We start from the raw sequence: 57,671 nt of genomic DNA on the forward strand, positions 1-57,671 counted from the left end.
CCGGGTGCCGGCACCCCGCTGATCTGCATCTCGGCGGGAGCCGGGGTGCGGGGCCCGGGTCGGATCGCGGGTGGCCCGGGGATCAGCCTCCGACGTAGGCGGCGAGGTGCTGCCCGGTCAGCGTGGACGCGTCGGCGACGAGCTCGGCGGGCGTCCCCTCGAACACCACCCGGCCGCCGTCGTACCCGGCGCCCGGCCCCAGGTCGATGATCCGGTCGGCGTGCGCCATCACCGCCTGGTGGTGCTCGATCACGATCACCGACAGGCCGGAGTCGACGAGCCGGTCCAGCAGGGCCAGCAGCTGCTCGACGTCGGCGAGGTGCAGTCCGGTGGTCGGCTCGTCCAGGACGTAGATCCGGCCCTTCTCCCCCATGTTGACGGCCAGCTTGAGCCGCTGCCGCTCGCCGCCGGACAGCGTGGTCAGCGGCTGGCCGAGGGTGAGATAGCCGAGCCCGACGTCGGCCAGCCGTTCCAGGATCTTGTGCGCGGCGGGCGTCCGGGCCTCGCCGGCACCGAAGAACTTCTCGGCCTCGGCGACCGGCATCGCCAGCACCTCGCTGATGTCCCGCCCGCCGAACCGGTACTCCAGCACCGAGGAGTCGAACCGGCGGCCCTCGCACACCTCGCAGGTGGTCGCCACGCCCGCCATCATCGCCAGGTCGGTGTAGACGACCCCGGCGCCGTTGCAGTTCGGGCAGGCACCCTCGGAGTTGGCGCTGAACAGGGCCGGCTTCACCCCGTTGGCCTTCGCGAACGCCTTGCGGATCGGCTCGAGCAGCCCGGTGTAGGTGGCCGGGTTGCTGCGCCGCGATCCCTTGATCGCGCCCTGGTCGACCACGACGACGCCGTCGCGGCCGGCGACGGAGCCGTGGATCAGCGAACTCTTGCCGGACCCGGCCACCCCGGTGATGACGGTGAGCACGCCGAGCGGGACGTCGACGTCGACCCCCTGCAGGTTGTGGCTGTCCGCGCCGCGGATCTCCAGCGCGCCGGACGGCGTCCGCACCGACTCCTTGATCCGCGCCCGGTCGTCGAGGTGCCGGCCGGTGAGGGTGCCGCTGGACCGCAGACCGGCGACCGTGCCCTCGTAGACGACCTGGCCGCCGTCGGTCCCGGCCCGCGGGCCGAGATCGACGACGTGATCGGCGATCACGATCGTCTCCGGCTTGTGCTCGACGACGAGCACGGTGTTCCCCTTGTCCCGCAACCGCAGCAGCAGGTCGTTCATCCGCGCGATGTCGTGCGGGTGCAGGCCGATCGTCGGCTCGTCGAACACGTAGGTGACGTCGGTGAGCGACGATCCGAGATGCCGGATCATCTTGGTGCGCTGCGCCTCGCCGCCGGACAGGGTGCCGGCCGGGCGGTCCAGCGACAGGTAGCCGAGCCCGATCTCGACGAACGAGTCCAGGGTCTCCCGCAGCGAGGCGAGCAGCGGGGCGACACCCCGCGCGGCCGACTCGCCTTCCAGCCCGCGGACCCACTCGGCGAGGTCGTTGATCTGCATCGCGCAGGCGTCGGCGATGTTGACGCCGCCGATCCGCGACGAGCGGGCGAGCTCGGAGAGCCGGGTGCCCGCGCAGTCCGGGCAGGTGCGGAACACGATCGCCCGGTCCACGAACGCCCGGATGTGCGGCTGCATCGCCTCCCGGTCCTTGGCCAGGAACGACTTCTCGATCCGCGGGATCAGCCCCTCGAAGGTGACGTTGACGCCGTCCACCTTGATCCGGGTCGGCTCCTTGTAGAGCAGCGCGTCGAGCTGCGGCTTCGTGAACGACGAGATCGGCTTGTCGCCCGGGAAGAAGCCGGAGCCGGCGAAGATCCGCCCGTACCAGCCGTCGACCGAGTAGTTCGGGATGGTGAGGGCACCCTCGACGATCGACTTGGAGTCGTCGTAGAGGGCGGTGAGGTCGAAGTCGGAGACGTTGCCGCGGCCCTCGCAGCGCGGGCAGGCGCCGCCGATGATCTCGAACTCGCGGCGCTCCTTGATCTGCCGGCCGCCCTTCTCGACGGTCACCGCGCCGCTGCCGCTGATCGAGGCGACGTTGAACGAGAACGCCTTCGCCGAGCCGACGTGCGGCTCCCCGATCCGGCTGAACAGGATCCGCAGCAGCGCACCGACGTCGGTGGCGGTGCCGACGGTGGAGCGGACGTCGCCGCCCATCCGTTCCTGGTCGACGATGATCGCGGTGGTCAGCCCGTCCAGCAGGTCGACGTCCGGCCGGGCCTGGGTCGGCATGAACCCCTGCACGAACGTGCTGTACGTCTCGTTGATCATCCGCTGGGACTCGGCGGCGATCGTCGCGAACACCAGCGAGCTCTTGCCGGAGCCGGAGACCCCGGTGAACACGGTCAGCCGCCGTTTCGGCAGCTCCACGCTGACGTCGCGCAGGTTGTTCTCCCGCGCGCCGTGCACCCGGATCAGGTCGTGGCTGTCGGCGGCGTGCCGCTCGGACGTGCTCATTCGGTGGTCCCCCCTGGTCGTGCGGTGCGCCCGATGCCCCGGGCCCGCTCACGAGATCCGGACCATGGTGCCCGCCCGGACGGTCACCGTCACGCTATGAGGGGCGGGTCCCGCAGCGCTTCTCGATTCCTGACCACTACGGCGTGGTGAGGAACGCCCGCAGCTCGGCCGCCGTCTCCGCCGGTCGTTCCAGGTAGACCATGTGGCCGGTGTCGAACGGGTGCACCGTGAGGTCGTCACCGAGCTCGGCCCGGCAGGCGTCCAGCCACCCGTCGCGGACGAACTCGGCGCCGGTCGCGGGCAGCACCAGGGTCGGCAGGCCGGCCGGTGGGACGACCGCCGGGCGGGCCATCTCCGACCAGGCCGCGACCACCGAGGCCCGCGAGTAGCGCCAGCGCAGCGCGCCGTCGCGCTCCGCCAGGTGGTCGGCCAGCTCGGCGTCGACGAGCTCGCCGGACACCCCCGGCCAGGTCGCGACCCGGTCGGCGCGGGCCGCCGCGACGTCGGTCCAGGACTGGTCGGCGCGGAACTCCTCGGCCCGCTCCAGCATGTCGTCCGGGTCCAGGCCGATCGCCGGGTCGATCAGCACGAGCCGGCTCACCCGGTCCGGCGCGGTGCGGGCGAGGTGGGTGGCGATCGCACCACCGAACGAGTGCCCGACGACGGCGGCCCGCCCGATCCCGAGCCCGTCCAGCACGTCGAGCGCGTCGGCGACGTGCCGCTCCAGGTTCCACGGCGGCGCCCAGGGGGATCGGCCGTGCCCGCGGACGTCGACGCTGATCCAGCGCAGCTGCGGGCACGCGTCGAACAGCGGGCGGAACCGCAGTCCGTGCCCGGTGACGCCGTGCACGGCGAGCACCGGCGGGCCGTCGGGGTCACCGGCGTGATGGACGTTGAGCAGCATGCGGGGATCGTCCCACCGGCGGGTCGCCGGGCGGGTCGCCGGGCGGGTCGCCGGGCGGCGGTCCGGGGCTCGGCGCCACCCTCCGCGCACCCCGGGAACGGCGCCGCACCGGGTACCGGGGGTGCGCGATCGTCCTGGAGGTGCGGGACGGCGCCAGGGGTGCGACGCGGGCCCTCCGCACGACGCGTGCCCGCGGCACGTCCCCCGCCACGACCGGGTGTGCGCCGCGGTTCGTTCCGCGGAACGCGCCCGGGCACACGGCAGGATGGGCCGATCATGACCGAGTTCGCGGTGATCGTCCTGCTCATCCTGTCCTTCGTCGTGCCCCTGCTGCTGGCCGTCGGCGTGTGCCTGTTCGTCCGGCGCCGCATCCGGACCGATCCGCGCCGGCTCGGCAACGCCTACTGGCTGCTGCTCGCCGCGCTGCTCGTCGGCAACGCGGCCGCGACGCTCGGGATCGTCGGGAGCAACCCGGTGGTCGCGACCGGGTTGTTCCTGGCCGTCGTCTCCCCGCTGATCGCGCTGGTGTTCGCCGGGTTCCTGCTGCTCAACGGCGTGGTCATGCTGCGCCGGGAACGGGTGAGCGCGGGCAACTCGCTGTCCCTGCTGGCCGGGCTGGCGATCGTCGCGCTGCTGGTCGTGACGGTGCCGGTGCTGCTGAACGGGACGCCGTGGATGCGCGCCCTGTGGCTGTTCTGCACGGTGACGGCGCTGCTGCTCGCGTTCCAGTTCGTCGCGTTCCTCGGCTACGCGCGGCTCTACGCCTGGCTGGTGCACGACCGGCCGGCGGACTGGGTACTGGTGCTCGGGTCCGGGCTGCGCGGCAGCGAGGTGCCACCGCTGCTGGCCTCCCGGATCCGGACCGGGATGGACGAGTTCGACCGGCGGTCGGCCCGGCTGCTCGTGCTGTCCGGCGGCAAGGGCAGCGACGAGCAGCTCGCCGAGGGCGAGGCGATGCGCCGGTGGGCGATCGCGCACGGCGCCGACCCGGCCGCGCTGCGCACCGAGACGGAGTCCCGCAACACCGAGCAGAACCTGCGGTTCTCCGACACCCTGGTGCGCGACGAGGTGTCCGGCAGCGGCCTGATCGTCACCAGCAACTACCACGCGTTCCGGGCCGCGGTGCTGGCCCGCAGGCTCGGCATCGACGCACAGGCGGTCGGCGCCCCGACCGCCGGGTACTACTGGCCGAGCGCCGTGCTGCGCGAGTTCGTCGCGATCCTGCGCGAGCACCGGGTGCGCAACCTGGTGCTGCTGGTGCTGGTGTGCGTCCCGGCGCCGCTCGCGATGCTGCTGGCCGCCTGAGCACCGGCTCAGTCCGTCGCGGGACCCGCCCCGAACCTGCGCCGGTACTCGCCGGGGCTCACCCCGTGGCGGCGGACGACGCAGCGGTGCAGTGCCGTCGTGGACCCGAACCCGGCCGCCGTCGCCACCCCGGGCAGTGCCGTGTCGGTGCGCACCAGCAGGTCGAGGGCCACCTGCAGACGGACCTTCTCGACGTGTGCAGCCGGGGTGTCCCCGAGCTCGCGGCGGAACAGCCGGGCCAGGTGGCGGGGACCGACTCCGAGCCGCCGGGCCAGTGCGTCGGCGGACAGATCCTGGGTGGGGTGCGCCGAGATCCAGGCCAGCAGTCCGGCGAGCCGGTCGGAGAGCGGGACACGCGGACCGAGGTGGGCACTGAACTGGCTCTGCCCGCCTGGCCGGTTGAGGTGCACGACCATCCACTGCGCCACCCGCCGGGCGATGTCGGGTCCCCGGTCGAGCGCGACGACGGCGAGTGCGAGGTCGATCCCGGACGCCACCCCGGCGGAGGTCCAGACCGGGCCGTCCCGGACGAACAGCGCGTCCGGGGTGACCCGCACCCGCGGGTGCTCCGCGGCCAGCGCCGCCGCGGTGGCCCAGTGCGTGGTCGCCCGGCGGCCGTCGAGCAGGCCCGCGGCAGCGAGGACGTGCGCACCGGTGCACACCGAGAGGATCCGGGCGGCCCCACGTCCGGATCGCGCCAGCAGCTCCACCAACGGTCCGTCCAGCATCGGCCGGACCCCGTCCCCGCCGGCCTCCAGACCTCCCGGGACGACGAGCGTGCCGACCGCTTCGTCCCAGGACCGCTGCGCGACCAGCTCCGGACCGGCAGCGGAGCGCACCGTCCCGGGACGTTCGGCGACCAGCACCGGCCGGTATCGACCCGGGCCCGACGCGAGCCGGTCCGCGGTGCTGAACACCTGTACCGGCCCGGTGACGTCGAGCAGCTCGACGCCGTCGAACACCGCGACCGCGACCCGTTCACGGGGTGATCCACCCTGCACGTCCGCCATCGTCGCCGAACGCCGCGGCCGCGGTCATGCGAGACCCGCCGATGTCCGGATCTGCACGGTTCCGGTCATGGAGGACGTGGCCGTCCGCGGCGAGTCTGGAACGCACCGACCACCGAGAGGGCACACCCGATGATCAGTGTTCCGGACACCCCGACCGCCCGCGCTGCAGCCGACCTGGCCCGAACCCTGGCACCGCCGTTCCTGCTGCACCACAGCCACCGCACCTACCTGTTCGGTGCCCTGGTGGTCGACGAGGACCTCGACCACGAGGCCGCATTCGTCGCAGCGATGATCCACGACCTCGGGCTCACCGGGGAGCACTGCTCGGCCGAGCATGAGTTCGGGCGGGTCGGGGCCGATCTCGCCGCCCGGATGCTCGAGGCGAGAGGCTGGGAGCACGACCGCATCCGCCTGGTCGAGCAGGCGATCCTGCGACACACCGAGCTGGACCGGCAGCAGGATCCGACACTGCGTCTGGTGCAGGCCGGCGCGGCGCTCGACGTGGCGGGACTCGCCCAGGAGCTGATCGACGACGACGCGCTCGCCGCCGTGCTCGGCAGGCACCCTCGGGACGGCTTCCCCACCGCGATGCGCGCCGACTACCTGGACGAGATCGACCGGCATCCGACCGGCGCCTTCGCCAGGCTCGAAGACGCCGTCCGGCTGTCCGAGCTGTTCGCCGCCAACCCGATCGACCGGCGGACCGCAGTCACCGAGATGCAGCTCAGCGGGCCGCACCCGGCGGATCCGGCCCGCTGATCTGCATCTCGGCGGGCCGCCTCACCGGTCGTGCCCGGACCAGTACCGCTCCAGCTCCGGGCCGAGCGGCCCGGCGTCCTGCATCGGCAGCGAGTGCGTCGTCCCCGGCCGGACGGTCACCGGGTCGATGCCCAGCGCCCTGGCCCGCTCCGCGGCCTGCGCGCCACCGGCCAGCGACCGGTCCCCGGCGATGTCGATCCGCACCGGCATCCGCAGCGACCGCCACTCGTCGTCGGTGAGGGTGCGCGGCACCAGGGTGACGGCCGCGTAGTGCCGGGCCCCCTCGTCGATCATCACCGACATCGGTGTGCGTTCCCGCACCTCCTCGACGGTGACGCCGCCGATCTCGGCCATCGCCCGGTTCTTCCAGGACTGCGGCACGGGCACCAGCAGCAGCGTCGACCACAGGTAGGTCGACGCGGGGAGCCCGTGCAGCACCAGCACCGGTTCGAGCAGCGTCAGCGACGCCACCCGGCCCGGGTGGGCGAGTGCGTGCGCGGTCGCGGTGGCCGCACCGAACGAGTGCCCGACGACGTGCGCCCGGTCCAGCCCGAGCCCGGCGAGCGCCTGCTCGACCCAGGTGGCCTGGTCGTCGAACGAGGTGAGCGGCACCGACTGGAGCGACATCCCGGAGTCGCCGATCGCGTCCATCGCGTAGACGGTGCGATCACCGATCCAGTGCCCCAGGTTCTCCCCCCACATCGGCGCGCCGGACCGGATGCCGGGCAGCAGCACCACCGGCAGCCGGTCGCCGGACGACGGACCGGTGGCCCGCCACTCGTAGACCCGCACGCTGCCGTGGTCGACCGCGACGTCGTGCACGGCGCTCGGTGCGGGCAGCGTCGCCATCACCCCGTCGTACGCGGCGCGGTAGGCGTCCCGGCCCTGCTCGCTGCGCCAGTGCCCGACGGTCGGCTCCGGCGCGACCAGCGAGACGACCTTCTCGACCACCAGCCAGCCCACCACCAGCACCGCGACGACGCTCAGGAACCGGCGCACGGGGACACCTCCGTCAATACGATTGTATTGACGGCGACTCTAATACAGTCGTATCGATCTCGCCTACAGTGGCGGCCATGGCCTCCGACGACCGCCGGGCGGCGATCATCCACGCCGTCTGGCAGGTGATCGCCGAGCGCGGCATGGCGGCGGTGTCCATGCGCACCGTCGCCGCCGCCGCGGGCGTCTCGGTCGGCCGGATCCAGTACTGGTTCGCGAGCAAGGACGAGCTCGTCCGGGCCGGTCTGGCGGCGATGCTCACCGGCGCCGCCGAGCAGCACGCCGACGCGACGGCCGGTGCCGACGACCGCGAGCAGCTGTGGCAGCTCGTCGGGCACCCGATCCCGCGCACCGCGGCCGAGCGCGCCGGGGTGTCGGTGTTCCACCAGTACGCCGCCGCCGCGATCCACCATCCGGCGCTCGCCGCGATGCTGGCCGACGCGAAGGACGGTCAGGAGCGCGCGGCCGCCCGGCTGGTCACCGCGATCGCCCCCGCGCTCGACGACCCGCTCGCCGCGGCCCGGGCACTGATCGCCACCGCGGACGGGCTGACCGTGCGCGTGCTGATCGGCGGGCTGTCCGCGGACGACGCCGAGCGCGCGCTGCGGGACGCGCTGCACCGGCTCACCGGCTGACCGGCCGGCCGGCACCGACGACCGCGAACGCGTCCGCGAGCGCGGCCCGGACCTGCGCGATCGCCGGATGCCCCGCGGACACCAGCCGCGCCGAGGTGAACAGCTCGCGGTGCGACGGGCCGGCGAGCCCGATCAGCCGCACACCGTCCCGGTTCCCGGTCCACACCAGGTCCGGCAGCAGGCTCACCGCGTGCCCGGCCCGGACCAGGTGCACGTGGATCTCCAGGTCGGCGGAGTCGAACCGGATGTCGGGCTCGAACCCGGCCGCCCGGCACTGCTGCACCGCCCACTGCCGCGCGGCGGTCCCCGCCGGCTCCATCACCCAGGGCAGGTCCCGGGCGTCGGCGAGGCCGGTCACCCCGGAGCCCGCGGCGACCGCGAGCCGCACCGGATCGGTGCCGAGCGGCTCGCGGTCCAGCGTGGCCCGGTGCGACCGGCTGTGGCCGGGGTACTGCTCGGCGACGGCGACGTCGAACCCGCGGGTCTCCAGCTCGGCCAGTCCGGTCTCGGGCGGGACCACCGACGCCTCCAGCCGCAGGTGCGGCGCGGTGCCCCGCAACCGGGTCAGCGCGTGCGGCAGCAGCGCCCGGGCCGTCGTCTCCAGTGTCGCCAGGCGCACCGTCTCGCCGACCGGCTCCGCCGAGGCCAGCCTGCTCCGGACCCGTTCCTCCAGGTCGAGGACCTCCGCCGCGTGCCGGGCGACCAGCTCGCCGGGCGGGGTCAGCCGGAGCCTGCGCCCGTCCGGTTCGAGCAGCCGGACCCCGACCTCCTCCTCCAGCTTCGCCAGCTGCTGGGACACGCTCGACGGCGCGTAGTTGAGCGTGCGCGCCACCTCGGTCACGGTCCCCCGCAGGCTGAGCTCGTGCAGCAGCCGGAGCCGGTGGAGATCCCACATCGGTCACACCTTTCGGTCCAACCGAATAATAGCGTTCACTTATCGTCGCTTTTATCGACGTATGTGGGCTGGGACTCTCGTCTTCCCGGGAACGGCGGACGAGCGGAGGGGTGCAGCGTGAGCGTGACGAACGGCGTCGTGATCGACGAGGAGCTGGCGACCGAGGCGGTCGCGCTGGTGCGGCGCTGGCTGGAGACGGCGCGGCGGGAACCGGTCGACCGCTCCGCCCGCCGGCTCGCGGACGTGCTGCAGGACCCGGACGGGCTCGCCTTCACCGTCGGCTTCGTCGACGGCGTGATCCGGCCGGAGGACCCGCGGGCCGCCGCCCGGCACCTGGCGACCCTGGTCCCGATCGTCCCGCGCTTCCTGCCGTGGCCGCTGCGCACCGCGATCCGGGCCGGCGCGGTCGCCGGGCGGGTGGCGCCCGGGGTCGTCGTCCCGGTGGCCAGGGCCGCACTGCGCCGGATGGTCCGCCATCTCGTCGTGGACGCCTCCGAGCGCCGGCTCGGCCCGGCGATCCGGCGGATCCGCCGCGACCGTCCGGGCACCCGGCTGAACGTCAACCTGCTCGGCGAGGCCATCCTCGGCCGCGACGAGGCGGACCGCCGGGTCGAGGGCACCCGCGCGCTGCTCGCCCGCGACGACGTCGACTACGTCTCGATCAAGGTCTCGTCCACCGTCGCGCCGCACGACCCGTGGTCGTTCGACGCCGCCGTCGCCGACGCCGTCGAGGCGCTCGCCCCGCTCTACCGGCTGGCCCGCTCCGCGCCCGGCGGCCCGAAGTTCCTCAACCTCGACATGGAGGAGTACCGCGATCTCGACCTGACCCTCGCCGTGTTCACCACGCTGCTGGAGCGCCCCGAGTTCCACGACCTGCCGGCCGGGATCGTGCTGCAGGCGTACCTGCCCGACGCGCTCGGCGCGATGGTCCGGCTGCAGGAGTGGGCGGCCGCGCGGGTCGCCCGCGGCGGCGCCCCGATCAAGGTCCGGGTGGTGAAGGGCGCGAACCTGCCGATGGAGCGGGTCGACGCCGAGCTGCACGGCTGGCCGCTCGCGACCTGCGGCAGCAAGCAGGAGTCCGACGCGTCGTACAAGGCGGTGCTGGACTACGCGCTGCGCCCCGAGCACACCGCCGCCGTCCGGATCGGGGTGGCCGGGCACAACCTGTTCGACATCGCGCTGGCCCGGCTGCTCGCCGGGCGCCGCGGCTGCCTCGACGGGATGGACGTCGAGATGCTGCTCGGCATGGCGACCGCGCAGGCCGCCGCGGTACGCGCCGACGTCGGGTCGCTGCTGCTCTACACCCCCGTCGTGCACCCGCAGGAGTTCGACGTCGCGATCGCCTACCTGGTCCGCAGGCTCGAGGAGGGCGCGTCCCGGGAGAACTTCATGTCCGCCGCGTTCGACATCGACCGCGACCACGACCTGTTCGAGCGGGAGCGCGACCGGTTCCTGGCCTCGGTCGCGACCGTCCCCACCTCGGTGCCCGCGCCGAACCGGGTGCAGGACCGCAGCCGTCCCGAACCGGCCGCGCCCACCGACGGCTTCACCAACACCCCGGACACCGACACCGCCGTCGCCGCGAACCGCGCCTGGGGCGACGCGATCCGCGCCCGGATGCGCGACAGCGCGCTGGGCACCGGCACCGCGGACGCCGGCCGGGTGCACACCCGGACCCAGCTCGACGACGTCGTGACCGGCGCCCGCGACGCCGGCCCGGCCTGGCGCGGGCTGGGCGCCGACCGGCGCGCGGAGATCCTGCACCGGGCCGGTGACGAGCTGGCCGCCCGGCGCGCCGACCTGCTGGAGGTCATGGGCTCCGAGTGCGGCAAGGTGCTGGAGCAGGGCGATCCGGAGGTCAGCGAGGCGATCGACTTCGCCCACTACTACGCCGAGCAGGCCCGCCGGCTCGACGACGTCGCGGGCGCCCGCTTCTCCCCCGCCGGGCTGACCGTGGTGACGCCGCCGTGGAACTTCCCGGTGGCGATCCCGGCCGGCTCGACGCTGGCCGCGCTCGCCGCCGGCTCACCGGTCGTCCTCAAGCCGGCCGACCAGGCCCGGCGCAGCGCGGCCGTGGTCGCCGAGGCGCTCTGGGCGGCGGGCGTCCCGCGCGAGGTGCTGCGCTACGTCCAGCTCGACGAGCACGAGCTCGGTTCCGCGCTGATCACCCATCCCGCCGTCGAGCGGGTGGTGCTGACCGGCGCCTACGAGACGGCCGAGCTGTTCCGCTCGATGCGCCCCGATCTGCCGCTGCTGGCCGAGACCAGCGGCAAGAACGCGATCATCGTGACCCCCGCCGCGGATCTCGACCTGGCCGCGAAGGACGTCGCCCGCTCCGCGTTCGGGCACGCCGGGCAGAAGTGCTCGGCCGCGTCGCTGGTCGTCCTGGTCGGCTCGGTCGCGACGTCCCGGCGGTTCCGGCGCCAGCTCGTCGACGCCGTGACCTCGCTGCACGTGGGCCTGCCCTGGACCGAGGGCACGCAGGTCGGCCCGCTGATCGAGCCGGCGTCGGGCAAGCTGGCGTCCGCCCTGACCACGACCGGGCCCGGCGAGAGCTGGGTGATCACCCCCGAGCGGCTCGACGAGCACGGGACGCTGTGGCGGCCGGGCGTGCGCGAGGGCGTCGCGCCGGGCTCGGAGTTCCACCTCACCGAGTACTTCGGCCCGGTGCTCGGGATCATGACCGCCGACACCCTCGAGGAGGCGATCGGGCTGGTCAACCGGGTCGAGTACGGGCTCACCTCCGGCCTGCACTCGCTCGACGGGACCGAGATCGACACCTGGCTGCGCACCGTCGAGGCCGGGAACCTCTACGTCAACCGCGGGATCACCGGGGCGATCGTGCAGCGCCAGCCGTTCGGCGGCTGGAAGAAGGCCGCCGTCGGCACCGGCACGAAGGCGGGCGGGCCGAGCTACCTGTTCGGCTTCGGGACCTGGTCCGACGACCCGGTCGGCGCCGCCGGGACCGGGGCCGATCCGCTCGCGGACCGGGTGCTCGACGTCGCGCTGCCCGACGCCGACCGGGACTGGCTGCGCGGCGCGCTGGCGACCGATGCGGACGCCTGGGCGGCCGGCTACGGCATCGCCCACGACGCGACCGGCCTGAGCTGCGAGCACAACGTGCTGCGCTACCACCCGGTGCCGGTCACCGTGCGGTACGCGACCGGCCGCCCGGTGGAGCTGCTGCGGATCGTCGCCGCCGGCCTGCGCGCGTCGGCGCCGTCGGCCGTCAGCGCCGCCGCGCCGCTGCCCGCCGCGCTGGACGCGCACCTGGCCCGGCTCGGCGTGACCGTCCTGGTGGAGGACGACGCCGCCTGGCACGACCGGCTGCGCACCCTCGCCGCCGGCGGCGGCCGGGTCCGGCTCGTCGGCGACCGTGCGGCGGACGTCGCCGGGGTGACCGGCGGCTCGCCGGCGCTGGCCGTGTACGACGGCCCGGTCGTCACCGCCGGGCGGGTCGAGCTGCTGACCTTCCTGCGCGAGCAGGCCGTGTCGGTCACCGCGCACCGGTTCGGGACGCCGCACCCGGTGCCGGTCCCGGCCGCCGTCCCCACCCCCGTCTGACCCGCACAGCGAACAGAGAGGTTCGTGATGCACGACCAGACCTTCCAGATCGTCGCGCTCGTCGTCTACTTCGCGGTGATGATGGGAATCGGCTACTACGCCTACCGGCAGACCGCCGACCACGAGGGCTACATGCTCGCCGGGCGCAAGCTGCCCCCGTGGACGGCCGCGCTCAGCGCCGGGGCGTCCGACATGTCCGGCTGGCTGATGATGGGGCTGCCCGGGGCGATCTACGCGGCCGGGCTGATCGAGGCGTGGATCGCGATCGGGCTGACCGCCGGCGCCTACCTGAACTGGCGGTTCGTGGCGCCGCGGCTGCGCTCCTACACCGAGGTGGCGCGGAACTCGATCACCATCCCGAGCTTCTTCGAGAACCGGCTGCACGACTCGTCGCGGTCGCTGCGGATCGCCTCCGGCGCGATCGTGCTGGTCTTCTTCACCTTCTACGTCTCGTCGATGATGGTGGCCGGCGGGGAGTTCTTCCAGCTCGCGTTCGGCGGGTCGTACCTGACGGGCATGCTGATCGTCGCCGTCGTCACGCTGGCGTACACGATGATCGGCGGGTTCCTCGGCGCTTCGCTGACCGACGTCGTGCAGGGCACGATGATGCTGCTGGCGCTGCTGATCGTGCCGGTGATCGCGATCTTCTCGGTCGGCGGGATCGGCGGGACGACGGCGGCCGTCACCGCCGTCGACCCGGACCGGCTGTCGCTGCTCGGCGGCGCCGCACTGTCCGGCGCGACGGTGCTCGGCATCGTCTCGGCCGCGGCCTGGGGCCTGGGCTACTTCGGGCAGCCGCACATCATCGTGCGCTTCATGGCGATGCGCGACGCCGCGTCCGCCGGACCGGCCCGCCGGGTCGGGATGAGCTGGATGATCCTGTCCCTGCTCGGCGCGGTCGCCTGCGGCGTCGTCGGCATCGCGTTCTTCCACACCACGCCGAACGAGCTCGACAATCCCGAGCTCGTCGTCCTCGCGATGTCCCAGATCCTGCTGCACCCGCTGGTCGTCGGCTTCGTGTTCGCCGCCGTGCTGGCCGCGATCATGAGCACCGTGTCGAGCCAGCTGATCGTCAGCTCGTCAGCGTTCGTCGAGGACCTCTACAAGGTCGTCGGGCGGGACACCTCGCCGCGCACCCTGATGGTCCTCGGCCGGTCCTGCGTGCTGGCCGTCGCGGTGATCGCCGCCGTGATCGCGCTCGACCCGGGCGGCACCATCCTCGATCTCGTCGCGTTCGCCTGGGCCGGGTTCGGCGCGTCGTTCGGCCCGGCGATCCTGCTGTGCCTGTTCTGGCGCGGGCTGACCAACTGGGGTGCGCTCGCCGGCATGGTCGGCGGGGCGGTCACCGTGTTCGTCTGGGACACCTGGGCCCCGCCGATCGCGGGCGTCGAGCTGTACGAGATCGTGCCGGGATTCGCGGTGAACGTGCTGCTGGCGGTGGTCGTGAGCAGGCTGACCCACGTCCCGAACGCCGAGATCGAGCGGGAGTTCGACGACGCCGCCGCGATCGCCGCGGGCCGCGACGTCACCGCGGCGCGCTGATCCTGCCGGCCGCGGGGGCGCGTCGGCGCGGCGCGCTGATCCTGCCGGCCGCGGGGGCGCGTCCGCGCGGGCCGGTGGCGCGTCGATCCCGGCGGGGGTCAGAGCCCGGCCGGGGCGGCGGCCCGGGAGAACAGGTCGCCGTCGAGGTAGACGTCCCAGTCGGCACCGGTCAGGCCGTGCCCGCCGGAACGCAGGTGGTAGCTCATCGCCGGGCCACGGTGGGCGCGGTCGGTCTCGGGCCGCCAGTCGTCCGAGCCGAGGCCGGTGTCCCCCAGGCCGTACAGCTCGTAGACCCGGGCGGCGCCGACGTAGGCGAGGAACTCGCCCTGCGGATCGGCGTTAGAGTCGTCGGTGGCGCTGCCGACGACCAGGCGCCGCGGCGCGACGAGCCCCATCAGCTCGTGCTGGTCGACCGGCAGGGCGCTCTCGTTGTCGTTGTACTCGCGGTAGGTCTGCGGGAACCAGTGCGGGAACGAGCTGTTGATCCGGGCGACCGTCTCGGCGCCCACCCCGCCGTCGCCGCGGCGGGCGAGCTTGGCGCCGGTCGATCCGGAGTTGTTGGTGATGACGGCGGCGAACCGGGTGTCCTGCGCACCCGCCCACAGCGACGCCTTCCCGCTGCGCGAGTGGCCGATCACGCCGACCTTCGTGGGGTCGATGTCCGGATCGGTCTCCAGGTAGTCCATCGCCCGGCTGGCGCCCCAGGCCCAGGCGCTGATCGCGCGGCCGGCGTCGTCGGGCAGGTCCCGGCCGGACGGGTGGAACAGGTTGATGACGCCGTCGCGGTAGCTGCCGCTGTCGTCGGGGGCGAGATCGTTCGCGTCGATGACGGCGAACGCGTACCCGGCGCCGGTGATCGTCGAGACGGGTGCGTAGCCCGACGACTGGCCGGGATCGTCGCCGACCGATCCGCGGTGGTCGATCATCAGGGAGGTGCCGCGCGGCGGGCCGTCGCCCTGCGGGACGAACAGCCGCAGGTCGAAGCTGCCGGAGCCCTCGGGCCCGGTGACGCCGATCGTGACGGTCTTGCGCACGACGTCGCCGGTGTCGGACGTGGACACGTCGAACGTCTGCTCCGTCGGGAGCGGCAGGCTCTCCCCGTACACGTGCTCCCGGAAATCGGCCAGCAATTCCTCGCGGCGGACGTTCTCCCACGATTCCGGGCCGTCCACCGCGTTTCCGTCCTGCAATCGCAGCGGATTCGGATAATCGTTCCCGCCGAGCGTGATCGTGGCGTCGGCGAGCATCTCGGCGAGGCCGCCGACGATGTCGTCCCCGCGCTCGGCCGAGGCGCCTGCCGGCGCCTCCGCAGCCGCCGCGACCTGCGGCATCGCGAGCCCGCCGGTCGCGAACAGCGTCGCGGCGACGAGCAGCGCCCGCGCGCTCCTCGCGGTGCTGCGCGGTCGGTCGGGTCGACGGCTCGGAATATGCATCGAGAGTGACCGTACCCGAGGGTTGCTTCCCGATCGGGTCGTTCCCGACCATCGAACGGATGATGCCGGACACCGTCCGCTGCGCAGGTCCGAAAGTGCGAACGGGAGTAGGTCGCGCAATTGTCACCGGAACGGTGGACCCCGAAGGCGGGACGGACCCACGAACGGGTCGCCCGGGCCCGCCGGCCCCGGCGGGTTCTCCCGTCGGAGATGCCCTCCGCGCTCCCCGCCGGCCCGCCCGTCCCCGGCGACACTCCGCCCGAGCCGACCACCATCTCGGCGACACGCTCCACCTGGCCGACCACCACCTCGGCGGCAGGCTCCCCGGGCCGCGCACCACCTCAGCAACAGGCCCCCCAGGCCGCGCACCACCTCAGCAACAGGCCCCCCAGGCCGCGCACCACCTCGGCGGCAGGCCCCCCAGGCCGCACACCACCCCGGCGGCAGGGCCCCCAGGCCGCCCACCCCGCCTCGGCTCCGGAGCCCGCCGGACCCGCCGCCTCGGCGGCAGATCTCCCCGGATACGACCACCGCACCGGCGACGCACTCCCCGGGTCCGCCGCCGGGCAACAGGCTCCCCGGATCCGACCTCACACCCCGCGCCGGACCTTCCGGGACCGACCTCACCGCCCGACCACCAGGGTCCGCCGGACCTCCCACTCGGCGACAGACCGACCGGGCCGCCTCCGCCCCAGCGACGAACGCACCGGACCCGTGGGCCCGCCGACCGGACCGGCAGCCCACCTCTCGACCCCGCCGACCGGACCGGCAGCCCACCCCCACAGCCGCCGACCAGACCGACAGCCCACCCCCACAGCCGCCGGCCGGACCGGCAGCAGACTCCGCCGGACCACCCACGCCCCCGGCACCGGACTCCCGCGGGCCGTTCTCGACCCCACCGCACCCGCTCCGGCTCCGGCTCCGGCTCCGGCGGCACGCGCCGAACGCCACGGGCTCCCGACCGGCCCCACCCCCGCATCCGCCGCCTCGCCACGCCGCCCACCCTCGCTCACCCTCGCTCGGCCGAGCCCCGAGCCCCGAGCCCCGAACCGCCGAACCCGGCCCCACCCCGTTCACGATCGCAAACGACGAACGGTCCCCCAACTGCGACAACCGACTGTCGAACATGGACTCAGTCCGCTAGAATCGAACACATGTACGAACGGGTCATTCACGCGCAGGACCGCCTCACCGCGGCCGCCGACGACCTCACCGCGCTCCTCGACACCGCCACCGATGACGAGATCTGCGCACTCCAGCTCGCCATCGAAGCGACCATCCGCCGCCTCGACCACGCCGCGGTCACCGCGCTCGCCGGCGCGGCATCTACGCCGAGCGCGGCTACCGCACCCCCGCCGCCGCCCTGGCCGACCTGCTGCGCTGGGAACCCCGCCGCGCCCGCCGCTTCACCATCGCCGCCGAGGCCGTCAGCACCCGCACCGGGCTCGACGGCACCCCGCTCCCCGCCCGGCTCCCCGCGACCGCCACCGTGTTCGCCTCCGGCGAGACGTCACTGCGCCACGTCGAGGTGATCGCCACGCTGCTGCGCTCGGCACCGGCCACCCGGCTCGACGACGGCACCCTGGCCGGCGCCGAGGAGGCCCTCGCCGAACACGCCGTCCTCTGCACCCCCGCCGAGCTGCACACCTGGGGCACCCAGCTCCTCGAGGCCCTCGACCAGGACGGCCCGGAACCCGACGACGACGGCCCGACACCCATGGTCAACGAGCTCCGCATCACCCGGCACCGGAACCGTCCCGGCGGCACCCTGCGCGCCCACTTCGACGACGCCGAGATGTTCGACCGGATCGCCACCAGCCTCGACGGTCTCGCGGCACCGTCCGACGCCGACGACGTCCGCGACCACCCCGAACGCGCCGCCGAAGCGCTCGCCGAGCTCTGCGGCTTCGCCCTGGCCCACGCTCCGGGCCGGGTACTGCCCGAGTCCGGTGGGCGGCGCCCCCAGGTGGTGGTCACCATCCGGCTCGACGATCTCGAACGCCGAGCCGGCGCCGCGACCGCCGACCACGGTGGCCGGCTCGATCCCGCCGCGCTGCGGATGCTCGCCTGTGATGCCGCCGTCCTGCCGGTCGTCCTCGCCGGCGACGGCCGGCCGCTCGACGTCGGACGCGCCACACGCACCGTCACCGTCGCCCAACGCCGTGCCCTCACCGCGCGCGACCGCGGCTGCGCCCATCCGGGATGCGACCGGCCACCTGCCTGGTGCGAAGCCCACCACATCGTGCCGTGGCAGCACGGCGGCGCCACCGATCTCGACAATCTCGTCCTGCTCTGCCGCGTCCACCACCGGCTCGTCCACCACTCCCGGTGGGAGATCCACCTGACCGGCGGGCGGCCCGAGTTCGTCCCACCCGGCTGGATCGACCCCCAGCGCCGGCCACGACGCACACCCGACCCGAACCGGGTCGTCCCGTCACCCCGGCCGCCCACCGACCGCACGCCCCCCGGCATCCGTGCCGAGGTGGAGACGGGGCCGCCACAGGTCCGGGTGATCAGCTTCGACGAGCTCACCGCCGGCATCACCGCACGATGAGACCTGCGCCGGCCCCCGACCCACGGGCGATAACCTCGCGACGTGCTCCCCGCGCTCCTGCTCGTCGCCGTGCTCGCGGTCCTCGCGGTCTTCCAGGTCGCCCTGGTCCTCGGCGCGCCGCTCGGCCGGTTCACCTTCGGCGGGCGGCACCCGGGCGCGCTCCCGGCGGGCCTGCGGGTCGCCGCGGCGCTCTCGGTCGGCGTCTACGCACTGATGGCGACACTCGCCCTGGACCGGGCGGGCGTGATCGACGTGTACCCGCAGGGCGCCGCACGGACCGGGATGTGGGTGGTGTTCGGCTTCCTCGTCCTCAACACGCTGCCGAACGCCGTCTCCCCGTCCCGCAGCGAACGTCTCGTCATGACGCCGCTGCTGGTCGTCATGTCCGCCCTGGCGCTGCTGGTCGCACTGGGCTGATTCCCTATGCAGGATCGGGTGTCAAGGCCGGGGCTTGCGGTCCGCTCGAATCCGGCGGGACGATGGGTGGTGGGAGGGTCGCCTCGTCTGTCGACGCCTGTGGGGGCCTGACCTGTCGCGTCCTGTGTGGACTCACCGAGGGGCCCTCCCCGCCCGGTTGGTCGGGTCGGGTTTGCGGCTGCGGCGGCGGGCCCGGACCTCGGCCGGGGCGGTCCACTGTTCGGCGATGATCGCCTTCGCCTCGGCCGGTGTGACCGGGTGGCCGTCGGTGTCGCAGACGACATGGGGCATGCCGCGGCGCAGCACCGTCCAGGCCCGTTCGGCCGGCACGGCCGCGACGACGCAGAGGGCCGCGGTGTGGTTCGCGCCGCGCTCGACGATCTGGCGGTGGTAGATCCGGGCCAGTTGCGGGTCCTGGCGGCGGGCGTTGTCCGCGGCCCGGATCAGGGTGGTGCGCATCAGCGCCGGTCCGGCCTCGGACATCGGCCGGCCCTTGCGGTCGGCCTCACCGGTCTCCGACGCTCGTGGGGCGAGTCCGGTGAACGAGCGGACGTGACGCGCGGTGGGAAACCGGTGCGGGTCACCCAGCCCCGCGACCAGGGCGGGGGCGCCGATGGTGGCCAGACCGGGCAGGCTGCGCGCGAGCCCGGCCGGGTCGACCCAGCGGTAGGCCTGTTCCCGGGCCCGGGCGTGGCCGGCCGGCCCGGCCTCGACGGTGCAACCAGACCCGACCTCGACTGGCGCCGGTCTACTTCCCTGATCCGGGGCATCCGTGGCCAGGGCAGCGGTGGCAATCAGCCCAACGAGGCACGAACACGATGCCCGCCCTCAGAGCGCACCTCGACGCCACCCACCGGACCGGCCGGGAGGCGCATGCAACCCGAGAACCCCAGGCCGATCAGGTCCCGGAGCTACTTACATGAGCGGCGGACCGTCGAGATCCGGCGGCGGGACCGGCGACCACGGCTTGGGTGAGGACAGCACGATCGACGTGGCGGGCTTCCCGAGCCCGTTCAGGTCGTCGATCAGCGGTTCGAGATCCCGGATGCGCGGCGCGACGACCCGCAGGACGTGGTCCTCGGTCCCGGTGACCCGGTGGTCCTCCAGGACCGTCGGCCGGGCGTGCGCCATGCGGGCGAGCTCCAGCGACTGCCGGCGACCGGCCGTCGTCACCACGACGAACGCGTGCACCTCGTGGCCGGCGGCGATCGGATCGACCCGGGCGCCGTAACCCGTGATCACACCGTCGCGCTCCATCCGGCGCACCCGGGCCGCGACTGCCGGCGGGCTCATCCCGACGGTGCGGCCGAGCTCCCGGTATCCGAGCCGGGCATCGGCCTGCAGCAGCGCGAGCAACTGCCGATCGATCGTATCGAGTTCACTCATGCACACGATTGCACCGGACGACCATGCGAACGGAAAGTATCCGGCCGCAAGACCTTCCGAAGCGTCTTCGACGACGGCGGCGCTCGGCATACCGTTTCACCCCGTGGACCGGATGGGCGGGCAGGGCTGGGCGTTGTTCGCCGCGGTGTCGGTGCTGTGGGGCGTCCCGTACCTGTTCATCGGCGTCGCGCTGCAGGAAGGAACCGGTCCACTCTCGACGGCGGCGGCGCGGGTCCTGCTGGCGCTGGTCGTCATGGTCCCGCTGGCGTTCCGGCGCCGGCACCGCGCGCTGCTGGCCGGGCGATGGGGGCGGCTCGCGCTGCTCGCCCTGGTCGAGGTCGTGGTCCCGTTCAGCCTGATCCCGCTGGGCGGGCAGACCGTCCCCTCCGGCACGTCCGGCGTCCTGATCGCCACCGAGCCGATGTTCGTGCTGGTCGTCGGGCTGGTGCTCGGGGCGCGGGCCCGGCCGACGCCCGCCGCGCTGATCGGGCTCGTCGTCGGCTTCGCCGGGGTGGTCGTGCTGCTCGGCGTCGACGGCGCGGGCCCCGGCGCCGGACTGATCATCGTCGCGGCCGCCTGTTACGCCGTCGGCGCCCTGCTGGTCGGCCGCTGGTTCGGCGACCTGCCCGCGATGCCGGTGGTGGCCGCCATGCTGGTGCTCGCCGCACCGGCGCTCACCGTCCTGGCGCTGACGGCCGAACCGTTCCCGGCGCTGACGGCCGAGTCGTTCCCGGCGCTGACGGCCGAGTCGTTCCCGGCGCTGACGGCCGAGTCGTTCCCGGCGCTGACGGCCGGACCGTTCCCGGCGCCGTCACCGGCGGGACTCGTGGCGCTCGCCGCGCTCGGCCTGGTCGCGACACCCGGCGGCTTCGTGGCCTTCTTCCGGCTCATCGCGATCGCGGGGCCGGACCGCGCCGCCCTCATCACCTACGTCGCCCCGGTGGTGGCGGTCGTGGCCGGCGCGGTCGTCCTGTCCGAGCCGGTCGGCCCGCGGACGGTCGGCGGGACGGTGCTCATCCTCGCCGGCGCGTGGCTGGCCACCCGCGTGCCGCACGCCGCACGCACCGGTGACCCGGTCGCCCGTCCCGCCCGCGGCCTGCGGCGCCGCCGCTGAGCCCGGCGGGACGGGTGATCAGGTGGTCGTCGCGTCGCTCAGCGCCAGCCGAGCTCCGGCGCCAGGTGGGTGAGCACGCTCTCGATCACGTGCGCGTTGTAGTCGACGCCCAGCTGGTTGGGGACGGTCAGCAGCAGCGTGTCCGCCGCGGCGATCGCCTCGTCCTCGGCCAGCTCGGCGACCAGCTTGTCCGGCTCACCGGCGTAGGTGCGCCCGAACCGGGCCTCGCCGCCGTCGATGTGACCGACCTGGTCGGTGCTGTGCCGCTCCCGCCAGAAGAACTGCCGATCGAGGTCGTTGACGATCGGGAAGATGCTGCGGCTGACCGAGACCCGCGGCTCCCGCTGGTGCCCGGCCGCGTCCCAGGCCGCCCGGAAGCGCTGGATCTGCTCGGCCTGCAGCTGGTGGAACGGCACGCCGGTGTCCTCGGTGAGCAGGGTCGAGCTCATCAGGTTCATCCCGCGCTCCGCGGTCCACTCCGCGGTCGCCCGGCTTCCGGCGCCCCACCAGATCCGGTCCCGCAGGCCCGGCGAGTGCGGCTCGATCCGCAGCAGCCCGGGCGGGTTGGGGAACATCGGGCGCGGGTTCGGCCGCGCGAAACCCTCGCCACCGATCGCCTCGAAGAACTGGCGGGTGTGCTCGCGCGCCATGTCCGCATCGGTGGAGCCCTCGGCGGGCTCGAACCCGAAGTAGCGGTACCCGTCGATGACCTGCTCGGGCGATCCGCGGCTGAGCCCCAGCTGGAGCCGGCCACCGGAGATCAGGTCGGCGGCGCCGGCGTCCTCCGCCATGTACAGCGGGTTCTCGTAGCGCATGTCGATGACACCGGTGCCGAGCTCGATCCGGCTGGTCCGGGCGGCGGCCGCGGCCAGCAGCGGGAACGGCGAGGCGAGCTGACGGGCGAAGTGGTGCACCCGGAAGTAGGCACCGTCGGCGCCCAGCTCCTCCGCCGCCACGGCCAGCTCGATCGACTGCAACAGCGTGTCGGACGCCGAGCGCACCTGGGACTGCGGGGACGGGGACCAGTGCCCGAAGGACAGGAACCCAATCTTCTTCATGCTGCAAACAACTGCGGTACGACGGCCGGGTATTCCGGTGAGCCGGGCCGGGCCGGGCCGAACCAGACCGCCCGCCTGCCCGGAGCGACTCCGCCTCCGCGCCGCGGGTCCGCCGCCGCCCCGAGCCCGTCGATTCCCGGACCCCGGTCCACCCGCTCGACCCTTTACCAACTCAGCTGATTTTCAGTAAAGTAGTTGCCACTCCCTCGACGCGGGTACCGCGACGAGAACCCTCCATCTGCACAGGAGTCCCGATGACCGTGAGCACTCCCGCCCCTCCCGATCTGCTCTCCCCGGCCCACGTCGCCGACCCGTGGCCCGGGCTGGCAGTGCTGCGCGACCACTATCCGGTGCACTTCGACGAGGGTCTGGGCGTCTGGCTGATCAGTCGGTACGACGACGTCCGGCGCCTGGCGAGCCTGGACATCGGCGATCTCCTCCAGGAACTCATCGGCCAGTACCTGGGCGACGCCCAGGCGTTCTTCGCCATGGACGGGCTCGACCACCGTCGCCGCCGGGCACTGATCGCCCCGGTGTTCGCCCGCCCCAGCGTGCAGCGCTTCGCCGACCAGGTGGACAGGCACGCGCGGGCACTTCTCGACCCGATCTTCGAACGGGAGCGGCAGGCCGTCCGGGCCGGCGAGCGGGACCGGGCGGAGATCGACTTCGTCACGGAGTTCACCGCCAGCTTCTCGGCGAACGTGATGATCCAGATCCTCGATCTCCCGATCCCCGACCACAGCCGGATGACGAGCTGGTTCTCCGCCTGGATCAACGCCGAGGGAAACATCTCGCGCGACCCGCAGATCATCGCCGCCGCACAGCAGGCCAAGGACGAGTTCGGCGAGATCATCCTCCCGGTGATCCGGGAACGACGCAGCGGCACCGGCGACGACCTGATCAGCAAGCTGTGCCGGGCCGAGCTGGACGGGATGAGGATGTCCGACGGGGAGATCCAGTCGTTCGTCGCGACCATGTTCCTGGCGGGCGGCGAGACCACCGACCACCAGCTCGGATGGGCGATGTACGAGCTCGCCTCCGATCCCCGCATCCAGCAGGAGCTCGCCGCGGAGCCCGAGCTGATGACGAACCTGCTCGCCGAGAGCATGCGGTACCACGCGATCATCCCGTTCGGCAGCCGCCTCGCACCTGCGGACTTCGAGGTCGGCGGGGTCGCCATCGAGGAGGGCGCCCAGCTCGCCGTCATGTACAGCGCCGCCAACCACGACCCGCGTCGATTCGAGAATCCCGACACCTTCGACATCCACCGCACCGATGTCGACCCGAAGAAGGCGTTCAACGGTGCGGCACAGCACATGGGATTCGGCTCGGGCCCGCACTTCTGCATCGGGTCGCACCTGACGAAAGCCGAGATGGAGACCGCCCTGCGGGTGTTCCTGGAGCACGCCCGCGACGTCCGGATCGCCGACGACGCGAACCCCGCTCCGGATCCGGCCTCACCGTTCGTCCGCTCGCTGGCGAGCCTGAAGCTGTCGTTCGAGCTCGTCTGAGCCGGCCCGCCGCCGGACGGCCCCGGCGCGCACCCCGGTCCGGGGTGTGCGCCGGGGCCGTCCGGCGTTCGGGGTCGTGCACCAAGTCAGCGGGATTCCAGCGGTGTGATCGTCCGGGCGCCGGTGTGATCCCGGTGCGGCCTCAATCCTCGATGCGGACGAAGTCGGACTTGCGCGCTCCGCAGATCGGGCACACCCAGTCGTCGGGGATGTCCTCGAAGGCCGTCCCCGGCGGGATGCCGCCGTCCGGGTCGCCCTCCTCCGGGTCGTACACGAACCCGCACGCCTCGCACACCCAGACCGGGACGGTGCTCGTGGTCATCGGGGTCCCCCGGCACCGTCCGGGGTCCGTCCGGTCAGGCCGAGCCGGGCCCGCCGCGCGGCCCGCGCGCCGCTCTCGATCGCGCCGGTGAGCAGGCCGGAGAACTGCGGTGCGATGTCGGCGCCGGCGAAGTACAGCGGGCCGACCGGCCGGTCGAGCACGTCGATGAAGCGGGTCAGCTGGCCCGGCCGCAGCGACCCCCACCCGCCGAGGGCGAACGGATCGGTGGGCCAGTCGTGGCCGACGACGTCGACGAGCTCGGCCTCCGGCAGGACCTCGCGCAGCGCCTCGGCGATCCGGTCGTGGCCGTCGGCACAGGTGACGCGGCCGCTCACGCTGAACGCCTGCAGCAGCTGGCCGTCGTCGAGCAGCGTGTACGTCACCATGATCTCGAAGGGCTGATCGCCGAACGACGACAGCATCACGACCGGCTCGGACACGCCCCGGACGTGCAGCACCATGCTGCTCACATCGGGGATGGTCACGCCCTCGCGGGTGGCGGCGGCGTGCGGGCCGTCGAGCGCCGGGGTGAACTCGATCGACCGCCAGACGTTCACCGGCGTGGCCACCACGACCACCGGGGCGGTGAGCTGCGACCCGTCCCGCAGCGTCACGGTCGCACCGCGGTCGTCGCGCTCGATCGCGGTGACCGGCGACGACAGCCGTACCTCGAAGCCGCCGTCGTGCCGCATGGCCTCCAGCAGGCTCGCCATGCCGTCGCGGAGCCGGTAGACCGCGAAGAGGGCGTTGTACGCCTCGTTGCTCCAGATCGCGTTGGACATCCGCTGCAGCAGCCAGCCCAGGCTCGTGTCGTCGGGGCGACCGTAGTCGCTGAACGCCGCCCGCAGTACGCGTTCGTCCTCGGCGTCCAGGCCCAGCTCCCGGAACCGGTCCTCGATGGACATCGCGTCCAGCTTCGCCAGGCGGGGGTCGGTCTGCGGGGCGAACGGACGCGGCAGTGCAGCCGGGTAGCCGGGGTCCCCCCAGAACGCGGACAGCGCCCGGCGTTGCCGCTCGTCGAACTCCTCGGGGGAGATCGCGGCCACGCCGTCGGCGTCGCCGACCAGGTAGCGAGCGGCGGTGAGCAGGGCGCTCTCGACGACCGGCAGCTCGTAGCGCGTCACCTCCCGCCAGATGGCGGACTGGAACCAGTGGAAGTACACGCCTCCGGTGTCGACCTCGCGGCCGGCGATGGTCTGTGTGGACGTGCGCCCACCGAGCCGGTCGCGGGCCTCGACCAGCACGGTGCGCACCCCGGCGTGCGCCAGGTCGCGCGCCGCCGTGGTGCCGGCGAGCCCGCCACCGACGACGATCGCCCCGATCCGATCAGCGGTCATGTGGGAGTCCTTGTCCTTCCGTTCGAGTCGGAGCATCGGCCGGGCCCCGGGGGTCACCTGCGGCGATCCCCGGGGCCCTGTGAGGTCTACCCGGCGACGACCGCGCCGTCCGGCGGGGCCGACTCCGGCGGCACCGACGGCCGGGTGGTCCGCTCACTGCGGCCCAGCAGCTGCACAGCGGCGCACAGCACCAGTGTCGCGATCGCCAGCACCACGAACCCGGTGCCGAAGCTGCCGGTGGCGTCCCTGATCGCGCCGAGCACCAGCGGGTACACGATCCCCCCGATCAGGAACCCGCTGCCGAGCACGAGCCCGTTGGACGCCGCGATGTGTGCGGGCGGCACGGACTCGTTCGCCCGCGACAGCACGAGGGCCATCCCGCCGTAGCCGGCGAGGCCGATCAGCGGCAGCGCGACGGCGACCAGCGTGTACGCGCCCGCGGATATCCCGACCGCGAGCAGGGCGGCCGCCGCTGTCGACGCCAGGCCGGTGAGCAGGATGTAGAGCCTGCGCCGGCCGGCGAACCGATCCGACATCACGCCGAACGTCACCGCGGTGAGCACCCCGAAGACCGCGGGGAGGGACGCGAACAGCCCGGCCAACGACTCCGACCAGCCCGCACCCTCCATCAGGACGGTGGGCAGCCAGCTCGCGACGATGCTGAACACGCCCCACATCCCCACGTAGAACGCCATTCCGAGCAGCACGTTCCGGGTGCGGGCGGCGAGCAGGACCGCACGGCCCGCGCTGCCCTCGGCCGCAGTGGTCGTGCCGTCCTGCCGGGCCGCTGCCGGGTCCTTCAGGAACAGCAGCGCCAGAACGAACAGCACGGCCAGGTATCCGGCCTGCCACAGCAGTCCGGCCCGCCAGCCGACGGCGGCGAGCACCGCCCCGAACAGCACCAGCCCGAGCACGAACCCGGCGCCGTCGGACGAGATCATCACGCCGGTCGCGGTGCCGGCCTGCCGGGACTCGATGAACCAGCTGATCGCCATCGTGAACGGCCCGACCGCCATCAGGCCGACCGCGACACCGCTGATCGCCCGGGCGAGCATCGCCACCGTGTAGGTGTCGGCCCAGGCGAACAGCACCTGCCCCGCGACGGCGAGCAGCAGTGCCAGCAGAATGATCTTCTTCGGGCCGGTCCGGACGACGACCGCGCCGCCCAGGATCAGCGCGATCCCACCGGCGAGCGCGGTCACCGAGGAGAGCGCACCCGCCTGGGCGTAGTCGATCCCCAGGTCCTCCACGATCGAGAGCAGGCCGGGCGCCCATCCGTAGTACGGGAGGGCCAGGCCGACCACGACCACATAGGACACCGCCAGGATGACCCACCTGTTGTTCGAGAAACTCCACACAGCCGTCTTCCTCCGATCGACCGACTTGCAGGACTCGCTGGATGTCGACGCGCGGCCGGGCGGCACGGGACCACCCCGGACCGGGCGCCGCGGGGCGGCCGTGGCCGTCACCGCGACGGCACTCCCGGGCACACGTCGACGGGTGGGTGTCACCCGATGTGCTTGGCGGCCTGCTCCGCAGCCAGATGGCCGGCCTCGACGGCACCCTCCATCATCATCAGCCACTTCGGCGCGATGTCCGCCGACGCGAACGACAGCCGCCCCTCCGGCGCCGCGAGCGCGGAGTGCGACTTCGTGACCCGGCCCGGCCGCCAGCTGATCCAGTCCCCCTTGGAGTACGGGTCGGTGTTGTAGTTGTGACCGAAGAACTCGACGAGCTCGGTGCCCGGCAGCAGGGTGTCGAGCACCCGCTTGACCGACTCCTCCTCGTCCAGGTTGAGATGGAGCTCGTCGCCCTCGACCGAGCTGAGGGCGAAGATGCCCATGAGCTGGTCGCCGCCGTCGAGCGCGTCCTGGGTGTAGAGCGCCAGCGCCCCGGCCGCAGCCTCCGGCGAGGCGTACACGTAGGGGAAGCTCGGCGCGTTGCGGGTGCGCACCCACACCTTCCCCGAGCGCGGTGTCCCGTGGCGCTCGGCCGACGTGGTCCGCTTCACCTCGCTCAGCGGCGGCTCGAACTCGATGTCGTTCCAGATGTTCATCGGGGTCGCGACGACCACGGCCGAGGTCCGGATCGTCTCACCGGCGACCGTGACCACCACGATGTCGTCACCGGACTGGTCGACCCGGGCCACCGGGCTGCTCACCCTGACGTCGCCGGCCTGCGCCGCCAGACGCTCGGCGAGGGTGCCGGTGCGGATGTGCGCGTCGGCCGCGCCGTACAGCGTGAACAGGCTCAGGTCCATGCACGCGAGCGAGGCGAGCAGGTGTATCGCCGAGCCCTCGTGCGGGTACCGGAACGACACCAGCGCGGCGACCCCGCACACCAGCCCGTAGGTCTCCGTCGGCAGGTTCAGCGGGGCGAGGAACTCCGACAATGGAACGTCGAGGTCGTCCAGGTCCTGCTGGTCGAGCGGGACACCGGGCTGGATCCGCATGGCCGCGCGCACGAGGTGCAGCGCCGCCCGCTCGAAGTCCAAGAGCTGCTCGAGCGGGACCGGGAACGGCCCGGGGTGCCGGGTCTCGCCGAAGATGGTCGGGAACGACTCCGCCGGCGGGAGGTGGTGCACGTCGATGCCGTACCGCTTGATCTCCCGGATCAGCTCCGGCGAGTGGTCCAGCAGGACGAACCCGCCACCCATCTCGACGTTGATGTCGGTTCCGGGAAACGTCCTCGACCAGGTCCGGCCGCCCAGGCGGTCGCGCGCCTCGAGCAGCAGGACCGAGCGGCCCTGCTCCGTCAGGTCACGGGCTGCGATGAGCCCTGCAAGGCCACCGCCGATCACCACGACGTCGAACACAGCTTCGTTCTCACTCAACGGTGTACCCCTCTCACGGGTGTCGATCTCCATCGGGTGCGGCCGGGTGTGGACGGTGACCCGATCCGCGCGGAACGCGGTGCACGTACCCGTCGCTCGACCGGCACCAGCCACCGCGGGCGGATGCCGGCCAGCGGCGCACTGCCGGCCGAACGGGTGCGCCGAACAGCACGGCGCCGATGTGACGTGCCATACACTACCGAACTTCCGCAGTATTACAACACTCAAAGACGGAGAGAGCGTGGGTTTTACCTTGGTGACACAGGGCGGACCCACTGCCAGGAGGAGTCACAAACAGGCAGCAAAGAGCCCGGTCGGACGGTCGGTCAGGAGATCAGGGCCTCCGCCCGGTCGGAACCGACGCGTTCCGGCGATCCGCCTCGCCGGACCCATCAGGACCGCTCACTCATTGCTTGCCGAATGTCCGTTGAATTACCGAATGTCCTGGGCGGTCGTCACGGTGCGGGCAGCTCGACCAGACCGGCGAGATGCGCACGGTGCCTGCCCGCGGTGCCGAAGGCGATCTGGTCGGCCTTCGCCCGCTTGAGGTACAGGTGCGCCGGGTGCTCCCAGGTCATGCCGATCCCGCCGTGCAGCTGCACCGCCTCCTCTGCGGCCCGCACCGCGGCGTCGCTGCAGTAGGCCTGGGCGACGGCGGTGGCGATCTCGGTGTCCGGGTCGCCGGCGGCCAGTGCCGCCGCGGCGTAGCGGGCCGCGGCGGTTGCGGAGTCCAGGTCGACGGCCAGATCGGCCAGCCGGTGCTTGAGCGCCTGGAAGCCGCCGAGGACGCGGCCGAACTGGGTGCGCTGCCGGAGATGGCCGACGGTCTCGTGCAGGCACCACCCGGCCAGGCCGATCTGCTCGGACGCGAGCAGCGCCGCCCCCGTCCGCAGCGCCCGCCGCACGACGGACTCCGCATCGGCGGCCACCGGGCTCCCGGCGGCGCCGTCGAGCGTGACGTCCGCCAGCTGCCGGGTCATGTCCAGCGACACCACGGGATCGACGCCGGCGGCCGCCACCGGGACCGCGAACAGCCCGATCCCGTCCGGTGTCGTCGCGGGCACCAGCAGCACGTCGGCGTCGAGCACCCCGGCCACGCCGGTGACGGTCCCGGTCAGCTGCCCCCGGTCGGCACGGACGGCACCGCCGGCCGGGCCGGCACCAACGACACCGCCGGCCGGGCCGGCACCAACAACACCGCCGGCCGGGCCGGCACCAGCGGCGGGGACAGTGTCGTGCGGCGCGGTGGGCAGCGGCACGAGCAGCGCGGCGGTGCGCGCGCCGGCGGCGACCTCGGCGAGCAGGTCGCCGTCGTCGCCGTCGAGCAGGGCGGTGGTGGCGACGACCGCGCTGGTCAGGAACGGGACCGGGGCCACCGCGCGGCCCAGCTCCTCGAGCACGACGGCGGCCTCCCGCGCGGATCCGCCCGCCCCGCCGCGCGACTCCGGGACCAGCAGGCCGGCCAGTCCGAGATCGCAGGCGAGCGCCTTCCACAGCCCGGCCACCGCGGAGCGGTCGCCGTCGTACAGCGCGGTCACCGCGGACGGCGGGCAGCGGTCGGTGAGCAGGTCCCGCACCGACGCGCGGAGGTCCTCCTCGACCTCGGTGTAGAGCAGGTCGAGCTCGGTCATCGGGCCAGTTCCTTCCAGGGGACGTCCTTGTCCACGCGCGGCTCGGGCGGCAGCCCGAGCACCCGCTCGGCGACGATGTTGCGCAGGATCTCCGAGGTGCCGCCCTCGATCGAGTTGCCCTTGGCCCGCAGGTAGCGGTAGCCCGCGTCGCGCGCGGTGAAGTCGACCCGGTCCGGCCGGACCATCGTCCAGTCCGAGAACCGCAGGCCCTCCTCCCCCAGCAGCTCCAGCTCGAGGCCGGACAGCTCCTGGCTGATCCGCGCGAAACCGATCTTCATGGCCGCGCCCTCCGGGCCGAGGGTGCCGGTGGCGAGCTTCTGCCGGAGCCGCTGGGCGCTCATCCGGCCGACCTCGGCGTCCACCCACAGGCGCAGCAGGCGGTCGTGCAGCTCTGCGGTCCGGCGCTCCGGGTTGTCCCGCCAGGTGCGCGCGACCACGCCGATCATGCCGCTCTCCCGGGTCGGGGCGCGGTCCCCGATCGCGACCCGCTCGCCGTTCAGCGTGGTGGTCGCCACCGCCCAGCCCTGGCCGACGTCGCCGAGCCGCTGGGAGTCCGGGATCCGCACGCCGGTCAGGAACACCTCGTTGAACTCTGCCTCGCCGGTGATCTGGCGGAGCGGCCGCACGTCGACGCCGGGATCGGTCATGTCGCACAGGAAGTACGTCAGGCCCCGGTGCTTGGGCAGGTCCGGGTCGGTGCGGGCGAGCAGGATGGCGAACCGGGCGAGGTGCGCCCCTGAGGTCCACACCTTCTGGCCGTCGACCACCCAGCCGTCGCCGTCACGCACGGCGCGGGTCGCCACCGCGGCGAGATCGGAGCCCGCGCCGGGTTCGCTGAACAGCTGGCACCAGATCTCCTCGCCGGTCCACAGCGGACGGAGGAAGCGCCGCTTCTGCTCCTCGGTGCCGTGGGCGAGGATCACCGGGCCGGCCATACCGAGACCGATGCCGTTGGCCTGCGGGTTGTTGTCCGGCGCGCCCGCCTCGGCGAACAGCCGGTCCACCTCGGGCTGCCATTCGCGCGGCGCGCCGGACCCGCCGTGACCGGTCGGGACGTGCACCCAGGCGAGCCCGGCCTCGAACCGGGCCCGCAGGAACTCCTGCCGTCCGGTCGTCGCGGGATCGTGCCTGGCGAGGAAGTCCGCGACCCGCTGCCGCAGCTCGTCGATGGTCATCGTCGTGCCCTCCGTGGGGTGTCGGGTGGGTCCGCCCGGTACGGCGACCCGATCCGCGCGGTGACCACCGGGCCGTGCCCCGCAGGCCCGGCGTCTCCCGCCGGATCATCGGTCAGCAGGCGCATCGAGCGCACCCCCAGGTCGTGCAGGATCTGCGCGCCGGCGGCGTGGTCCCGGGGATCGGCCGGCCACTCCCCCGCACCGTCGTGGCACCGGTCGGTGCGCAGCAGCCGGGCCGGCCCGCGGTCCGCGCCCGCGCCCGCGCGCAGGTAGAGCACGACACCCCGGCCCTCGGCGACCACCCGCTCCAGCGCCGAGCCGAGCCGGTCGCCGCACCGGCAGCGCAGCGAGCCGAACACGTCCCCGGTGAGGCACTCCGCGTGCACCCGGACCAGCACGTCCGCGCCGTCGGCGAGGTCACCGTGCACGAACGCGACGTGCTCCGCGCCGTCCAGCAGATCCTCGTAGCCGATCGCGCGGAACTCGCCCGCGGCCAGCGGCATGTGCGCCCGGACGACCCGGCGGACCTGGGTCTCGGTACGACGCCGGTGCGTGACCAGCTCGGCGATCGTGACGACCCGCAGGTCGTGGCCGGCGGCGAGGAGGTCGAGCTCGTCGCGGCGGGCCATGTCCGCCCCCGGCCTCCCGGACACGATCCCGCCGAGCACGCCGGCGGGCCGGAGTCCGGCCAGCCGGGCCAGGTCGACGGCGGCCTCGGCGTGCCCGGCGCGCCGGAGCACCCCGCCGTCCCACGCCCGCAACGGCACGACGTGCCCGGGCCGCCGGAGCCCGGCCGGCCCGGTCCCGGCACCGGCCAGCACCCGGACCGTCCGGGCGCGGTCGGCGGCGGAGATCCCGGTGCCGATCCCGTCGGCCGCGTCCACCGACACCCGGTACGCCTCGCCGGACGGGTCGCCGGAGCGGCACATCGGCGGCAGCGCCAGCCGGTCGCAGTCGGCTCCGGTCAGCGCGGCGCACACGAAGCCGGACGTGTGCCGCACGGCGAACGCCATCAGGGCGGGGGTCGCCCGCTCGGCGGCGAACACCAGTGCGCCGGGGGCCCGGGGGGCCTCGTCGTCGACCACCGCGACCGGCCGCCCGGCCGCGACGTCGGCGATCACCCGCTCCACCGGGTGGCCCGGACCGGTCCGCGCTCGGACGAGCTGCCCGGTCACGACGGTCGCCCCCGGCTCACAGCGTGAACCCGCCGCCGCAGACGACCGTCTGGCCGCTGATGTAGTCGGACTCGGGGGTGCAGAGCAGGTACACCGCACCGGCCGCCTCGGCCGCGGTGCCGGCGCGGCCGAGCGGGATCGCTCTGTCCATGGTGGACAACAGGTCCGGGTTGACCCCGATCCTGATCTGCCGGCCGTCGACGTCGATGGTGTTGTCGGCGCCGGTCGCGGGGCCGCTGAGCCGGGTCCGGATCAGTCCGAACGCGACGGTGTTGACGGTGACGTTGTAGCGGCCCCACTCGCGGGCGAGGGTCTTGCTCAGGCCGGTGATGCCGGCCTTGGCGGCGGCGTAGTTGGCCTGCCCGGCGTTGCCGCCGAGCCCGGCGATCGAGGAGATGTTGACGACCTTGCGGCACGGGACCGGCTCACCGGCTGCCACAGCCGACTTCACTGCGGCGGAGATGACCGGTTGCGCGGCCCGCAGGATCCGGAACGGCGCCTTCAGGTGCACGTCGAGGATCGCGTCCCACTGCTCGTCGGTCATCTTCTGGATGACCGTGTCCCAGGTGTAGCCGGCGTTGTTGACGACGATGTCCAGCCCGCCGAAGGAGTCCACCGCCGTCCGCACGAAGCGTTCGGCGAAGCCGTCCTCGGTGACCGAGCCGACGCAGGCGGTCGCCCGCCCGCCGGCCGCCTCGATCGCGGCGACGGTCTCCTTCGCCGGTTCGGCGTCGAGGTCGTTGACCACGACGGCGGCGCCCTCGGCGACCAGCTTGAGCGCGATCTCGCGCCCGATGCCGCGCCCGGACCCGGACACGACGGCGGTCTTGTTCTGCAGGTTCTTCACGGTTCGCCTGGCCCTTCAGCGCGGGTCGACGGCGACGGTGGCGTCGCCGAGCAGGGTCACGGTGCCGTCGGAGAGGCTGACGGCGACCTCGAGCGTGGCCAGACCGTCCCGGACGGCGACCACCCGGCCGGTGCACGTCGGCACCGCGTGTACCGGGGTGACGGCCGTGAAGCGGACCCGGAACGAACGGATCCGGTCCTGCTCCACCCAGCCGGTCAGCAACCGGCCGAGGTAGGCCATCGAGAGCATGCCGTGCGCGAACACGTCGTCCAGCCCGGTGGACCGGGCCACGTCCAGGTCGACGTGGATCGGGTTGTGGTCGCCGGACGCCCCGGCGTACAGCGCCAGCGTGGTGCGCGAGACCGGCGGAAGCTGCAGCGGTGGGAGCTCGGCACCCGGCTCGATCATCGGGCCGCCCCCGGGTCGCGGACCACGGCCACCGTGCGCAGGTCGGCGACCGGGCTGCCGTCGGCGCGGCTCACCGTCGTGTCCTTGACGATGAACTCCATCGCACCGCCCTTCCTGGTGTAGACGTCGGCGATGCGCGACGCGGCGACGAGGGTCTCCCCCGCATGCGCGACCGAGTGGTAGACGAAGGACTGCTCGCCGTGCAGGAGATGACGCAGGTCGACGCCGATCCCGGTCAGCCAGGCGAACGGGTCCGGCTGCTCGAACTCGATGCTGTAGAGGAACGTCGGCGGCACGGCCGGCGCGGCGCCCACCGGAACGGGAGCGCCGGTCGCCTTGGCGAAGAACCGCAATCGCCCCGCGTCCACGGTCAGCTCGACCGGCGGTAGCTCCGTACCGATCACGCCCGGATCGACGGCCACCGGTCAGCCGACCTTCTCGTAGAGGGTCACCACGGCGGCGCCGCCCAGGCCGATGTTGTGCTGCAGGGCGAGCGTGACGCCGTCGACCTGCCGGGCTCCGGCCTCGCCGCGCAGCTGCCACACCAGCTCGGCGCACTGGGCGAGACCGGTGGCGCCGAGGGGGTGCCCCTTGGACAGCAGCCCGCCGGACGGGTTGCTGACGACCCGGCCGCCATAGGTGTTGTCACCGTCGGCGACGAACTTCTCCGCCGTCCCCTCCGGGGTCAGCCCCAGCGCCTCGTAGGACAGCAGCTCGTTCGCGGTGAAACAGTCGTGCAGCTCGACCACCCCGATGTCCTCCGGCGACACCCCGGACGCCTCGTACACCTGCCGGGCCGCGGCCGCGGCCATGTCGTAGCCGACCACCTTGGTCATGTCCTTCTCGTCGAAGGTCGAGGCGAAGTCGGTGGTCATCGCCTGCGCCTTGACCGCCACGTCGGTGCGCAGCCCGTGGGTGCGGGCGAAGTCCTCGCTGACGATCACCGCGGCGGCTGCCCCGCAGGTCGGCGGGCAGCACTGCAGCCGGGTCAGCGGGCCGTACACGTGCGGGGAGGCCAGCACCTCCTCGACGGTGAGCGGATCGCGGAACACCGCGTACGGGTTGTGCGCCGCGTGCCTGCGGGACTTCACCGAGATCGCCGCGAAGGTCTCCGGCCGGGTGCCGTGCCGCTCCGCGTAGGCGGCGCCTGCGCCGCCGAAGAACTGGGCGGCCAGCGGCGCGTCGGAGCTGCCCTGCACGGCGTGGGTGACCTCCTCGAACCGGTCGAAGGTGCTGGGCCGGTCGGTCCACTGCGCGGTGATCGCGCCGCGCCGCATCTGCTCGAAACCCAGCGCCAGCACGCAGTCGGCCGTCCCGGACTCGACGGCCTGACGGGCCAGGAACAGGGCCGAGGAACCGGTCGAGCAGTTGTTGTTGACGTTCACCACCGGGATCCCGGTGCGGCCGACCTCGTAGAGCACCCGCTGGCCCGACGTCGAGTCGCCGTACACGTAGCCGGCGTACGCCTGCTGCAGCGCGCCGTGCTCGACGCCCGCGTCGGCGAGTGCTGCGCGCACCGCGTTCGCGCCCAGCACGTCATAGGGTTCCGACCTGCTCGGGGTGCGGAACGGGACCATCCCGACCCCCGCCACGTACGCTCGACGCATCGTTCATCCTCCAGTTCGTTCAGGGCCCGCCACCGTCTCCGGTGGGGCCGATCCGGGTTCGTCCGAGGTGGCGCCGTTCTCGCCACCGATCCGCGCCCAGGTCTCCGGGCGGTGGCGGCGCAGCCAGTGCGCGTAGGCCGTCCCGCCCGCGGTGACGGCCACGACGGCGCCGATGCACACGGCGGCCGTCGTCCCGCTGCCACCGACCATCACGTCCGCGTTCACCGTCGCCTGGAACACCACAGCTCCCATGCCGAGCACTGCCAGACCGGGCGCGACGGTCGTCCGCCACACCGAGCTCTCGGCGCCGCGGTTCCGCCGGAAGAACGCGATGATCGCGACGGAGGTCGCCAGCATCAGCGCGAAGATCACCCAGAGGCCGAGGCCCTGCAGTGCCACGTAGGCGACGGTCGAGTCGACCTGCAGCACGGCGGGCACCATCAGGATCAGCAGGATGACGACGGCGACGGTCGCCGCGGCCAGGGTCGGCGCCCGGTACCGGGGGTGCACCCGGCCGAGCCACTGCGGCAGGACCCGGTCGCGTCCCAGCGCGAAGCAGTAGCGGGCACAGATGTTCTGCACGGCCAGCATGGCCGCGATCACGCTGGTCACCAACAGCACGCTCGCCACGTCCCGGACCACCGTCCCGGCGTACTGGGCGAGGCTCGCGAGGTAGCTCTCCGCGGGCGTGGCGGCGGTGGCGATCGCCGCGTCGGTGCCGTAGGCGACCAGGTAGGCGTACGAGCTGAGTGCCCAGAACGACGCCAGCACGACGACGGTGAGGTAGGTGGCGCGCGGGATCGTGCGCCCGGGATCGCGGGTCTCGTCGCGGAACACCTGGATCGACTCGAAACCGGTGAGGCAGGCGATGCCGAAGAGCAGGGCGAACCCGATCGAACCGGTGCCGAGCTGCGTGGTGACGTCGATGCCGTACCCCTCCGGTCCACCGTCGGCCAGTACGAGGGCGTCCCAGAGCACGACGACGGCGATCTCCAGTGCCAGGCAGACCGCGAGCACCCGCGCCGAGATCTCGATGTTGAACAGGGTCAGGGCGGACACCACGGCCCACAGCACGACCGCCCACACCCACCAGGCCACGGCGGGCCCCCCGAACACCCCGTGGACCAGCTCGTTCGTGACGACCCCGCCCAGGCCGTAGGTCGCGGCACCGGTCACCAGGTATCCGGTGAGGGCGGCGAAACCGGCGCCCAGACCGGCTGCCCGGCCGAGCCCCGCGGTGACGTAGGTGTAGAAGGCACCGGGTTTGACCATGTGCCGGGCCATCGCCATCAACCCGACGGCGAACACCAGCATCACCAGCATGACGAGCAGGTAGATCAGCGGCGTGGCGGCGCCGAGCCCGTAGCCGATGATCACCGGCACGTATCCGCCCATCGCCAGCAGCGGGGCGATGTAGGACAGCGCCAGCAGCAGCAGGGCCGGTGTCCCGAGGCGGCCCTCGAGCCGCGACGCGTGCCTCTCCTCCTGGCGTGTCATCGCCGGGCCGATCCGGGCGTACCGCCGGGGGCGTCCGCGAGGCGGGCGATCCGGGCCTGGGAGTAGTAGCCGAGCTCCCCGAATCCGGCCGCCTCCGTCTCCTGCAGGTTCGCGACGGTCACCGCGAGGTGCTCGGCACGGTGGCCGGCCGCCCGCACGGCGTCCAGACAGATCCGTGAGGTCTCGGCGTAGAGCGCGACCGTCGCCTGGTCCGACCCGAACTCGCCGCTCGTGATCGCGGCGACGGTCTCCTCGGTCGTGTAGGCGATGGTCTGCAGCGGCGGCACGGTGATCTCCCGCAGCGCCTCGACGGACACGCCCTGGTCGAGCAGATAGGCCGCGGCCTCCACGTACGCGCTCATCGCGGGCATGAAGAACGCCGAGATCCCGACGAACATCACGTTCGCGGTCCGGATGTCCTCGGACACGTGCCGCGACGATCCGGCGAGGGCCGTCAGGGTCTGCTCGTGCTCCGCCCAGATCGCCCGGGGCCCGGAGTAGAAGATCGACGCCTCGGCCGAGCCCAGGTCCTGCGGGTAGCAGAAGATGCCGCCCTCGAGGACGCGCGCTCCCCGGGCCCCGGCCCAGCCCGCGAACTGTTCCGCCTCGTCCGGCGTACCGTTCGCGAGGTTGACCAGGGTGGTGACGCCCCAGTCGTCGACCGGGCCGAGGGCCGATCGTGTGGTGTCGTAGGTCGACGTGCACGAGACGACGAGTGGCGACGCCCGCACCGCGTCGACGATGGACCGGACGGGGGTGACGCCGGCACCGGCCAGCGCCTCGGCCCGCGCGTGGGTCCGGTTCCAGGCCGCGACCCGGTACCCGTCCTTCGCGAACTGCCGGGCGAGCCCGGCGCCCATCAACCCGCAGCCGACGACGGTGACGTCGTGCGGTCCCGGGTGCGTGTCGGGATCGGACATGGTGCTCCTTCAGTGCCCCGGACGGGGATCAGGCGGACGGGGATCGGGCGGGCGGGATGTTCTGGTTGCCGGCGAAGACGTTGTCCGGGTCCCACCCGGCCTTGAGCGCGCGCAGCCGGTCGTACCGGTCGCCGTAGAGGCGGCGGACCCGGTCGGGGCCGCGATCGGCGCCCGCGGTGTTCGGGTGGCCGCAGCCGTCGCGGATCGGGCCGATGCGCCGGGTCAGGTCCACGACCCCGGCTATCCACCGGTCGTGCGCGGCGTCCTCGGCGGCGTCGGTCCACCAGCTCCCGGGCACGATCTGCCAGGTCGGGACCTCGGCGGTCTCGCGCAGCGCGCTGGGGAACTCGGGCGCGCGGGCGAGCGCGCCCCGGCGGGTGAGGATCTCGATCATCCGGACGCCGCTGCCCGCCGGTTCGCGGATCTCGGCGACCAGCGCGTCGACCAGGTCGTCGCCGAGCGCGGTGACGGGCTGCTCGTCGACGGCGGCCCGGGTGACCGGGAAGGCGTCGTCGAACCGGAAGGTCAGCTCGGTGTAGGACATCGCGGCCACGGTGTCCTCCGCGGGCGGCGCGCCGAACGACCGCAGCCGGTCGAGCTCGGCCCGCGCCTGGTCCTGCGGCCCGCTGTGGCAGACGAACACGTCCAGCGCGCCGCGTCCGCCGAGCGACGCGGAGCCGAGCTGCGGCAGCAGGTTCAGGTTCTCCGACGCCCAGTCCCAGTCGCGCAGCGCGTGCAGTGGGCCGTCGAGGTCGTCCAGCGCCCAGGACATCAGACCGGCGTGCACGACCGGCGGCACCTCGTGCAGCCGGACCTCCAGCGCGGTCACCACACCGAAGTTCCCGGTCGACCCACGCACCGCCCAGAACAGGTCCGGGTTCTCCTGCGGCGACGCCCGCACCACCGCACCGTCCGCCGTCACCAGCTCGACGGCCAGGATGTTGTCGCAGGCGTAACCGGCCCGGGTCGAGAGATGGCCGATCCCGCCGCCGAGCATCAGCCCGACCCCGGTCAGCGACAGGCCCCCGGTCACCGCGGCCAGCCCGTGCACCCCGGCCTCCACCTGCAGGTCCCCGCCGCTCACGCCGCCCTGGATGCGGGCCAGCCGCTGCCCGGGCAGGATCTGCACACCGCGCATCGGCGACAGGTCGACGACCAGTCCCCGGCCGTGGTCCAGGCCGCCGAGGTTGGTCCCGGTGCTGCGCACGTCCAGTCGCATCCCGTGCTCACGCGCGTAGCCGACGGCCGCCAGCACGTCGGAGACTCCCGCGCACCGGGCGATGATCCCGGGGCGCGCGTCGACCCGCTGGTTGAACACCGGGCGGGCTGCGTCGTAGCCGGGCCGTGCCGGCACCAGCCACTCACCGCGGAAGAACCTCGGAGCATCCGCTGCACGGCCGCCGGGCACCGGTCACGCCTCCGCAGGCGGGATGTTGTGGCTGCCGGTGAAGACGTTCCCGGGGTCCCACGCGCGCTTGAGCGTGCGCAGCCGGTCGAGCCGGTCGCCGTAGAGTCCCCGCAGCCCGTCGAGGTCACGGGCGGTGCCGACGCTGCCCGGATGGTCGTCGCCGGCGACCGTGCCCACCTGGCGCACCGTGCCGATCGCGTCGGCGACCCAGCGGACGTTCGCGGCGTCGGCGGCGGGATCCTCCCAGAAGGCGGTGGGGCCGACGCCGAAGGACGGGGCGACGGCGGACTCCCGCCACGCACCCGGGTGCGGCGGAGCGGCACACATCGCCCCATAGCGGGGAACCAGCTCGAAAGAGCGCGCGGCCCCGGTCGCCGGTTCCCGGACCTTCTCGACCAATGCCGCGACCAGCTCGTCGGTGAGCTCGCCGACGGACTGCTCGTCCATCGCCGCCCGCATCGGTGGGTAACCGTCGTCGAACATGGTGCAGAGCTCCAGGAACGGGAGAGCGCACACGGTCTCCTCGTCAGGTGTGCCTGCCGCACGAAGCCGGTCGAGATCGGACTTCGCATCCTCCGGCGACCCGCTGTGGCAGACGATGAGGTCCAGGCCGCCGCGGCCACCGTTGGCCGCCGTGCCGAGCAGCGCGAGCACGGCGAGATCGTCGGACGCACCACCCCGGTCCCGAAGGGCACGGATCGGCGCGTCGAGCCGGTCGTAGGACCAACTCATCGTCCCGGCGTGGACGATCGGGGGCATGTCGTGCAGCCGGACCTCCAGCGCGGTCACCACACCGAAGTTCCCGGTCGTCCCGCGCACCGCCCAGAACAGGTCCGGGTTCTCCTCCGGCGACGCCCGCACGACCGAACCGGCCGCGGTCACGATCTCGACGGCCAGGATGTTGTCGCAGGCGAAGCCGGCGCTCGGCGTCAGGTGGCTGATGCCGCCGGCGAGCCAGGCACCCGTCCCGGTGCGCGACACGATCCCGGTCGTGGCGGCGAGACCGTGCACGGCGGCCTCGATCTGCAGGTCCACGCCACGGATGCCGCCCTGGACCCGGGCGATGCGCTCCCCGGGCAGGATCTCGACCGCACGCATCGGCGACAGGTCGATGACCACCCCGGTGCCCGCCGTGAGGCTGCCGAAGGTCACCCCGGTGCACCGCACGTCGATCGGGATGCCGCGTTCGTGCGCGTACCGGAGCGCGGCGACGACGTCCGAGACGCCGGCGCAGCGCGCGATGACCTCGGGCCGGGCATCGGCCCGCAGGTTGAAGACCGGACGGGCGTCGTCGTAGCCGGGTGAACCGGGCACCAGCCAGTCACCGCGGAAGAACTGAGGGGTCACACCGGTTCCTTGTCGCTCGGGGTGGTGGATCGAGGGGGCCGCCGGGCTCAGTGCCGCAGCCCGCGTTCCTTGAGCAGCGGCATGACGTGCGTGCCGAAGGCCTCGACGCTGCGCGCCGGGTCCCAGAAGCACATCGCGACGTGCTCGACGCCCGCCTCGTACAGGTCGGCGAGCTCGTTCGCGACGGTCTCGTAGGAGCCGACGATCTGCCGCCCGCTGATGCCGAGACCGAGATTGCGGACCCAGTTCTCGTTCACCTGGGCGTCGAGGGCCTCCGAGGGCACGCCCCGGTACCGCGAGTACAGGTTCTGCACGGCCGCGACGTCGATCTCCTGCTCGAGCCAGGCCATGGTCGCGGCGGCCTTCTCGTCCGTCTCGTCCATCACGACGAAACACATCCCGCAGATCCGGACCTGGCGGTCGTGCGACGCGGCCGCAGCACGGACCTTGGCCGCCGTCGTCGCGTAGCTGGCCTTGACCGCGTCGCTGTCGTGGCCGCCGGACTGGAGCCCGGCGATGAAGATCGCGTCGCACTGCCGGGCGGCGAAGTCGATGCCCAGATCGGAGGAGGCCGCGCTCATCAGCAGCGGGCGCGGGCTGCTCGTCGGCCTCGGGTTCACCTGGGCGCCGTAGGCCTGGAAGTACTTCCCCTCGAAGTCGACCGGCTCGGCCGAGGTCCACAGGTACTTCAGCAGCGTGCAGAACTCGTCGGCCATGGCGTAGCGCTCGGCCGAGGAACGCGTGATACCGCGCTCGTCGGCGTCCGGGTCCCGCTCGGTGCCGAAACCGAAGCCGAACTGCGCGTAGTCGGCGAGATCGTAGGCCGCGACGATGTTGACGCCGAGCCGGCCGCCGGAGACGTGATCGGTGGCGGCGGTCAGCTTCGCGACCAGCAGCGGATGGAAGTCGTAGCCGACGTGCACCGTGGTGAACAGGCCGAGCCGGTCGGTGACCGCCGCCGATGCGGCCGCACCGGTCGCGAAGTCCAGGCCCGCGCCGTTCCAGTTGGTCGCGCCGCCGTAGCCGCTCCACATGCCGTACTGCAGCTGGCTGTCGAAGCCGACCCGCTCGGCGGTCCGCAGCAGCTCGCGCGACGCGGGCCAGGCCCACTGGTCGGCGTAGCGCCCCTCGTCGGTCAGCACCGCCTTCGTCGCCGCCAGCCCGGACCGGACGTTCCAGGCGAACAGCGAGACGTGCAGCGGGTGGTCGCGCTCCAGGGACGGCTGGCCGCCGGGATCGAACGGCCCGCGGATCACCTCGGCCGGCACGCTCGCGCGGGGTTGCAGCTTCTTGGCCTGGTCGATGCTCATCGGCCCTCCCCAGGGCTCGGTGTGGATGCGCCGCGTCCGAACCGCTCGTGCAGCCGGGGCAGCACGTCGGTGCAGAAGCCGCGCAGGAAGCGTTCCTGGTCGTGCCCCGGACCGTGGAAGACGAGGTGGTTGAAGCCGACCTCGACGTAGGGCGCGATCCGCTCGACGACCTCCTCCGGGTCGTCGGAGACGATGAAGCGGGTGTGCGCCCGATCGAGGATCCGGTCGGCCGCCTGCTCCATCTCGAGTGCGTCGTCGATGCCGGTCTTCTCCTCCGGCCTGAGCGCGAGCGGGGCCCAGAAGTGGCAGGCCTCCTCCGCGTACCGCACGTCCTTGTCGTAGGAGACCTTGATCTCGATGAACCGGTCGATCCGGTGCACGTCACGGCCGGCGGCGGCGGCGCCCTCGGCGAGCGCGGCGAGCAGGTCCCGGTACAGCTGGGGGTCCTTGCCCGAGGTGGCGATGTAGCCGTCGCCGACCCGGCCGGCCAGCTTCGCCGCGAGCGGGCCGGACGCGGCGAGGTAGATCGGGATCTGCTGCTCCGGGCGGTCGTAGATGGTCGCCCGGTCGGTGCGGTAGTACTCGCCCTCGAAGGTGACCCGGTCCTCGGACCACAGCTTCCGGATGAGCTCGAGCGACTCGCGCAGCATCAGCCTGCGCTCCTTCGGGCCCGGCCACTCGCCCGCGGTCGCCGGCGTCTCGTTCAGCGCCTCGCCGGTGCCGACCCCCAGGAAGACCCGGCCGGGGTTCAGGCAGGCCAGCGTGGCGAACGCCTGCGCGACGACCGACGGGTGGTAGCGCATCGTCGGCGTCAGCACGCTGGTGCCGAGGGTCGCCTGCCGGGTGCGCTCCCCCAGCGCACCCAGCCACGGCAGCACCGCCGGGGTGTGCCCGCCGTGGTGGCGCCACGGCTGGAAGTGGTCGGAGACGGCGATCGTCTCCAGGCCGAGCTCCTCGGCCAGCATCGAATAGTCGACCAGGGCGCGCGGGCCGAACTGCTCCGCGGACGCCTTGTAGCCGTACTTCATGGGACCTGCTGTGACTGACGACACCCGCAGAACCTTACTGTAACTCTGCTGAGTTGACAACAACGATTCGCGGCGGGCGGCGCGGGCGCGGGCACCCCCCGGGGACGCGTCGAGCCCGGTACGGGGAGTCCCCGTACCGGGCTCGGCGCCGGCAGTGCCGTGCGGGTGGCGTCGGCCGGTCAGTACGTGGGCGGGGTGGCCACCCAGAGGAAGCGGGTCGGAACCGGGCCGGTGTTGGTCCACTCGTGCTCGATCGTGCTGGGGTAGTAGAGCGACTCCCCCGGCCGGACCTTGAAGCGCTGCCCGGTCCCGAGGCGCACGTCGAGCACGCCCTCCAGGATGAACAGCACCTCCTCGCCCTCGTGGACGCTGGACTCGCTCGACTCGGCCGACGGCTCCAGGGTGATCAGCATCCCGTCGAGCAGCGTCTGCCCGTTGATCAGCTGCTCCGCCCGGTACCCGTGAATCGTGCTGACCTTGCGCTTCCCGGCGCTGGACAGCTGGACGAGCTCGGTCGTGTCGGTACGCAGCACCGCGGAGACGGTCGAGCCGTACACGTGCGTCAGCCGGTGCAGGCTCTGCGAGGACACCCCGGTCTGGTCCCGCTCCAGTGCACTGAGGAACGACGGCGACAGCTCGGCCTGCTCCGCGGCCTGGCCGAGCGTCATCCCCGCGTCCTGGCGGAGCTTGCGCAGTCGCGGACCGATCGCCGGCTCCGCGTCGGACGCGGCCGGCGCGGGCGCCGGCTCGTCACCGTCCTGCAGGGCCCGCCGGATGCCCTCGATGTTGAGCCGCTCCACCTTCCGCAGGTGCGCGATGCGGCGGAGCCGCTGCAGGTCGGCCTCGTTGAAGTAGCGGTAGCCGTTCGAGCCGCGATGGGCGCTGACCAGGCCGTTGCGCTCCCAGACCCGCACCGTCGTCGGACTGACGTCCGCGATCCGGGCCGCCTCCTGGACGCGGTAGACACCACCCTGTCCCGCCGGTGCGGCCGGCCCGCGCTTGGACGGGGCGGGACGTTCGGACATGGGGGTTCCTTCCGTACACCGGCTCGGACGTCGTGAGCCCGGACCGACGATACCGGCGCCGGCCGTGACCGAACCCCGCGCCCCGGCCGCGCCGGGGCGCGGTGCGCACCACGCCGGCCGGCGGCGCATCCGCCGGGTTCGTCCCCCGGCGCCCCGATCGGCACCGAACTCTGCTGGAGATCCGCCGTCTTGGCGCACTCCGGCAGGGGGACCCGGCGGACCGCGGTCAGGTCGCGGTGACGACCGTCTTCGTCTGCGTGTACCGGTCGATCGCCGCGGTCCCGCTCTCCCGGGCGCGGCCGGACTGCTTGTAGCCGCCGAACGGCAGTGCCGGGTCGAAGGCGTTGTAGCAGTTGATCCACACGTTCCCGGCCTGCAGGTCCCTGGTCATCCGTTCCGCGGTCGCCAGGCCCCCGGTGAACACGCCCGCGGCCAGCCCGTACGGCGTGTCGTTCGCGAGCCGGACCGCCTCGTCGATCCCGTCGAACGGGGTCACCGACAGGACCGGGCCGAACACCTCCTCGCGCTCGACGGCCATCTCGCGGGTGGTCCCGGTCAGCACGGTCGGCGCCACGTAGTGGCCGGGGCCGTCGACCGCGTCGCCCCCGCAGGCCGCCCGCGCGCCGGCCAGCAGGCCGGACCCGACCAGGCCCAGCACGCGTTCGCGCTGGGCACCGGAGATCAGCGGGCCGGTCGTCGTCGAGGGGTCCAGCGGCGGCCCGACCACGAGGGCGCCGGCCACGGCGCACAGCCCGGCCAGCACCTCGTCGAACACCTGCCGGTGCACGAACACCCTGCTCGGCGCGGTGCAGAACTGTCCGGAGAGGAGGAACGCGTTGCCCGCCACCGTCTCCACCGCGGCGTCGAGGTCCGCGTCGGGGAACACCAGCGCCGGCGACTTGCCGCCGAGCTCCAGCGAGACCGGGGTCAGGTTGGCCGCCGCGGCGGCGGCGATCCGCTTCCCGGTCACCGTCGACCCGGTGAACGAGATCGCGTCCACCCCGGGATGCTCGACGAGTGCCGCCCCGGCGACCGAGCCCAGGCCCGGGACGACGTTGAGCACGCCCGGCGGCAGTCCGGCCCCGGCGAACAGCTCGGCGACGCGCAACGCCCCCAGCGGGGTCTGCTCGGCGGGCTTGACCACCGCCGTGTTCCCGGTCGCGAGCACGTTCCCGATCTTGTCGAGCAGCATCGCGGCCGGCGAGTTCCAGGGCAGGATCATCGCGACCACGCCCAGCGGCTCGCGCAGGACCCGGGCCCCGAACCGGTCGCCCGGCAGGCCGGACGGGGCGAGCGCGTCACCGCTGATCCGCGCCGCGGTGCCCGCCGCGTACTCGAGCGACCCGACCCCCGCGGCGATCAGCTCCCGGGAGAGCCCGATCGGGATGCCGGCGTCGATCGCGTCGAGCTGCGCGAGCTCGTCGGAGTGCCGGTCGACCACGGCCGCCGCCGCACGGATCAGCCGGCCGCGGTCGGACGCCGCGAGCCAGCGCCAGTCGTCGGCCTCGAACGCCGCCCTGGCGCTGGACACCGCGCGGTCGACGTGCTCGGCTCCGGCGATCGCGACCTCGGCGATCCGCAGTCCGGTCGACGGGTCCTCGACGGCGAGCGGCGGTGCGTCACCGACCGGCACGCCGCCGATGAGCATCGGCCGGCTCACCTCGAGCCACGCCCGCAGCGACGGCTGCACCCCGGCGAGCGTCCCGGCCCCGTCACGTGTCGATGTCATCGTCCCCACCCGTCTCCCGTCCACGCAGCAGATCGGCTGCCTTCTCCGCGATCATCACCGTCGCCGCGTTCGGGTTGCAGGACACCAGCGTCGGCATCACCGAGGCATCCGCGACGCGCAATCCGTGCACGCCCGCCACCCGCAGCTGCGGGTCCACCACGGCGCCGGTGTCCGAGCCCATCCGGCAGGTGCCGGCGAGGTGGAAGTAGCTGCCCGTCGCGTCCCGGACGGCGCGTTCGAGCCCGTCGCGCCCCAGCCGGAGCAGCGCGGTGCTCTCCGAGCGGCCGCCCCATTCGTCGAACACCCCGGTCGCGACGATCTCCTCGACCAGCCCGATCCCGGCGGCCAGGACGGCGACGTCGGCGGGGTCGCTGAGATAGCGGGGGTCGATGACCGGTGGCCGGTCCGGGTCGGCCGATCCCAGCCGTACCGTCCCGCGGCTGCGCGTCCGCATCAGGCCGACGGCGAAGGTGATGCTGTTCGGGAACGGTTCCTGCCACTCGTAGTGGAAGTCCATGCCGGCGGCGGTGACGTGCAGGTCGGGGGCGGCCGAGTCCGGGTCGCTGCGGGCGAGCAGCGTCGCGGCGGGCCGCAGGTACTCCGGCGGCAGCGGCCGTTCGGCCCGGTACCGGATGCCCGCCAGCAGCGGATGGTCCTGCAGGTTGTGCCCCACCTCGGGGGCGTGCACGGCCGGCTCGATCCCGAGCGCGGACAGCTCGTCGGCGGGCCCGACACCGGAGAGCAACAGCAGGTGCGGCGAGCCGACGGCGCCCGCGCAGAGCACGACCTCCGAGGCCGCCGTCGCCAGCTGCCGGGTGCCGTCCCGGTGGTACTCCACCCCGGTGCAGCGGCCGCCGTCGATCCGCAGCCTGCGGACCGCGGCGTGCTGCCGGACGGTCAGGTTCGGCCGGTCCATCGCCGGGCGCAGGTACGCCGAGGCGGTGCTCTCCCGCCGGTCCCGGACGATCAGCGCGTCCGGGAACCCGACGCCCAGCATGGCGGCGCCGTTGAGGTCCGCCACCTGCTCGTGCCCGGCCCGGCGGGCGCCCTCGGCGAAGCGCAGGCCGACCGGATCGGAGGTGCCGGACGGGCGCGGGTGCAGCGGGCCGCCCCGGCCGCGGTAGCGGGGATCGCCGTCCGGGACGTCCTCGGAGCGCCGGAAGTACGGGAGCACCCGCGCGTGCTCCCAGCCGTGCGCGCCATCCTCGGCCCACCCGTCGAAGTCGGCGGCGTGACCGCGCAGGTGCACCATGTTGTTGATCGAGCCGGAGCCGCCGAGCACCCTGCCGCGGGCCGCCAGGCAGGTCCGCCCGGTGCCCGGCTGACGGACGGTCTCGAAGCCCCAGTCGGCGTCGCTGCCGAGCAGCGCGGGCCACTGCTCCGGCGACTCCACGTCGGGCCGCCGCTCGTCGCCGCCCGCCTCGATCAGCAGCACCGACGTCCGCGGGTCCTCGGTGAGCCGGGCCGCCAGGACGCACCCGGCCGTGCCGCCGCCGACCACCACGTAGTCGTGGTGGTCGGCCGGTGCGCCGGTCATCTCGGGTCGTCGATCGCGTTCAGCACCTCGAACGCGGCCTCGGACGAGCGCCCCAGCATGGACACGACCGGATGGGTCACGCCGGCGTCGACCAGCGCCTGCAGCTTCGCCCGGCACAGCTCCGGCGGGCCGGCGATGCTGAGCGTGTCGATCATCTCCGGGGTGACCGCCGCGGCCACCTCGCGCACCCCGCCGGAGGCGAACGCGGCACGCAGCCGGTCGGCGAGCCCCGGATCGAGCCCGTTGCCCGCCAGGATCCGTTCCGCCTCCGGGGCCAGCATGAGCACGCCGAGCAGCGGCCCGACGATCCGCTGCGCGGCCTGTTCGTCGTCGGCGACGGCGAGCAGGACCATCGCGGCGATGTCGACGTCGGCCGGATCGCGGCCGGCCTCGACGGCGCCGGCCGCCACGTCCTGCACCGCCTGCCGGACGAACTCCGGCGAGGTCTGCGGCACGAACGCGCCCGCGCCGCGCCGTCCCGCGAGCTGGAGCATCTTCGGGCCGACGGCCCCCACGTAGATCGGGAGCGGGCGGGCGCCGCGGATCACCAGGCGGGCGCCGCGCGCGGTCACCACCTTGCCCTCGTACCGGACTTCCTTGCCGGCCGCCAGCTGTTCCAACACGTCGATCGCCTCGCGGACGGCGGTGAGCGGACGGGAGCCGTCGTAGCCCATCTGGTCGGCGACCTGGTGCTGGGCGCCGGAGCCGATCCCGATGACGGCGCGGCCGGCGCTCAGCTCGTCCAATGTCGCGAACGCCATCGCGAGCGCCGCCGGATGCCGGGTGTAGGGGTTGAGCACCGACGTCCCCAGCATCACCCGCTCGGTGGCGGTGGCGACCGCGGCCAGCGACACCAGCGGATCGCGGGCGTAGTAGCCGTCGGCCATCCAGACCGAGTCCAGGCCCGCCTGCTCGGCCTTGCGGGCGAGCTCGGTCATCCTGTCGGTGGGGACGTCGCCCGCGAACCAGATCCCGCGTCGCAGCATCAGACCTTCTCCTTGACCTCGTCGGCATCGTCTTCGGTGAACCACGCGGCGACGGCCGTCCGCGACGGCTTGTCCAGGCCGCCACGCGGGATCTTCGCGACCACCCGGACGTCGCGGGGGATCTTGAACGACGGCAGCGCCGCGCCGAGCGCCGTCGCCACCGCCTCCCGTACCGCCTCCGGGTCGTGCCCGGCGACGACCTCGACGGCGAGTCCGACGTCCTCGCCGAGCACCGGATGCGGGATCGCACAGGCGACCGCGCCGGTCACCCCCGGGACCCGGGCCGCGACGTCCTCGACGTCGAAAGGGTCGAACTTGTAGCCGCCCCGGTTGATCCGGTCACCGACCCGGCCGCGGATGACGTAGGCGTCCCCCCGCCGTTCCACGACGTCGCCGGTGTGGACCCAGCCGTCGCGGACCCGCTCGGCGGTGAGATCGGGCCGGTCGAGATAGCCCTCCATCATCCCGAAGGACCGCATGACCAGCTCGCCCTCGCGTTCGACGTCCCGGCCGTCCGCGTCGACCAGCCGGATCTCGACCCCGTCGAGCGGCCGGCCGGCGCCGTGCGCGTCGGAGTCGATCGCGACCGTCATCCCGGCACACGTCTCGGTCAGCGCGTAGGCGTTGACCAGCCGGGCGCCGCCGGGGCGGGCGAGGAACCAGTCCACGTCCACGCCGGCGGGCGACTGGCCGATCACCACGTAGGTGCGGGCGGAGGGCACGGCGTCCGGCTCGGCCTGGCGCCACAGCGCGAGATGCGCCGGTGCGCCGTAGAACACGGTGCCCTGCACGCTGCGCATGAACTCGCCGAACGTGGCGGCGTCGAACTTCGGGAGCACGTGCATCCGTGCCCCGGCGTCCAGGCCGACGTTGAGCAGACCGTTGGTGGTGGCGGCGCTGCCCGCCGGGAACGCCGAGACGATCGTGTCGTGCCCGCCGATCGGCTCGCCGGGCTGGTCGAACGACACCCGCCCGGCGAACGCCAGCTGGGTCGCCATGACGGCGGCCCAGGCCAGCGCCCAGTGGCTGAGCAGGATCCCCTTCGGCTCGCCGGTCGTACCGGAGGAGAACGAGATCTCGGCCATCGGGTGCCCCCACCGGTCGAGCAGCGGCTCCCCGCGCGGTGCGGCGGCCGGCCGGACGGTCCGGCCGGCGCTGCCCAGGACGGTGCCCGCCCCGGCGAAGTCGATCTGCCGGCGCAGGTCGTGCGCGGGCACCTTCGGGTTCAGCACGAGCGCGGGACGCCCGGCGGCGTGCGCGGCGACGTAGCTCACCGCGAACTCGGTCACGTCCGCGACGTCGTAGAGCAGCGCGACCGGCGAGACGTCGCCGCGCAGCGACCCGGCGCGCCGTCGGGACCGCTCGTGCCACTCCGCATAGGTCATCCACCGGCCGGCGTAGCCCAGGGCGGGCCGGTCGGGGTCCGCTGCCGCCCAGTGCGCGACCCGCTCGTGCGAACGGACCTCGCGGACGTCGTCGGGCGTCCGTCTCACTGCTCGTCCGACGCCCAGACGAACTCCTGGAACTCCACGAGCATGCCGTGGAAGGTGCGCGGGTTCGTCCACACGACCCGGTTGGTGAGGTAGCGGCGGCCGGCGTACTCGCCGTTCTCGAACAGCCGCGGCTCGTCCTCCACCAGGCCGACGCCGGCCGCGCGGAGCCGCTCGATGGTGGCGTCGAGGTCGCTCACCTGGATGATCGAGTTGAAGTACCCCTCGCCGCGGCGCTTCACGGCCCGGCCGATCGGCCCGGTCCCGTCGACCATGTCCTGCATGAGGTTGATCCGCTGGTCGCCGACGTGCACGTAGGCGAACTTCATCTCGATCCCCGGGTCGGGGGCCTCGATCACCGGGCAGGCCTTCGTCCCGAAGACGGCCTCGAACTTGGCGATCGCGGCGTCCAGGTCCTCGACCGCCAGGCCGAGCTCCTGCACACCCAGGAACACGCTCTCGTCACTCACTGGTCGTTCTCCTCGGTTCGGTTCCGGTCAGAGCTGGTAGGTCAGGCCCGGCGCCATGGCGTCGGTCAGTGCGAAGGACTCCCGGGCGAGGGAGAGGTCGGCCAGCGGTGTCACGTTGAGCAGCACGACGTGCTCGAGGCCGGCCCGCACGTAGGGCTCGAGCTGGCGGGTGATGTCGTCCGGGGAGCCGTGCAGGACGTGCTCCCGCACCACCTCCGGCGGGATCGAGTCGATCATCTTGAGGATCTCGTCCCGGCCGTACCGGCCCGGGATGTACTCGGTGATCCCGACGGCGGACGCGCCGAGCGGATGGGCCGCGCCGTGCCGTTCGTAGGCCGCGGCGGGCAGCGTCAGGCACATGCCCTTGACGAAGGGGTGGTCCAGCAGCGGTTGCGCCGCGTCGACGTCGGGGGCGACGGCGGTGAAGCCGAACAGCCCGAACGTGAAGGGGTCCTGCTCCCGGCCGGCGCGGGCCCGGGCCGTGTCGATCCGGCCGACCCGGTCGGCGTAGTCCTCCGCTGTGATCATCGCCGGCAGCCAGCCGTCGCCGAGCTCGCCGGCCACCCGGCACATGCGCGGGCCGGTGCCGCACAGCCACAGCTCGGGGAAGCCGGACTCCGGGGCGGGCAGACCGAACACGGCGTCGTCGAACCGGAAGTGCTCGCCCTCGAAGGCGACCGGCCCGTCGCTGCCCCAGAGGGCGCGGATGACCCGGATCGACTCCTCCATCCGGCCGACCGGCCGGTCGAACGGGAGACCGAAGGGAAGGATGTTCTCCCCCTCGCCGCCCCCGATGCCGAGGATCGTGCGACCGCCGGCGATGTGCTGCAGGGTGAGGAACTGCTGGGCCAGCGCGACCGGATGGCGCCGGATCGACTCGGTCGTGATGCCGATCGAGATGGTCGAGGTCACCGAACCGGCGACGGCCATCGCGGCGACCGGGTCGAAGAAGGTGTCCGGGTTCGTCCCGGGGCGCGCGACCGCGCTGATGTCCGGGGTCCAGATCGACCGCGGGACCCAGCCCATGTAGTGGTCCCCCCACCACATCGACGCGTAGCCCGCCTTCTCGGCGGCCTGCGGGCGCGCGGTGAGCATCGACGCGGGTGGGCCCATCGGGCCACCGATGCCGACGGCGACGGTGCGGGTGGTTGGCTCGCTCATGAGGTCTCCCGGGGGGTGAACATCGGGATCTGGTGGCCGTCGACGGTCGGCTCGAAGACCACCCGGACCGGCAGGCCGATGTGGACGGAGTCGGGCTCGCAGCCGACGATGTTGCTCTGCACGATCAGGCCGCCCCGTTCGTCGCCCAGCTGCACCATCGCGGCGACATAGGGCACGATCTTCTCGAAGCCCTCGGTGTCGTTGCGGTGGATCGTGCTGTGCGTGAAGACGGTGCCGGTGGTCGCCTCGCGCTCGTCGAGCTCGGTCGACCAGCAGTGACAGCAGAAGCCGCGGTACGGGAACTGGAACTCCTGGCAGGAGCGGCACTGCTGGACGACGAAGCGGCCGGCGTCGGCCGCGTCCCAGAACGGCCTCGTCTCGGGCGTGTGGGTGGGCAGCGGGCGTTCCCACGACATGGCGCTCACCGGTCCTTCGACAGGATGGCGACGGCCGAGCCCTGCACGCCCATGTAGGCCGAGCCGGTGCCGTACACGAGGGCGAACTCGGGATCGGCGACCTGGTAGCCGGGTGCCTCGCCGCGCAGCTGGCGGACCGCCTCGATCAGCAGGAACAGGCCGCGCCGGCCGGGGTGGTTGGAGCAGAGGCCGCCGCCGTCGGTGTTCACCGGCAGCGGCCCGCCGGGGGCGATGCCGCCCGCCTCCACGAAGGCCCCCGCCTCGCCGGGCGCGCAGAGGCCGAGCCCCTCCAGGCCGAGGATGGTGGCGATGGTGAAGGCGTCGTAGACCTGCGCCACGTCGACGTCGGACGGCCGGATCCCGGCCATCGCGTAGGCCCGGTCGGCGGACTCGCGGGTGATCCCGGCGAAGTCCCGGTTCCAGTCGGCGTAGCCGCCCGAGGAGTTCGCGACGGCCTCGCCGAAGCCGAGCACCCAGACCGGTTCCTTGCGCAGCTTCGTCGCCCGGTCCGGTGTGGTGAGCACGATCGCGCCGCCGCCGTCGGTGATGACGCAGCACTCCAGCCGGTGCACCGGCGAGGCGATCACCGGTGAGGAGAGCACCTCGTCGACCGTGATCGGGCGGCGCGCGAAGGCGTCCGGGTTCAGCGCCGCGTACTGGCGCGCGGTGACGGCCACGGCGGCGGACTGCTCCGGCGTGAGGCCGTACTCGAACATCTGGCGCTGCATCAGCATGCCGATGTAGCCGATGATCGTGGTGCCGTAGGGCTCCATGAACGCGTCCGGGAACGGCATCGTCGGCCGGCCGATCAGGTCGCCGAAGTTGCGCGTGCCGACCTTCACCGCCTGCGACCGGGTGCACGCGCCGTAGCTGATGACGGCCGTCTCGATCACCCCGGCCTGGATCGCCATCACCGCGCGGTTGAGGAACAGCCCGAACGCCGCGCCGCCGATGTCGGTCTCGTCGACGAACCGCGGCCGCAGGTTCAGGTAGTCGCACATCATCGACGCGGCCGACTCGCGCAGGTAGCCGGCCTCGGGCGAGGTGGCGACGGTGAAGAAGGCGTCGACGTCGGACCGTTCGAGGCCCGCGTCGGCCATCGCACCGATGACGGACTCGGCCTGCATCAGCCACTCCGACTTCTCCGGGGCGACCCGGAGCGGGTGCTCGTACGCGCCGACGATGGCGGCACTCCCACGGAGCTCACTCATGTGAGCCGACCGGGGTCTCGAAGGCTGCTCTCATGGTGGCAGACCTTACTGAAACTCCGATGACTTGTCAAAGTTCTGCAAGGTTCTCGCAGTGCTGCTGGGGCGGCTCGTGGCCGTTGCGCGTCGGGGTGCATGTGCGGTTAGGACGAGGAAATCTCGGTGGGAGCATCGCACGGGATCGACCCCGGGGCGGGCCGGCCCGCGGCGGAGGTGTCAGGATTTCACAGGCCTACCGCTGAGACGTAGCCCCAGTGGATACGCAGACGCCGCGCGCCTCCCCTCCCGGCGCGTCCGCTCCGGGTCGCCCCGGGCCAAGGGCTCCCGCCCGCCGCTCCGGGGCCGCGACCTCGTGTCAGACCTGTGCTTGCCGGTCGAACAGGCCGGCGGGGTCGACGCTGTAGGCGATCATCCAGCTGGGTTCGATGCGGTACCAGATGCTCTCCTCCCAGAACGGCCCCTCTCCGTCGTCCTCGTAGTGGTCGACGAGGTGGTCGCGGACCGCCGGCCAGGCCGGGTCGTCGTCCGCGCCGTCGGGGTTCAGCGCGACGGCGTGCCCGTGCGTGAAGATGCCGAGCTCCTCGCCGCGCATGAAGGTCGCGCTGATGCCCGGCCGCGCCGCGAGATGACGGGCTTTCGCCGCCCGGCGGTGCGTGCCGACGACCCAGCGGCCGTGCAGGAGGTGCCCGTCGGCGCCGCTGATCCGGGGCTCGCCCCGGCGGGTGACCGTGGCGATGGCCAGGGTGCACATGCCGCGGCAGACCCGGACGACCTGCTCGGCGTCCAGGGTCCGCTCGCCCTGCCGGACGATCGACCTGAGGTGGCTGCTGGAGCCGGCCAACGAGGTGTCGAGGAGGACCTGGAGATCGTGGAGCTCGTCGGGCGTCTCGAACATGCGGTCAGGTAAGCAGAGGCCACCGACAACACCGGTCCGGCGCAGCCGGGTTGTCCTCGGGGCGCTGCCCTCGATGCTCGCACGGCACGTCCCACCCTGCGGGTCCGGCCGCCCTCCGGGACCGGCCGGGGCGGGCTGCCGCCCTGCTCCCCCGGCTCCGGCCCGCGCCGTTCCGGACACCCGACCGCCCGGCGAGGGCGGGGGCACGTTCCGCGCGGAAACGTCGCCGCGGACCCACGACAGTTCTACCGTCGCGACATGGTCTCCGTACTGGTCGAGGATCTTCCGCCCGCGACGTCCGAGTTCCTGAGCCGCCGAGCCCGGCGCTCCGGTGCACCGTCGGTCGCCGAGCACGTGCGTCATGAGCTGATCACGCTGGCGCGGAACCACGATCCCGTCGACCAGGTCGTACAGATCATGGAGGAGACCCGCCCGCACGCCCTCGAGCCCGAGATCGACGCGGACGCGGTGGTGCTCGCCGACACCTACCGGCTGCCGGCCGACGTCTGGACCACGCTCTGCCGTCGGGCAGCCGCCTCCCATGCCGCCGTCAGCGAGTACGTGCACGGCGAACTCGTCAGAATGGCTCGTCACCCCACGGTCGACGACGCCATGTGGGAGCTCGGCGAGATCCAGGCTGCAGACCCGAGCCTGGAGATCGACGTCGACGAGGTCCACAAGGCGATCCGCCACGCGCGCGGGCTCGACTGAGCACGACCTGTGCGAGCAGCAATGCTTCCGGCAGTCCGACCTCGGTCACTGCAGGCTGTCATCCGGCCACCGACGAGGCTTCGGTCCACTCCGGATTGCTGCGTGCAGGCCGTCGCCGCGTGCTGGTACCTGCGTCGCTCCTTCCCTGTCTACCGGACCCAGCGGGAGGCGATCGGCCCAGCGCCACCAGCTGGCCGCAACGTCCGCAGTGCCGACACTGTCCGAGCGCTGGGTCCTGCAAACGATGCAGGAGCTCCGAGACGGGGACCGGCCTCGACGCGGCCAACGTCCGCCGCGGCCTCACCGGGTCCGGTATCGACGCAGCTGGGTGGAGGCCGCGCGAGCTACGGCACAGCTTCGGGTCCCTGCTGTCCGACAGCGGCGTGCCGGTCGACCAGGCTCGTCGGCCACGCGAGCGGCATCTCGGTCACCGAACTCGTCGACCGCAAGCAGATCCGGCCCGTCATCGACGAGGGCGCCACCGCGATGAACGACCTCCTCCAAGAGGAACAGCGATAGTCAGGCAGTTCGACACGCAGCACACCCGAAACGACGAAACGCCTGGTTACATCCGGCTACCTGAGCCTGTGACCGGAGGTTTTGACTGTGGGCGATATTGGGATCGAACCAGTGACCTCTTCGGTGTGAAAGCTGTCCCGACGTGTCAGGCGGTGCCGGTTGCTCCCGGCAACAGACCTGTAACCAGCAGAGGCGTGACGGCTCGTAGCGGCTCAGACCGCGGCTCGCTGGCGCACCTGCTGCCGAAATGCTGCCTTCGATCATGAGCAGGGACCCGCTCGTCAGTACAACCGCGGTCGCTTGGCGGTCTCCTTCGGCGCCCCCGGGGGCAGCCTATGAGGTGTGTATCCGTCGCCCTGGCGACAGACATCGTTCCCAAAAGCATCCCGCCACAAGCCTTCATCGAGCCATACGTCTCGATCACATGCCGAGCAGTGGCTGGCAGGCAGGCGAGCGAGAAGGAGGTCACGAGAGTCCGCCCAGTCGAGCAGCTTCTTTCCGAGGTCGCGCGCGTCGGCGGTGTCCTGGATCCGGACCCACAGTGGGCGACCCGAGCTGTTCCTCCCGCCGTCCTCACCGATTGTTGCGTTCATGCGGAAGATCGCCGTTCGCGCCCCGGCGCCAATGGAGTCCTGGTAGTCGGCTCGCCACATCTCTTTGGTCACGATCAGTCGATCGCGTGGCCGTCAGTCGACGTTACCTGGCTGCTACACGGGCGGCAGACGACCGGGCGCGACTCGTCTCTCCCTTCGAGAGGGCCCTGACGTCGACTAAGATGATCAACACGATCCTACCGTCCCCAAGGCTCTCGCGGGCGGGCAGCACCGCCGTCACAGACTGTTTCCGCAGGTCAATCCACGTCGACGTAATAACTGTCGGTGGCCGCACGTACGCTTGCGCCATGCCGACCGACTGGGAGTCCATCCTCCGATCCTGGGTGAAGCGACCCAGCGACAACGAAGAGTCGAAGCGCGACAGGACTGAGAAGGAGATTCGCGCCGCCCTAAGCGCATCGGATGCACTTAAGAATATCAGCTATAAAGTGTACGCTAAAGGGTCTTACGCAAATAATACTAACGTGCGGCTCGACTACGACGTTGACATCGCAATCGAGTGCAATGAGTTCTATTATTACGATAGTCAGGGAGCGCCTGCCAATATCGAACAGAAGTTGGCTCTAGTCGAGAGTCGAATTCCGGCCTACAAGGGTGGGTACACACATCAACAGTTTAAAGCAGACGTAGAAGCGGCCCTCGTAGCGTACTACGGGAGTTCTGCCGTAACTCGCGGCAATATGGCTATGCGCGTGCGCGAGAAGAAGACAACGCTCCCTGCAGACGTGGTGCCTTGCTATGAGTATCACTATAATTACAACGCGGACTTCGCCGGTAATCCGGTTTACCACCAGGGGACACGAGTATACCGCGACTCCGGGGGGCATATAGATAATTGGCCTGTCCAGCAGAAAAGCCAAGGAAACTTGAAGAACAGTTTGACGGCGAAGCGATATAAGAGAATGGTTCGAGCCCTGAAGCGACTAGAAAATACTCTGGTCGACCGCGGATTGATTGACGATCTGCCGTCATTCTTTATCGAATGTCTAGTTTACAATGTTCCAAACGACCGATTCAATCATACGACGTACGTTGCCGACATGCGTTCAGTGCTTGCGTATATATTCAACGAGACAATGTCCGCCACGCAATGTAACGAATGGACGGAGGTGAATGAAAGAAAATGGCTATTTCGGCCGAGCCAGGGATGGAACTTTCGGCAAGCCCATCAACTCGCGGATGCCGCGTGGGATTATATCGGATTCGAGTAGTCGCCGACCAGGGCGTTATGGAGAAGTCGCGAGCGTACTCGAACCCTCCTAGACTCTGAGAAAGTGGAGGTCAGTAGTGGGCAGACCAGATAGAGCTGTCCGAATAGCGGCTACATTCGTCAGTGTCGCGTATACGCTCGCGCTCTACTGGAGCGGGATTCGCCTCGGAACCGACCTCCGCAAAGGACTTGCTTACTTGCCGGCTGTTGCAGTGCTCGCTGTCATAGCTTGGGACGTTCAGGTGTGGCGATGGCCACTAATCCACCGATTGACAGGGCGCCCCCGAATCGACGGACTCTGGCATGCATCGTTGGAGCCCACACCAGAGAGCCATATCCCACCGGAAGGGAACCGCGGCCCGATCGAAGCATATCTTGCAATTTCGCAGACATACTGGCGATTCAGCGCCAGATTAATCACTAAGGAGAGCCATAGCACTACACGCTCCCACTTCTGGATACAAGAGAATAGTCAGGATCTCGAATGGGTATCCTTTATTTACGACAACTCGCCTCGGCAGCGCTATCAGCACCGCAGTTCTCGCCATCTCGGCACGTGCACTCTTAGGCCTGGTTCTAGAATCCCCGAGAAGATGTCAGCAACCTACTTCACTGATAGGTACACGCAGGGTGACATTCAGTTACAGCTTATAGGTCGCGACGGCACGGTAGCCGCCTTCAATGAGGCCGAAGAAAAGCGGGCCGAATTAGAGACGGCGAGAGACCGAAGCCGGGCACGTAAAGCCAAGCTACGCGCGTGGCTGCCACCTAAATGGCGACAGCAAAGTGGACGATCGCCTGAGACCGTTTCCCGATCTAACTAGCAATTGAAGCATACGTATCACGTACACGATCTATGCGTTGATCGACTACGCAGGCGATTTCCTCCCAGTTCGCACCCCGCAGCCGAGCTTCTCTAACAAGGCCCCAACGAGCTGTGGTCAGAGCGTCTACGAGATCGCGGGTGGTGGTGGTGGTGGTGGTGGTGGCAAGTACGTGCATCGGGTCGACAATGCGCTCGTCTCGCAGCCGACGATATTCGTCGGTGAGACTATGGCACTCTTCCGCTTCCAGTTCGCGGCTCCGGCGATCGGCACCGTTCCATTGGTGCCAGTTGGTCATGGTCTCGAACATTTCGGACGTGGTGGGCATCATGCTGGCCTCCGCGATCGTGGGGGCCTGTCGGCCCCGTCCCGGGTGGCGGGTGCGTTCCCCCGTCACCGCGCGAAGGCGCCCTCGTGGCCTCGGAGGCTCGATGTCAAGGGCCGCCGGAGGCGGTCGGCGTCAGCCGATGCGTAGCACCCTTGA

49 protein-coding genes are annotated in these 57,671 nt (G+C 72.4%); 12 read left to right on the plus strand and 37 right to left on the minus strand.

What is annotated here, in order from left to right; genetic code table 11:
* Positions 1–82: 82 nt before the first annotated feature.
* Together ABD160_RS22085 and ABD160_RS22090 are read right to left on the minus strand one after the other, a co-directional pair.
* Positions 83–2,461: an ATP-binding cassette domain-containing protein gene (locus ABD160_RS22085; protein ID WP_344025490.1), complete on the minus strand. Its 2,379-nt coding sequence runs from the start codon at positions 2,459–2,461 to the stop codon at positions 83–85.
* Between the two features lie 136 nt (positions 2,462–2,597).
* Positions 2,598–3,365, minus strand: a complete 768-nt coding sequence (locus ABD160_RS22090) for an alpha/beta fold hydrolase (RefSeq protein WP_344025492.1) — start codon at positions 3,363–3,365, stop codon at positions 2,598–2,600.
* Positions 3,366–3,641: 276 nt separating this feature from the next.
* Here ABD160_RS22090 and ABD160_RS22095 point away from each other — a divergent pair, with 276 nt between their 5' ends.
* Complete coding sequence (locus ABD160_RS22095) at positions 3,642–4,670, plus strand: YdcF family protein (protein ID WP_344025494.1); 1,029 nt, start codon at positions 3,642–3,644, stop codon at positions 4,668–4,670.
* 8 nt (positions 4,671–4,678) lie between these two features.
* Here ABD160_RS22095 and ABD160_RS22100 read toward each other — a convergent pair whose 3' ends face one another.
* Positions 4,679–5,671: a GlxA family transcriptional regulator gene (locus ABD160_RS22100; protein WP_344025496.1), complete on the minus strand. Its 993-nt coding sequence runs from the start codon at positions 5,669–5,671 to the stop codon at positions 4,679–4,681.
* A gap of 138 nt (positions 5,672–5,809) precedes the next feature.
* On the opposite strand from ABD160_RS22100, the gene ABD160_RS22105 reads away from it, so the two are divergent.
* Positions 5,810–6,439 (plus strand): HD domain-containing protein, encoded by a 630-nt coding sequence (locus ABD160_RS22105; RefSeq protein ID WP_344025498.1) that lies wholly within the window; start codon positions 5,810–5,812, stop codon positions 6,437–6,439.
* 21 nt (positions 6,440–6,460) lie between these two features.
* Here the strand turns inward: ABD160_RS22105 and ABD160_RS22110 are convergent, their stop codons facing one another.
* Positions 6,461–7,438, minus strand: coding sequence for an alpha/beta fold hydrolase (locus tag ABD160_RS22110; RefSeq protein ID WP_344025500.1), 978 nt, complete (start codon positions 7,436–7,438; stop codon positions 6,461–6,463).
* 77 nt (positions 7,439–7,515) lie between these two features.
* On the opposite strand from ABD160_RS22110, the gene ABD160_RS22115 reads away from it, so the two are divergent.
* Positions 7,516–8,073, plus strand: a complete 558-nt coding sequence (locus tag ABD160_RS22115; protein ID WP_344025502.1) for a TetR/AcrR family transcriptional regulator — start codon at positions 7,516–7,518, stop codon at positions 8,071–8,073.
* On the opposite strand, the gene ABD160_RS22120 is transcribed toward ABD160_RS22115, so the two are convergent.
* The gene (locus tag ABD160_RS22120; protein ID WP_344025504.1) at positions 8,063–8,968 is read right to left on the minus strand and encodes a LysR family transcriptional regulator; all 906 of its coding nucleotides are present in this window, start codon (positions 8,966–8,968) and stop codon (positions 8,063–8,065) included. The two genes, ABD160_RS22115 and ABD160_RS22120, sit on opposite strands and share 11 nt — an antisense overlap.
* Before the next feature lie 117 nt (positions 8,969–9,085).
* On the opposite strand from ABD160_RS22120, the gene ABD160_RS22125 reads away from it, so the two are divergent.
* Both ABD160_RS22125 and putP read left to right on the plus strand, forming a co-directional pair.
* The gene (locus tag ABD160_RS22125; protein ID WP_344025506.1) at positions 9,086–12,532 is read left to right on the plus strand and encodes a proline dehydrogenase family protein; all 3,447 of its coding nucleotides are present in this window, start codon (positions 9,086–9,088) and stop codon (positions 12,530–12,532) included.
* Between the two features lie 27 nt (positions 12,533–12,559).
* Positions 12,560–14,074: a sodium/proline symporter PutP gene (gene putP / locus ABD160_RS22130; protein ID WP_344025509.1), complete on the plus strand. Its 1,515-nt coding sequence runs from the start codon at positions 12,560–12,562 to the stop codon at positions 14,072–14,074.
* 98 nt (positions 14,075–14,172) lie between these two features.
* On the opposite strand, the gene ABD160_RS22135 is transcribed toward putP, so the two are convergent.
* Positions 14,173–15,507 (minus strand): glucuronyl esterase domain-containing protein, encoded by a 1,335-nt coding sequence (locus tag ABD160_RS22135; RefSeq protein WP_344025512.1) that lies wholly within the window; start codon positions 15,505–15,507, stop codon positions 14,173–14,175.
* 1,246 nt (positions 15,508–16,753) lie between these two features.
* On the opposite strand from ABD160_RS22135, the gene ABD160_RS22140 reads away from it, so the two are divergent.
* Both ABD160_RS22140 and ABD160_RS22145 read left to right on the plus strand, forming a co-directional pair.
* Positions 16,754–18,061 carry an HNH endonuclease signature motif containing protein gene (locus ABD160_RS22140; RefSeq protein WP_344025603.1) on the plus strand — a complete coding sequence of 436 codons (1,308 nt, stop codon included), beginning with the start codon at positions 16,754–16,756 and terminating at the stop codon, positions 18,059–18,061.
* 42 nt (positions 18,062–18,103) lie between these two features.
* Positions 18,104–18,478, plus strand: coding sequence for a hypothetical protein (locus ABD160_RS22145; RefSeq protein ID WP_344025514.1), 375 nt, complete (start codon positions 18,104–18,106; stop codon positions 18,476–18,478).
* Positions 18,479–18,610: 132 nt separating this feature from the next.
* Here ABD160_RS22145 and ABD160_RS22150 read toward each other — a convergent pair whose 3' ends face one another.
* Positions 18,611–19,276: a transposase gene (locus tag ABD160_RS22150; protein ID WP_344025605.1), complete on the minus strand. Its 666-nt coding sequence runs from the start codon at positions 19,274–19,276 to the stop codon at positions 18,611–18,613.
* A 117-nt stretch (positions 19,277–19,393) separates the two neighbouring features.
* Complete coding sequence (locus tag ABD160_RS22155; RefSeq protein WP_344025516.1) at positions 19,394–19,954, minus strand: Lrp/AsnC family transcriptional regulator; 561 nt, start codon at positions 19,952–19,954, stop codon at positions 19,394–19,396.
* Between the two features lie 22 nt (positions 19,955–19,976).
* Here ABD160_RS22155 and ABD160_RS22160 point away from each other — a divergent pair, with 22 nt between their 5' ends.
* Entirely contained in the window at positions 19,977–20,978 is a 1,002-nt protein-coding gene (locus tag ABD160_RS22160) for a DMT family transporter (protein WP_344025607.1), read from the plus strand.
* A gap of 38 nt (positions 20,979–21,016) precedes the next feature.
* Here the strand turns inward: ABD160_RS22160 and ABD160_RS22165 are convergent, their stop codons facing one another.
* Positions 21,017–22,036 (minus strand): LLM class flavin-dependent oxidoreductase, encoded by a 1,020-nt coding sequence (locus ABD160_RS22165; protein WP_344025518.1) that lies wholly within the window; start codon positions 22,034–22,036, stop codon positions 21,017–21,019.
* Between the two features lie 254 nt (positions 22,037–22,290).
* Here ABD160_RS22165 and ABD160_RS22170 point away from each other — a divergent pair, with 254 nt between their 5' ends.
* Positions 22,291–23,547 (plus strand): cytochrome P450, encoded by a 1,257-nt coding sequence (locus ABD160_RS22170; protein ID WP_344025520.1) that lies wholly within the window; start codon positions 22,291–22,293, stop codon positions 23,545–23,547.
* 142 nt (positions 23,548–23,689) lie between these two features.
* On the opposite strand, the gene rd is transcribed toward ABD160_RS22170, so the two are convergent.
* From rd to ABD160_RS22305, 27 genes are all read right to left on the minus strand, one after another.
* Positions 23,690–23,869 (minus strand): rubredoxin, encoded by a 180-nt coding sequence (gene rd, locus ABD160_RS22175; protein WP_344025522.1) that lies wholly within the window; start codon positions 23,867–23,869, stop codon positions 23,690–23,692.
* A complete protein-coding gene (locus ABD160_RS22180; protein ID WP_344025524.1) occupies positions 23,866–25,206 on the minus strand; it encodes a flavin monoamine oxidase family protein in 1,341 nt (446 codons plus the stop codon). Before ABD160_RS22180 ends, rd begins: the two co-directional genes overlap by 4 nt.
* 86 nt (positions 25,207–25,292) lie before the next feature.
* Positions 25,293–26,564: an MFS transporter gene (locus ABD160_RS22185; protein ID WP_344025526.1), complete on the minus strand. Its 1,272-nt coding sequence runs from the start codon at positions 26,562–26,564 to the stop codon at positions 25,293–25,295.
* A 149-nt stretch (positions 26,565–26,713) separates the two neighbouring features.
* Positions 26,714–28,039, minus strand: coding sequence for a flavin monoamine oxidase family protein (locus ABD160_RS22190; protein WP_344025528.1), 1,326 nt, complete (start codon positions 28,037–28,039; stop codon positions 26,714–26,716).
* 455 nt (positions 28,040–28,494) lie between these two features.
* Positions 28,495–29,670, minus strand: coding sequence for an acyl-CoA dehydrogenase family protein (locus tag ABD160_RS22195; RefSeq protein WP_344025531.1), 1,176 nt, complete (start codon positions 29,668–29,670; stop codon positions 28,495–28,497).
* Positions 29,667–30,845 (minus strand): acyl-CoA dehydrogenase family protein, encoded by a 1,179-nt coding sequence (locus ABD160_RS22200; RefSeq protein WP_344025533.1) that lies wholly within the window; start codon positions 30,843–30,845, stop codon positions 29,667–29,669. Before ABD160_RS22200 ends, ABD160_RS22195 begins: the two co-directional genes overlap by 4 nt.
* Entirely contained in the window at positions 30,842–32,020 is a 1,179-nt protein-coding gene (locus tag ABD160_RS22205) for a 3,4-dihydroxy-2-butanone-4-phosphate synthase (RefSeq protein WP_344025535.1), read from the minus strand. The genes ABD160_RS22200 and ABD160_RS22205 overlap by 4 nt, the downstream gene beginning before the upstream one ends.
* Positions 32,021–32,036: 16 nt before the next feature.
* Entirely contained in the window at positions 32,037–32,867 is an 831-nt protein-coding gene (locus tag ABD160_RS22210) for an SDR family NAD(P)-dependent oxidoreductase (protein ID WP_344025537.1), read from the minus strand.
* A gap of 15 nt (positions 32,868–32,882) precedes the next feature.
* Positions 32,883–33,275 (minus strand): MaoC/PaaZ C-terminal domain-containing protein, encoded by a 393-nt coding sequence (locus ABD160_RS22215; RefSeq protein WP_344025539.1) that lies wholly within the window; start codon positions 33,273–33,275, stop codon positions 32,883–32,885.
* Positions 33,272–33,697 (minus strand): FAS1-like dehydratase domain-containing protein, encoded by a 426-nt coding sequence (locus ABD160_RS22220; RefSeq protein WP_344025541.1) that lies wholly within the window; start codon positions 33,695–33,697, stop codon positions 33,272–33,274. Before ABD160_RS22220 ends, ABD160_RS22215 begins: the two co-directional genes overlap by 4 nt.
* Before the next feature lie 3 nt (positions 33,698–33,700).
* Positions 33,701–34,882: a lipid-transfer protein gene (locus ABD160_RS22225; protein WP_344025543.1), complete on the minus strand. Its 1,182-nt coding sequence runs from the start codon at positions 34,880–34,882 to the stop codon at positions 33,701–33,703.
* A 3-nt stretch (positions 34,883–34,885) separates the two neighbouring features.
* Complete coding sequence (locus ABD160_RS22230) at positions 34,886–36,379, minus strand: APC family permease (RefSeq protein WP_344025545.1); 1,494 nt, start codon at positions 36,377–36,379, stop codon at positions 34,886–34,888.
* Positions 36,376–37,299 carry an NAD(P)-dependent oxidoreductase gene (locus ABD160_RS22235; protein WP_344025547.1) on the minus strand — a complete coding sequence of 308 codons (924 nt, stop codon included), beginning with the start codon at positions 37,297–37,299 and terminating at the stop codon, positions 36,376–36,378. The genes ABD160_RS22230 and ABD160_RS22235 overlap by 4 nt, the downstream gene beginning before the upstream one ends.
* A gap of 28 nt (positions 37,300–37,327) precedes the next feature.
* Positions 37,328–38,653 carry an FAD-binding oxidoreductase gene (locus tag ABD160_RS22240; protein WP_344025550.1) on the minus strand — a complete coding sequence of 442 codons (1,326 nt, stop codon included), beginning with the start codon at positions 38,651–38,653 and terminating at the stop codon, positions 37,328–37,330.
* Positions 38,654–38,710: 57 nt separating this feature from the next.
* The gene (locus ABD160_RS22245; RefSeq protein WP_344025552.1) at positions 38,711–40,054 is read right to left on the minus strand and encodes an FAD-binding oxidoreductase; all 1,344 of its coding nucleotides are present in this window, start codon (positions 40,052–40,054) and stop codon (positions 38,711–38,713) included.
* A gap of 47 nt (positions 40,055–40,101) precedes the next feature.
* Entirely contained in the window at positions 40,102–41,364 is a 1,263-nt protein-coding gene (locus tag ABD160_RS22250; RefSeq protein ID WP_344025554.1) for an LLM class flavin-dependent oxidoreductase, read from the minus strand.
* Positions 41,361–42,392: a glucose-6-phosphate dehydrogenase (coenzyme-F420) gene (gene fgd, locus ABD160_RS22255; protein ID WP_344025556.1), complete on the minus strand. Its 1,032-nt coding sequence runs from the start codon at positions 42,390–42,392 to the stop codon at positions 41,361–41,363. Before fgd ends, ABD160_RS22250 begins: the two co-directional genes overlap by 4 nt.
* Before the next feature lie 179 nt (positions 42,393–42,571).
* Positions 42,572–43,417 (minus strand): MerR family transcriptional regulator, encoded by an 846-nt coding sequence (locus tag ABD160_RS22260; protein WP_344025558.1) that lies wholly within the window; start codon positions 43,415–43,417, stop codon positions 42,572–42,574.
* 226 nt (positions 43,418–43,643) lie between these two features.
* Entirely contained in the window at positions 43,644–45,146 is a 1,503-nt protein-coding gene (locus tag ABD160_RS22265; RefSeq protein ID WP_344025560.1) for an aldehyde dehydrogenase family protein, read from the minus strand.
* Complete coding sequence (locus tag ABD160_RS22270) at positions 45,130–46,683, minus strand: GMC family oxidoreductase (RefSeq protein ID WP_344025562.1); 1,554 nt, start codon at positions 46,681–46,683, stop codon at positions 45,130–45,132. Before ABD160_RS22270 ends, ABD160_RS22265 begins: the two co-directional genes overlap by 17 nt.
* Entirely contained in the window at positions 46,680–47,669 is a 990-nt protein-coding gene (locus ABD160_RS22275; RefSeq protein ID WP_344025565.1) for an LLM class flavin-dependent oxidoreductase, read from the minus strand. The genes ABD160_RS22270 and ABD160_RS22275 overlap by 4 nt, the downstream gene beginning before the upstream one ends.
* Entirely contained in the window at positions 47,669–49,162 is a 1,494-nt protein-coding gene (locus tag ABD160_RS22280) for a class I adenylate-forming enzyme family protein (RefSeq protein WP_344025567.1), read from the minus strand. Before ABD160_RS22280 ends, ABD160_RS22275 begins: the two co-directional genes overlap by 1 nt.
* The gene (locus ABD160_RS22285) at positions 49,159–49,629 is read right to left on the minus strand and encodes a VOC family protein (RefSeq protein WP_344025569.1); all 471 of its coding nucleotides are present in this window, start codon (positions 49,627–49,629) and stop codon (positions 49,159–49,161) included. The genes ABD160_RS22280 and ABD160_RS22285 overlap by 4 nt, the downstream gene beginning before the upstream one ends.
* Before the next feature lie 27 nt (positions 49,630–49,656).
* Entirely contained in the window at positions 49,657–50,790 is a 1,134-nt protein-coding gene (locus ABD160_RS22290; protein ID WP_344025571.1) for an LLM class flavin-dependent oxidoreductase, read from the minus strand.
* On the minus strand, positions 50,787–51,206 hold the full coding sequence (locus ABD160_RS22295; RefSeq protein WP_344025609.1) for a Zn-ribbon domain-containing OB-fold protein: 420 nt from the start codon (positions 51,204–51,206) through the stop codon (positions 50,787–50,789). Before ABD160_RS22295 ends, ABD160_RS22290 begins: the two co-directional genes overlap by 4 nt.
* A gap of 5 nt (positions 51,207–51,211) precedes the next feature.
* Positions 51,212–52,417, minus strand: coding sequence for a thiolase C-terminal domain-containing protein (locus tag ABD160_RS22300; RefSeq protein WP_344025573.1), 1,206 nt, complete (start codon positions 52,415–52,417; stop codon positions 51,212–51,214).
* 352 nt (positions 52,418–52,769) lie between these two features.
* Complete coding sequence (locus ABD160_RS22305; protein ID WP_344025575.1) at positions 52,770–53,309, minus strand: pyridoxamine 5'-phosphate oxidase family protein; 540 nt, start codon at positions 53,307–53,309, stop codon at positions 52,770–52,772.
* A 258-nt stretch (positions 53,310–53,567) separates the two neighbouring features.
* Between ABD160_RS22305 and ABD160_RS22310 the strand changes: the two genes are divergently transcribed.
* From ABD160_RS22310 to ABD160_RS33365, 3 genes are all read left to right on the plus strand, one after another.
* Positions 53,568–54,020 carry a hypothetical protein gene (locus tag ABD160_RS22310; RefSeq protein ID WP_344025577.1) on the plus strand — a complete coding sequence of 151 codons (453 nt, stop codon included), beginning with the start codon at positions 53,568–53,570 and terminating at the stop codon, positions 54,018–54,020.
* 1,420 nt (positions 54,021–55,440) lie between these two features.
* A complete protein-coding gene (locus ABD160_RS22315; RefSeq protein WP_344025579.1) occupies positions 55,441–56,364 on the plus strand; it encodes a nucleotidyltransferase domain-containing protein in 924 nt (307 codons plus the stop codon).
* Between the two features lie 241 nt (positions 56,365–56,605).
* Positions 56,606–57,187 (plus strand): Cap15 family cyclic dinucleotide receptor domain-containing protein, encoded by a 582-nt coding sequence (locus ABD160_RS33365; RefSeq protein WP_425563646.1) that lies wholly within the window; start codon positions 56,606–56,608, stop codon positions 57,185–57,187.
* On the opposite strand, the gene ABD160_RS22320 is transcribed toward ABD160_RS33365, so the two are convergent.
* Positions 57,180–57,518, minus strand: coding sequence for a hypothetical protein (locus ABD160_RS22320; protein WP_344025581.1), 339 nt, complete (start codon positions 57,516–57,518; stop codon positions 57,180–57,182). The two genes, ABD160_RS33365 and ABD160_RS22320, sit on opposite strands and share 8 nt — an antisense overlap.
* Positions 57,519–57,671: the final 153 nt, after the last annotated feature.

The sequence above is a fragment of the Pseudonocardia kongjuensis genome (genome assembly GCF_039526905.1).
Classification (GTDB): Bacteria; Actinomycetota; Actinomycetes; order Mycobacteriales; family Pseudonocardiaceae; genus Pseudonocardia; species Pseudonocardia kongjuensis.

Excerpts from the sequence above, each read along its gene's own strand:
- ABD160_RS22085 (WP_344025490.1), bottom strand. The coding sequence starts at position 2,461 with ATGAGCACGTCCGAGCGGCACGCCGCCGACAGCCACGACCTGATCCGG.
- ABD160_RS22090 (WP_344025492.1), bottom strand. The coding sequence starts at position 3,365 with ATGCTGCTCAACGTCCATCACGCCGGTGACCCCGACGGCCCGCCGGTG.
- ABD160_RS22095 (WP_344025494.1), top strand. The coding sequence starts at position 3,642 with ATGACCGAGTTCGCGGTGATCGTCCTGCTCATCCTGTCCTTCGTCGTG.
- ABD160_RS22105 (WP_344025498.1), top strand. The coding sequence starts at position 5,810 with ATGATCAGTGTTCCGGACACCCCGACCGCCCGCGCTGCAGCCGACCTG.
- ABD160_RS22115 (WP_344025502.1), top strand. The coding sequence starts at position 7,516 with ATGGCCTCCGACGACCGCCGGGCGGCGATCATCCACGCCGTCTGGCAG.
- ABD160_RS22120 (WP_344025504.1), bottom strand. The coding sequence starts at position 8,968 with ATGTGGGATCTCCACCGGCTCCGGCTGCTGCACGAGCTCAGCCTGCGG.
- putP (WP_344025509.1), top strand. The coding sequence starts at position 12,560 with ATGCACGACCAGACCTTCCAGATCGTCGCGCTCGTCGTCTACTTCGCG.
- ABD160_RS22135 (WP_344025512.1), bottom strand. The coding sequence starts at position 15,507 with ATGCATATTCCGAGCCGTCGACCCGACCGACCGCGCAGCACCGCGAGG.
- ABD160_RS22155 (WP_344025516.1), bottom strand. The coding sequence starts at position 19,954 with ATGCCGAGCGCCGCCGTCGTCGAAGACGCTTCGGAAGGTCTTGCGGCC.
- ABD160_RS22160 (WP_344025607.1), top strand. The coding sequence starts at position 19,977 with ATGGGCGGGCAGGGCTGGGCGTTGTTCGCCGCGGTGTCGGTGCTGTGG.
- ABD160_RS22165 (WP_344025518.1), bottom strand. The coding sequence starts at position 22,036 with ATGAAGAAGATTGGGTTCCTGTCCTTCGGGCACTGGTCCCCGTCCCCG.
- ABD160_RS22170 (WP_344025520.1), top strand. The coding sequence starts at position 22,291 with ATGACCGTGAGCACTCCCGCCCCTCCCGATCTGCTCTCCCCGGCCCAC.
- rd (WP_344025522.1), bottom strand. The coding sequence starts at position 23,869 with ATGACCACGAGCACCGTCCCGGTCTGGGTGTGCGAGGCGTGCGGGTTC.
- ABD160_RS22180 (WP_344025524.1), bottom strand. The coding sequence starts at position 25,206 with ATGACCGCTGATCGGATCGGGGCGATCGTCGTCGGTGGCGGGCTCGCC.
- ABD160_RS22195 (WP_344025531.1), bottom strand. The coding sequence starts at position 29,670 with ATGACCGAGCTCGACCTGCTCTACACCGAGGTCGAGGAGGACCTCCGC.
- ABD160_RS22200 (WP_344025533.1), bottom strand. The coding sequence starts at position 30,845 with ATGACCATCGACGAGCTGCGGCAGCGGGTCGCGGACTTCCTCGCCAGG.
- ABD160_RS22215 (WP_344025539.1), bottom strand. The coding sequence starts at position 33,275 with ATGATCGAGCCGGGTGCCGAGCTCCCACCGCTGCAGCTTCCGCCGGTC.
- ABD160_RS22225 (WP_344025543.1), bottom strand. The coding sequence starts at position 34,882 with ATGCGTCGAGCGTACGTGGCGGGGGTCGGGATGGTCCCGTTCCGCACC.
- ABD160_RS22230 (WP_344025545.1), bottom strand. The coding sequence starts at position 36,379 with ATGACACGCCAGGAGGAGAGGCACGCGTCGCGGCTCGAGGGCCGCCTC.
- ABD160_RS22235 (WP_344025547.1), bottom strand. The coding sequence starts at position 37,299 with ATGTCCGATCCCGACACGCACCCGGGACCGCACGACGTCACCGTCGTC.
- ABD160_RS22250 (WP_344025554.1), bottom strand. The coding sequence starts at position 41,364 with ATGAGCATCGACCAGGCCAAGAAGCTGCAACCCCGCGCGAGCGTGCCG.
- fgd (WP_344025556.1), bottom strand. The coding sequence starts at position 42,392 with ATGAAGTACGGCTACAAGGCGTCCGCGGAGCAGTTCGGCCCGCGCGCC.
- ABD160_RS22260 (WP_344025558.1), bottom strand. The coding sequence starts at position 43,417 with ATGTCCGAACGTCCCGCCCCGTCCAAGCGCGGGCCGGCCGCACCGGCG.
- ABD160_RS22265 (WP_344025560.1), bottom strand. The coding sequence starts at position 45,146 with ATGACATCGACACGTGACGGGGCCGGGACGCTCGCCGGGGTGCAGCCG.
- ABD160_RS22270 (WP_344025562.1), bottom strand. The coding sequence starts at position 46,683 with ATGACCGGCGCACCGGCCGACCACCACGACTACGTGGTGGTCGGCGGC.
- ABD160_RS22275 (WP_344025565.1), bottom strand. The coding sequence starts at position 47,669 with ATGCTGCGACGCGGGATCTGGTTCGCGGGCGACGTCCCCACCGACAGG.
- ABD160_RS22290 (WP_344025571.1), bottom strand. The coding sequence starts at position 50,790 with ATGAGCGAGCCAACCACCCGCACCGTCGCCGTCGGCATCGGTGGCCCG.
- ABD160_RS22295 (WP_344025609.1), bottom strand. The coding sequence starts at position 51,206 with ATGTCGTGGGAACGCCCGCTGCCCACCCACACGCCCGAGACGAGGCCG.
- ABD160_RS22300 (WP_344025573.1), bottom strand. The coding sequence starts at position 52,417 with ATGAGTGAGCTCCGTGGGAGTGCCGCCATCGTCGGCGCGTACGAGCAC.
- ABD160_RS22305 (WP_344025575.1), bottom strand. The coding sequence starts at position 53,309 with ATGTTCGAGACGCCCGACGAGCTCCACGATCTCCAGGTCCTCCTCGAC.
- ABD160_RS22310 (WP_344025577.1), top strand. The coding sequence starts at position 53,568 with ATGGTCTCCGTACTGGTCGAGGATCTTCCGCCCGCGACGTCCGAGTTC.
- ABD160_RS22315 (WP_344025579.1), top strand. The coding sequence starts at position 55,441 with ATGCCGACCGACTGGGAGTCCATCCTCCGATCCTGGGTGAAGCGACCC.
- ABD160_RS22320 (WP_344025581.1), bottom strand. The coding sequence starts at position 57,518 with ATGATGCCCACCACGTCCGAAATGTTCGAGACCATGACCAACTGGCAC.